The following is a 57,025-nucleotide window of genomic DNA, read 5'->3' on the forward strand; positions in this document are numbered from 1 at the left end:
AGGATGGCGCCGAAGACGTGGAGGGTGCCGTCGGGCAGGGCGGCGGAGGCGATGTCGCTGATGGAGTCGTTGGTGTCGATCTGGGTGGCGTTGGTGTTCCAGACGCCGGCGGCGTTGCGGGTGCGTTCCCAGATGCCGCTGCCGGGGACGAGGCCGAAGAAGTGGATGGTGCCGTCGGCGAGGCCGGTGGCGCTGATGTTGTCGATGGCGGGGTTGCTGTCGATGTGGACGGCGTTGTTGTTCCAGACGCCGTTGGCGGCGCGGGTGCGGGTCCAGACGCCGCTGCCTTCGATGACGGCGAAGACGTGCATGGTGCCGTTGGGGAGGCTGGCGGCGGTTACGGCTTTGACGTTGGGGTTGGTGTCGATCTGGGTGGCGCTGGCTTCCCAGGCTTTGCGGTGCCAGATGCCGCTGCCGGGCACGGCGGTGAAGATGTGCATGGTGCCGTCGGCGTTCTTGGTGCCGGCGATTCCGGCGATGTTGGGGTTGGCGTCGACGCGGGTGGCGTTGGTCTCCCATACACCGGCGGCGTTACGGGACCGGGCGTAGACGGTGCCGTGCGGTTCCGGTTCCGTGGGAGGCGCGTCGTCGACGATGTTGACGTAACGGCGTGCGGCGTATTGCGAGGTCGCATGACCTGCCAAAATCGAATCCGAGAACGACGCTCCGGTGACCTTCTTCATGGGGGTGCCACCGAAGCTGTAGTACCAGAAGCTGGTCTTGGCCGCGTTCTCCCACCCGCCGAAGAGGATCGCGTGGTACGGGTACCCCGAGTCGTTGTTCACCACGTCGTTGAGAAGATCGCCGGGCAGCAACTGGTTCCGGGTGATGGCCTTCGTGATCCTCGTGTTCATCAGGCCCTGGGTGTTCGGGTCCGCGTTGAGGTGCCATGCCATGTCGACCAGGCCCGAGCAGTCCCGGCGGTAGTTCCGGTCGCTGGTGGCGCCCGAGGTCTTGAGCTCCTGCGAGTAGGTCATGTCCGCGTTGTTGCGGCGGTTGTACCAGGCCTCGGCGCGAGCCAGCACCTCCGACCGTGTGATGGTGCCGCCGGCGACGCTGGCCGCCGCGGCCGGCGGGGCGGTCAGCGAGGCGTCGACGACGACCGTTCCCGCCGTTATCGAGAGTGCGACGGCGAATGCGGCAAGGGATCGCCGTGAAAGGGACAGGGTGCGGGCGGACGTCATGCTCGGCTCCTCGAAGGGTGCGGGAGTGGAAATGCGCCTATGTGCAATGACTGTCGCCAATGCAACAAAAGCGATTCCGATAGACCCTGCGGCATGGTTTCCGCAACCCCTATCGGCTTCTTTCTTGGATGTCACAAGCTTGGACTAGGGGTCTGTCAGGGCCCTGTAGGGGTGATTCCCGTACTTTTCCCGTACCCGGCGCGGTTAGGATCATCGTCATGCCGAGAGGTGCGGAATTGAAGGATGAAGGTGCCTTGGGAGCCTTGCTGCGCGATTCCAGAAGACGTCTGGGGTTCAGTCAGCGGGAGCTTTCGGTAAAGGCCGGCGTCAGTCTGGGAATGCTGCGAGACCTGGAGCAGGGACGAAGCTGCCAACCGCACAAGCGATCGCTTGTTCTGATTTCAAAAGCACTTGACATCGACCTGAATGAACTGTTCACGACGGATGAGCCGCTTCCCGGAGGTCCGCCCGGCCCGGCCTCCGGCGACCTGCGGATCGCCCTGCTCGGCCCGCTGGAGGTGACCCGCGGATCCGCTCGCCTACGCCTCGGGTCGGTGCGCCGCCGGCTGCTCCTGGCCAGGCTGGCCCTGACACCCAACGTTCCCGTCGGCCGGGAGGAGCTCCTCGACCTGCTCTGGGGCCGAGCGGCGCCGGCCGCCATGAGCCTGCTGCACACGCAGGTCAGCCGGCTCCGGCGCATCTTCGGGACCGGCCCGCAGGATTCGCAGCAGATCACCCTGGAGCCGGGGGGATACCGCCTCGGTGTCGAGCAGGAACACCTCGACCTGCTCGAGTTCCGGGGGCGCATCGCGCGCGGGCGGCGGCTCACGGGCACCGACCCGCAGCGCGCCTTCCAGGCGTACTTCGACGCCCAGCGCATGTTCCGCGGCGGCAGGCCGGCCGAGGACGTGCTGGAACTGCGGGAGGACCCGCTGGTCACGGTCGTTCTCGACGAGACGGTCGACGCCGCGGTCGAACTGGCCGACCTCGGCGAGCTCCTCGGCCGGCAGCCGGAGGTCCTGCCGATCCTGCGCCGCCTCACCGCCCAGCACCCGTGGCACGAGGCGCTGCACGCCCGGCTGATCAGCGCGCTGGCGGTCACCGGGCAGCAGGCATCGGCCCTGGAGGTGTACGAGCGGATCCGGTCACGTCTCGCCGAGGAACTGGGCATCGACCCCGGGCCGGAACTCACCGAGGCCCGGCAGGCGGTGCTCGAGCAGCGCTCACGGGCGCCCCACCGGTTGCCGGGCGCCGTCGCCCCGAGGCTCGGCGCCCGGCGCGATCAGAGCCGGCCGGCCTCGATGATGCGGGCCAGGAACTGACGGGTCCGTGGTTCGACGGGGTCGCCGAGCACCTGCGACGGCGGCCCCTGTTCGAGCACCCGCCCGCCGTCCAGGAACGCGACCCGGTCGGCGACCTGCTTGGCGAACCCCATCTCGTGGGTCGCCAGCACCATCGTCACGCCTTCGCCCTTGAGGTCCCGGATCATGGTGAGCACCTCGCCGACGAGTTCCGGGTCGAGCGCCGACGTGACCTCGTCGAGCAGCAGCAGCCGCGGGCTGTTGACCAGGGCCCGGACGATGGCGGCCCGCTGCTGCTGACCGCCGGAGAGCCGGTCCGGATAGGAACCCGCCTTGTCGGCGAGCCCGACCCGCTCCAGCCACTGCCGCGCCTGTGCCTCGGCCTCCTCGACGGGCCTCCGGTGTACGCGTACCGGCGCGAGCGTGATGTTCTCCAGCACCGTCATGTGCGGGAACAGGTTGTAGGACTGGAAGACCAGGCCGATGCGACGGCGTACCGCATCGGGGTCGATCCGGGGATCGGAGATCTCCTCCCCGTCCAGGTGGATGGTGCCGTCGTCGATCTCGGTGAGGAGGTTGACGCACCGCAACAGTGTCGACTTGCCCGAGCCGGACGCCCCGATCAGCGCCACCACCTCGTGCTCGGCGACGTCCAGGTCGAGGCGATCGAGGATGACGTGGTCGCCGAACACCTTCCGGACGTTCGTGATCTCGAGAAGCATCAGGTCCCCGCGTTCTGCCGCCGGGCCGCCCGCAGCGTCACCCCATCGGTGACCGCGATCAGCGGCAGGGCCAACAACACGAACAACACCCCTGCGACGATGTACGGGGTGAAGTCGGCGTCCCGGGCCACCCCGATCTGGGCCGCCCGGATCGCGTCGATCGGACCGGCCAGGGAGATCAGGCCGACGTCCTTCTGCAGTGCCACGGTGTCGTTGAGCAGCGGCGGGGCGACCCGCCGGACCGCTTGCGGCAGCACCACGTGGCGCATCGCCTGCCGGTAGGTGAGGCCGAGCGACCGGGCCGCCGCGATCTGGCTGGGGTGCACCGACTCGATGCCGGCCCGGAACACCTCGGCCAGGTAGGCGCCGTAGGTGACGACCAGCGCGGCGGCGCCCAGCACCAGCACGTCGGGGGTGCCCTGCAGCCGCAGGCCGGGGACGCCGAACGCGAACAGGTAGATCACGATGATCAGGGGGAGGCCGCGGAACGAGTAGGTGTATCCGGTAGCCAGTGCCCGTACCGGGAAGAAGACCGGCCCGCGGAGGGTGCGCAGCACCGCCACGAGCAGGCCCAGGGCCATGGCCAGGGTGGCGCAGACCACCAGCAGTTTCACGTTGAGCCACAGGCCCTCGAGGATCTGCGGAAGGTACCTGCGGGCCGTGTCGGGGTCGAAGAACGACTCCTTGACGCGTTCCCAGCCGGGCGCGCCGGTGATGGCGACGGCGAGCAGGGTGCCGACGGCCGCTGTCGATGCGGCGGCCAGCAGAACGGAACGGATCGCCCGTCCGCGACGGTAGGCGATCCGTTCCCGTTGCCTGGTGCTGATCTGGTACGTCACTGGAGTTCGGGGGCTCCGGCGGAGTCGGCGAGCCAGGTCTTCTCCAGCACGGCGAGCGACCCGTCCTGGCGCAGCTGGTCGACCGCCCGGCTGACGCAGCCGGTCAGCGGCGAGCTCTTGTCGAGCACGATGCCGAACTGCTCGGGCACCCCGACCTGCGGGAGCTGCCCGACGATGACGCCGTCCTTCAGCTCGGCCCCGGTCATGTAGAACGCGGTCGGCAGGTCCACCACGATGCCGTCGACGGTCCCGTTCTCCAGCGCCTTCTTGGCGTCGTCGTTGTTGTTGAACACCGCCGGGTCGCCGTTCGGCTTGATCAGGTCGGTGATCGCCTGGTAGCTGGTGGTGCCGACCTGGGCGCCCAGCTTGGCGCTCCTCAGGTCGGCGAGCGACTTCGCCCCGGCGATCCTTGAGCCCTTGGTGGTGATCACGGTCTGGCGCACCAGGTAGTAGGGCGAGGAGAAGTCCACCGCCGCCTTGCGCTCCTCGGTGATCGAGAACTGGTTGACGTCGATGTCGAACGCCTTGGGCCCGGGCGCGATCGCGTTGTTGAACGTCACCGTGGTCCAGACCACGTCGGCCTTCTGGTAGCCGAGACGCTCGGCGACCTGGTAGGCCACCGCGGACTCGAAGCCCTTGCCGTTGTCCGGCTTGTTCTCGGTGAACCACGGCTCGTAGGCGGGGTTGTCGGTGCCGATGGTGAGCTTGCCGGCGGTCTTGGTGGGCAGCGACGCCGGGTCGCAGCTGGGGGATGAGGCGGACGGGGCCGCGGAGTTCTTCTCCTCGACCGGTGAGCAGGCCGTCACAGCGGCGAGCAGGAGCGCTGCGCCGCCGACGATCATGGGGGTGAGTCGGCTGACCATGCCTGAGATCCCACGCTCTGGGGGCGTGCGTCGTCAAGCCGTGGTGAGCTGCCACAATCGGTCCTCGTGAAGACGTTCGAAGAACTGTTTGCCGAGTTGCAAAGCAAGGCGGCGGACAAGACACCCGGTTCGGGCACCGTCGAGGCGCTCGAACGCGGAGTCCACTTCATCGGCAAGAAGGTCGTCGAAGAGGCGGCCGAGTCGTGGATGGCCGCCGAGCACGAGGGGCCGGAACGCGCTGCCGAGGAGATCTCCCAGCTGCTCTACCAGGCTCAGGTCCTGATGATCGCCACGGGACTGGAGCTCAAGGACGTGTACCGACATCTGTGACGAGTGTCCCGACACCCGTTCACTGATCTCAAGGAGCACGTCATGTTGCGTATCGCCATTCCGAACAAGGGCACCCTGTCCGCCCCGGCGTCACAGATGTTGCGGGACGCGGGCTACCGCCAGCGCACCGACCCCAAAGATCTGATCTGCCGTGACGAAGACAACAACGTCGAGTTCTTCTACCTGCGGCCGCGCGACATCGCGACCTACGTCGGCACCGGCGACCTCGACCTCGGCATCACCGGCCGGGACCTGCTGGTCGACTCCGGCGTGCCGGCCACCGAGCTGCTCGACCTGAACTTCGGCGGCGCGACCTTCCGCTGGGCCGCCCCGGCGGGCACGCTGACCAGCGCCGGTGAGATCGGCGGCCGCCGGATCGCCACCGCCTACCCCGGCGTCGTCGGCCGCTACCTGGCCGACAACGACCTGAAGGCGGACGTGGTCCGGCTCGACGGCGCGGTGGAGAACGCGGTCCGGCTCGGCGTCGCCGACCTGATCGCCGACGTGGTGGAGACCGGCGCGACGCTGCGCCAGGCCGGCCTGGTCACCATCGGCGACCCGATCATGCGGTCCTCGGCGATCCTCATCGGGCGCTCCGCGGAGACGCCCGCCGGCGGCGCCCAGCTGCTGCGGCGCCTGAACGGCGTGCTGGTGGCCCGCAACTTCGTGATGCTGGCGTACGACGTCCGCGCCGACCTGCTCGACCAGGCCACCAGCCTGACCCCCGGCATCGAGTCGCCGACCGTCTCCCCGCTGCACCGGGAGGGCTGGGTCGCCGTCGAGGCCATGGTCCAGCGCCGCGACGTGCACCGGATCATGGACGAGCTGTACGACCTGGGCGCCCGGGCGATCCTGGTCACCGACATCGCGAACTGCAGGCTCTGATGACCGCGGTGCTCTATCGCCCGAAGAGGATCCGCTGGGTGGCCGTGCCGGCCGCCGTCGCGGTCGCGATCTTCTTCACCGTGATCAGCTTCGGCCTGACCGGGTCGGCCGGCTTCCAGAACTCCGAGGCCACCTTCCAGCGCGGCGACCAGTTCGCCATGATCGGGCTGGGGGTGCTGCTCGGCCTGGGCATCCTCGCGTTCTGCCGGCCGCGGGTCACCGCCGACGCCGAGGGCGTGCACGTGCGCAACGTGATCGGCGGCTACGACCTGCCGTGGGGGGTGGTGCGCGCGGTGCGGTTCGACCGGAACTCGGCGTGGGCCCATCTGGAGCTGCACGACGACGAGCAGGTGCCGATCCACGCGTTGCAGGCGGTCGACAAGGACTACGCGGTGGACGGGGTGCGTACCCTCCGTGCCCTGCATGCGGAGGCTGCCGCAGGTAGCTGATAGGATGGCGGGCAGTCGACCACGCCGTGCCCAGAGCACGGCGCGAAAGAGGAGCCCGCTGGTTCCCACCCGAGTCACTTCAGTGGCCGGGTCCGGTCTCCCGGCCAGGGAATATCCCTGGCTCGGTGTGCGTCCTCCTTTGGGCGCCGATGACCGGTCGTAGCGGGCCCTGGCTTCACGCCAGGGCCTTCTGCTTTCCCGGCGTCCCGCGGCCAGCGGGACAACTCGGGGCCGACCGCCATTGGCAGCGCCCACCCCCACTCGGGCGGGCGAGGAACACAACCGAGGAGGCCCCATTAGCGTCGAACCACGCGTGAACGAACAGATCCGGGCTCGTGAGGTCCGTCTGGTCGGTCCGGAGGGTGAGCAGGTCGGCATCGTGCCGGTCGAGCGCGCTCTCCAACTGGCCGCGGATGTCGACCTGGACCTGGTCGAGGTTGCTCCGATGGCGCGGCCGCCGGTGTGCAAGCTCATGGACTTCGGCAAGTTCAAGTACGAGAGCGCACTCAAGGCCCGCGAAGCGCGGCGCAACCAGCAGCAGACCGTCATCAAGGAAATGAAGCTGCGGCCGAAGATCGACCCGCACGACTACGAGACCAAAAAGGGTCACGTGGTGCGGTTCCTCAAGGCGGGCGACAAGGTCAAGGTGACGATCATGTTCCGTGGTCGTGAGCAGAGCCGCCCCGAGCTGGGCTTCCGGCTTCTCCGCCGGCTCAGCGAGGAGATCTCGGAGCTGGGCTTCGTCGAGGCCAGCCCGAAGCAGGACGGCCGAAACATGATCATGGTTCTTGCTCCGCACCGGGCCACCAAGGCCGCCGCGGCAGCAACGGTCGCCGCCAACGCCCGTCCGCCGCGCGAACCACGCGAGGGTGACGTGGCCGAGGCCGAGGCGGCCGCACCGGCCGAGACCACCGCAGCAGAGTAGTCAGCTTTTCCCCGCGTCCCCCCGGTCGCGGGGAAAGATCAGAAAGAGGCGTCAAGTGCCGAAGATGAAGAGCCACACCGGCATGGGCAAGCGGGTGAAGGTGACCGGCAAGGGAAAGCTCGTCACCGAGCAGGCCGGTAAGCGTCACCTGCTGGAGCACAAGAGCTCCCGGGTCACCCGCCGGATGACCGGTACGGTCACCGTGGCCAAGGCCGACACCGCGCGAGTGAAGAAGCTGCTGGGCCGCTGACGCGCGCCTGACCCGGTTCCCCTGAAGGAGTAACTAGAAATGGCACGCGTCAAGCGGGCGGTAAACGCCCAGAAGAAGCGCCGCACCCTGCTCGAGACCGCGAGCGGCTACCGCGGTCAGCGCTCCCGCCTGTACCGCAAGGCCAAGGAGCAGGTGCTGCACTCGATGCAGTACTCGTACCGTGACCGTCGTGACCGCAAGGGCGACTTCCGCCAGCTGTGGATCACCCGCATCAACGCGGCGGCCCGGTCCAACGGCATGACCTACAACCGCCTCATCCAGGGCCTCAAGCTGGCCGAGGTGGAGGTCGACCGCAAGATCCTGGCCGACCTCGCGGTCAACGACGCGGCTGCCTTCGCGGCCATCGTCGAGGTCGCTCGCGCGGCCGTCGCGGCCGAGGGCACCGGCGGCGCCGCCGCGCAGGCTGCCTGAGTTATCGCGTAGCACGTTTTCGACGCCTCCCGATCTTCGGTCGGGAGGCGTCGTTGCTCGATTCGTCGGACGGAAGATCATGTTCACCCCCCGTACGCCCCGCATCGTCGCCGCCCGCCGCCTCCAGCGCCGCAGGGACCGCGACCAGAGCGGCCGTTTCCTCGCCGAGGGCCCGCAGGCCGTGCGGGAGGCGCTCGCCGCGGGCGCGGTGATCGAGCTGTTCGGGACGCCCGCCGCCCTGGACCGGCACGCCGAACTGACCGCGCAGGCGCCCGAGGTGTCCCCGGTCACCGACGAGGCGCTCGCCGCGATCACCGAGACGGTCAGCCCGCAGGGCCTGGTCGCCGTCTGTGAGCAGGGCGACGTGCCGATCGGTGAGGCGCTCGCCAAGAAGCCGCGGCTGGTCGCGGTGGTCGCCGAGATCCGGGACCCCGGCAACGCCGGGACGGTGCTGCGCACGGCTGACGCGGCCGGGGCGAGTGCGGTGATCTTCGCCGGCGACGCCGTCGACCCGTACAACGGCAAGTGTGTCCGGTCGTCGGCCGGCTCGCTGTTCCACGTGGACGTCGTCCGCGCCCCGCTGTCGGTCCTGGACCTGCTCCAGGACAGCGGGCTGCAGGTGCTCGCCACCAGCGGGACCGGTGAGGACGACGTGGACTCGCTGCTCGACGGCGGGCAGCTCGCCCAGCCGACGGCCTGGCTGTTCGGCTCGGAGGCGCACGGCCTGCCCGACTCGCTGCTGAGCGGGGCGGATCGGCGGGTGCGCGTACCCATCTACGGCGGAGCCGAGAGCCTCAACCTCGCCGCGGCCGCCGCCGTCTGTCTCTATGCCTCGGCCCGTGCGCAGCGCTGAGGGTAGGCTGGGCGGCATGTCAGGTCTCTCGTTTATCCGGCCCGCTGGTTGCGGGCGCCAGATCTGACCCCTCTGCGCGTACTCCCTGACCGGCGGGCTGCGGCCCAGCCGCGCCTCCGTAGACTGCCGATGGCTTATCCGGTGTGAGGGAGTTCGCCCGACCATGTCTTACCGCAACGATCCGTACGATCCGAAGCAGGCGGCCCTGCTCGCGCCTGAGGCTCTGGAAGCCGCCGTCGCCGACGCCGGGAAGGCGTTCGCACAGGCCGCCGACCTCGACGCGCTCGCCGTGCTGAAGTCCGCGCACCTCGGTGACCGCTCCCCGGTGTCGCTGGCCCGCCGGGAGATCGGCTCGCTGCCGCCGGCCGCGAAGTCCGACGCCGGCAAGCGCGTCAACGTCGCCCGCCAGGCCGTGCAGGCCGCTTACGACGCGCGCCAGGCCGAGCTGGAAGCCGACCGTGCCGCCCGCGTCCTGGTCGAGGAGCGCGTCGACGTCACCCTCCCGTGGACCCGCCGCCCGCGTGGCGCCCGGCACCCGCTGACCACGCTGATGGAGCACATGGGCGACGTGTTCGTCGGCATGGGTTACGACATCGTCGACGGTCCCCAGCTGGAGCTGGAGTGGGCCAACTTCGACGCGCTCAACATCGGCCCGGACAACCCGGTGCGCGGCTCCTCGGACACCTTCTTCGTCGACCTGCCCGGCCTGGTGATGCGCACGCACACCTCGCCCGGCCAGGTGCGCACCATGCTCGACCGGCAGCCGCCGATCTACATCGTCAGCCCGGGGCGCGCGTACCGCACCGACGAGCTGGACGCCACGCACAGCCCGGTGTTCCACCAGATCGAGGGCCTGGTCATCGACGAGGGCATCACCATGGCCCACCTGCGCGGTACCCTGGACCACTTCGCGAAGGCCATGTTCGGCCCGGACGCGAAGACCCGCTGGCGCCCGCACTACTTCCCGTTCACCGAGCCGTCCGCCGAGTTCGACGTCTGGTTCGCCCAGCACCGCGACGGGCCGCGCTGGGTCGAATGGGGCGGCTGCGGCATGGTCAACCCGCGGGTGCTGACCGCCTGCGGCATCGACCCGGCGGTCTACTCCGGGTTCGCCTTCGGCATGGGTGTCGAGCGGACCCTGATGTTCCGCAACGGCGTCTCGGACATGCGCGACATGGTCGAGGGCGACGTGCGGTTCACCACGAACTTCGGAATGGAGTCCTGAAGCGATGAAGACGTCACTGTCGTGGCTGCGCGAGTACGTCGAGCTGCCCGCGGGGATCACCGCTTCGGAGCTGGACACGGCGCTGACCAACCTCGGCATGGAGGTCGAGGGCATCGTCGACCAGGCCGGGACGATCCTCGGTGACCTGGTCGTCGGGCGGGTGCTGACGATCGAGGAGCTGACCGGGTTCAAGAAGCCGATCCGGTTCTGCACGGTCGACGTGGGCAACGCCCAGCCGCAGGAGATCGTCTGCGGGGCGCGGAACTTCGCCGAGGGCGATCTCGTCGTGGTGATCCTGCCCGGCGGCGAGCTGCCCGGCGGGTTCAGGATCGGGGCACGGAAGACGTACGGCAGGAACTCGCACGGCATGATCTGCTCGGCCGCCGAGCTGGGCCTGTCCGGCGACCACTCCGGCATCATCGTGCTGCCCGCCGACACGGCTGCCGCGCCCGGCGCCGACGCCCGCCCGGTCGTCGGCCTGGACGACGTGCTGGTCGAGGTCGAGATCACGCCGGACCGCGGGTACGAGATGAGCGTCCGCGGCATCGCGCGGGAACTCGCCACGTACTTCGGCGTGCCGTTCACCGACCCGGCGGCCATCCCGTTCGAGACCGGCACGGCGGAGAGCCCGTACCCGGTCTCCGTGGAGGACACCGCCGGCTGTGACCGCTTCGTGGCCCGCGTCGTCCGCGGCATCGACCCGGACGCGCAGTCTCCCGAGTGGATGCAGCGGCGGCTGATCCAGGCCGGCATCCGGACCATCTCGCTGCCGGTCGACATCACCAATTACCTGATGCTCGAATTCGGCCAGCCGATGCACGTCTTCGACCTGAACCGCCTCAACGGCGGCCTGGTCGTGCGGCGGGCCCGCGCCGGGGAGAAGCTGACCACCCTGGACGGCGTGGCCCGCTCGCTCGACGCCGAGGACATGGTCATCTGCGACGAGACCGGGCCGATCTCGCTCGCCGCCGTGATGGGCGGCGAGACCAGCGAGTGGCAGGAGGGCACCGTCGACGTGCTCCTCGAAGCCGCCCACTGGGACCCGGTCATGGTCGGCCGGACCGCCCGCCGCCACAAGCTGTTCAGCGAGGCCGCCAAGCGGTGGGAACGCGGCGTCGACCCGGCGCTGCCCCTCGCCGCCCTGCGCAAGGCCGCCGACATCCTCGTCGAGCACGCCGGCGGCGAGGTCGACGAGCGGGTCCTCGACATCGACCACGTGGCCGCGCCGGTCGCGCTGACCCTGCCCGGGGACGCGCCGGCCCGGCTCGTCGGCCTGCCGTACACCGCGGCGCAGGCCGCCGAGCTGCTGCGCAAGGTCGGCTGCGAGGTCACCGGCGACAAGGTGCTCAGCGTCCTCCCGCCGACCTGGCGGCCGGACCTGGTGGCGCCGATCGACCTGATCGAGGAGGTGGCGCGGCTCGGCGGTTACAACGACATCCCGAGCGTGCTGCCGCCCGCCGGAGCCAGCCGGGGGCTCACCCCCGCGCAGAAGCAGCGCCGGTCGGTGGGCCGGGCGCTCGCCGAGAACGGGTACGTCGAGGTGCTGTCCTACCCGTTCGTCGCGCCGGGCACCGCCGACGCCCTCGGGCTGCCCCCGGCGGACCCGCGGCGCAGCGCGGTGCGGCTCACCAACCCGCTGTCGGAGGAGGAGCCGCTGCTGCGCACCACACTGCTCGGCCCGCTGCTCGGCACCCTCAAGCGCAACATCGGCCGCGGCCGGCGGGACGTGGCGCTCTTCGAGGCGGGCACGGTCTTCCTGCCGCACCTGACCTCGACCGCCCCGCCGTCGCTGGTGGTGGACCGCCGCCCGACCAACGCCGAATGGGCGGCCGCCAACGCGATCGTCCCGGAGCAGCCGTGGCACCTGGCCGTCGTGCTGGCCGGCGACATCGAACCGGCCGGCTGGTGGGGCCAGGGCCGCGCCGCGACGTGGGCGGACGCCATCGAGGCGGCACGCGTCGCGATCGCCGCCGCGGGCATCGCCGAGGACCGGGTGACGGTCCGCGCCGCCGAACGCGCCCCGTGGCACCCCGGCCGGTGCGCGGAGATCCTGGTCGACGGATCCGTGGTGGGCCACGCCGGCGAACTGCACCCCGCCGTGCTGGCCACCCTGGAACTGCCGAAACGCACCGCGGCCGCCGAGATCGACCTGGACGCCCTGCCGGAGGCCCCGGTCGTCGACGCGCCGAAGATCTCCACCTTCCCGCCGGCCCTGCTCGACGTGGCCCTCGTGCTGGACGGCACGGTCCCGGCCGCCGAGGTGCGGGCGGCGCTGGCCGAGGGCGCGGGGGAGCTGCTGGAGTCGGTGGCGCTCTTCGACGTCTACGAGTCGGCGCAGTTGGGGGAGGGGAAGCGGTCGCTGGCGTACAAGCTGACGTTCCGTGCTCCGGACCGCACCCTCACCTCGGAGGAGACCCTGGCCGCCCGCGACGCCGCGGTCGCCGTGACGGCCTCCCGGTTCGGCGCGACCCTGCGCGGCGCCTGACACTCCGGCCCGGGCGCGGCCCGGCTGGTGGGACACCACCGGCCGGGCCACGCTCGCCGGTGCGGTCAGTCCCACCAGAACGTCCAGCCGGGCGCGCCCAGGATCTGCTCGACATAGGCGTCCATCGAGCCCGCGCCCTGCCAGATGTTGTCCGGGCAGAAGGCGAGATGCTCGGCGGCGACCGCCCGCGCGTGCTCCTCGCCGGCCGGCGAGGCCGCGACGCTCACATACAGCGTGTCGAAGCCGGCCGCGACGACCCGGGCGCCGAACCGCTCCTCCCAGCTGCGCAGCACGCAGGAGATCTTCGCGGTGTCGTTCTCGTGGTTCATCGGGCCGGTCCAGCCGGCCGCGGCCAGGGCGTCCGCGCCCCGGGCCGCCGGGACCAGACCCAGCCGGGGCAGGGTGAGAACGCCGAGCTCGAGGATCATGTCGGCGGTCTCGTCGGCGTCCTCGCCGGGATCGCCGGCCGGAACGCCGCCGCGCGCCAGGCCGGGCCACTCCTTCTGCTCCACGTCCTTCCACCAGCCGGCGAGGACCGCGCCGGGATCGTGATCACCGGGCTCGGTGCGGATCAGGGAGGGATCCAGATCGCCGTCGCCGGACCAGGGCCGGCCGGGATCGCGCTCGGAGAGGCTGCCCAGCAGGAGTGGCCACAACCCGGTGCGCGCGTGCTGCGCCCGCAAAGCCCGCCACCAGCCCTGCCGCGGCGTGGCGTCGCTGATCCACAGCAGATCCTGGACGGGCCGCCAGGACGAGCCGGTGGGGTCGGTCGAAAGGAGCGGGGCGGTGCCGGTGAGCCGAGTCATGGCCGGGAGGCTAGCCCGGGGGTACGACGATTTCGACGCTCGCGCCCGGCAGCGGATCACCGAAGAGCCGGGCCGCGCTGCCGCCCCGGGACAGCAGCTCGTAGAACGTCCGATCGCCGCTCCCGTCGCCGCGCGGCCAGCCGGAGCTGCCGGGCGCGAACGACATCGTCCCGGCCGGCACCTCGAAGACCCCGTCGCTGACCGTCGCCGCCACGGCGACCTCGCCGATCCGTACCCCGACCGTCGTGCCGGCCGGCGCGGGCGCGTGGTCCCACGTCGTCTTGATGTTGCCGTACCCGTCGATGTAGCCGACCGCCTGCTTCGGGGGCGGCCCGACCGCCAGCTCGTCGCCGAGCAGCGATGCGTCGCCGCGGGCCAGGGCGGCGAGCGCGGCCGGGAAGACGTCCCGGGAACGGAACTGGGACCCGCGGTCGGCCACCTCCACCGCCCGGACCGGCACCCCCTCGGAGGCCAGGAACGACAGGCTGGCCCCGGACGCCACGCCGACGACCAGGACACCGGAGTCCAGCCGGGCGGCGGCGAGACGTTCCCCGGCGTTGTCGGCGCGGGGGTCGTCGAGGTCCTGGCGGGGCGCTACGTTGGCGTACACGATCCGGTCCGGAGGTCCCTCGCCGAAGGCGAGCTGGGCCACGCAGAACCCCGCGCCGACCGTGTCGAAGGCGGCCACCGGGACCGTGGTGACGTCCGCTTCCGGGAGCAGCAGGGCGAGCCGCTGGCGGACCTCGGCGAAGGCCAGATCGCCGGTGCCGTAATCGGCGACGACAGTGACGAGCATGCCCGCAGACTACGGTCCTTTCGTCCCCGGTTCAGCCGTTCTGCGCAGCAGCCGACGTCCGTGTGGCCGTTCGGCCGGTTCCACGGTGGCGCAGCCGGAGGCGATCAGCCGCCAGTCCCCCGCGGCGAGCGCGGCGTCGATACGGCGGCGTACCTCCTCGGTGCGGTCCGGCTCGGTGGCGAAGAGAACCCGCAGCTGAAGTGCCTCCCCGGCCTCCTCGGCGGCGGTGTGATGCGGGGCCAGCGGGCACGGCGGATCATGCTCCCACTGACCGCAGAGAGCGACGGTGATCGCCGCGCCCGGCGCGCCCGGATCACCGCCGGGCGCGAGGGCGACGGTCGCCTGATGCGCGTAGACCTGCCGCATCAGGGCAGCTTGAGAACGTCGGCGACGACCGCGCCGTCCGCTTCCAGCCGGATCGGGGCGGGGCTGTCGTAGACGACCAGGACCCGGTCCGAACCCATCAGGCTCAGCCCTTCGGCGTGATCGTCGCCCTCGCCGTAGGTGAGCTCCAGCTCCCGGCTGATCAGATCGCGCCGCACGATGGTCGGCACCTCCGCCCGGCTCGCGCCGTGCCAGCGGTAGATCCGCACCGGCCCGTCCAGGTCCATCGTCGGCCCGGCGAGCACCAGCAGGTCGTCCCCGTCCGGGCAGAGGTCCCGGACACCCAGCCCCTCAAGATCAAGGACGTGTTTGCGGTACGGCTGACCGTCGGGGAACCGGTGCAGCCGCAGTCGTCCCGGGTCGCTGTCGAGCACGTACGGCCGCAGCTCCAGAACGAACGCCCACCCGCGCAGAACCGGTCCCCGCAGGCCCAGGAAGACCCGGTCGCCACGCACCGCGATGCCCTCGATGTCGAGGCCGTTGTCCTTGCCCGGAATGGGCAGGAAGGGCGCCAGATGCTCGTCGTCGCGCAGCAGCCGCCGCAGGTCGTCGCGGATGCTCAGCGCCGCGGCCCGGTGCCGGATCCCGTCCGCCTCCAGCTCGTGCACCGGCGTGGGCACGCCGTCCACCTCGGCGATCGGCAGCCGGACCAGGATCTGCCGGTTGGCCTGCCCCTCGATCCGGGCCAGCCGGCGCAGCGCCTTCTGCCCCTCGTGCCGGTCCTTGATCTGCTTGCGGCGCAGGCTGTGCGAACCGATCGCCCAGAGGAAGTGGCCGGTCCGGGCCAGGCCCTCCACGTCCGCCTCCTCGTCGGCGTCGTGGCCGGGAAGGTGAACGAAATCGGCCAGCCGGAACCGTGTCTCCGACCCGAACTCGGTGGGCCGGTCCGCGGAGTCGGCGATCAGCCGCTCGATGGTGGCGGTCTCGTCGCCGGCGATCCACAGCGCCCGGCCGTCGAGCCGGATCGCGGACAGGTTGGTGTGGGTGGCGGCGGCCTGCGACTCGTCGGAGAAACGCAGCCGCACCGTGTAGTCGACCGTCATGGTCGCCATCGTCGCACCATCGTGCATCCGGCCAGGTCACTCATAGGTACTTCGCCTGATGGCCTTTCGGCCCTCCGCCCGCCCCGCCCCGGTCCTTGCCGACCGGGGCGGGGCGGCGCACGTCACTCCTTCGCGGTGTAGAGGCGGTGACCCGCCGGGACGTAGCCGATCCGCTCGTACACCCGCCACGAGTCGTCGCCGCCCGCCTCCAGCCAGGCGAGATCCACGCCCCGGTCGAAGGCCAGGCGGGTGATCCGGGCGGTCATCGCCGCCGCCAGGCCACGCCGCCGGAACGGCTCGCGCACACCGATCCCGGCGACCTCGCTCAGCGCGTCGCTCGGCGCCGCCGCCTGCCCGCCACCGGCGCATTCCCCGTCCGGAGCGAACGCGGCCATCGCGATGCCGCCGCGTTCCTGGCTGCGGCGGAGCCGGGCGACGTCGGCGTCGCTCGCCTGCCACATCCCGCCGAAGGCCTCGGCGGTGGCGGCGGACAATGCGGCACGCTGCGGGTCCGTCGTGGGTTCGATCAGCGACAGCCCGCCCGGTACGGGTGGGACCGTGAGCGTCTGCGGCGTGCAGACCAGGTACTGCTGCCGGGCCTCGACGGTGAACCCGGCGGCGAGCAGCAGATCCGCCAGCTCCGGAGCGGCGCTGACGACGTACTCCAGGCGGGGTTTGCGGCCGGCACCGAGGAACGCGCCGACCAGGGCGTCGACATCGGCCGCCGTGATCGGGACGCCCGGGATCGGGGAGGCGTAGTTGATGTGAGGGCTGTCGGTGTCCGGGTCGAAACCGGCCACGAACGGGCCGATCTCCTGGGCCTTCGGTCGGGTGCGGAGGTGGGACACGACGGAGCGCTGGATGCGCAGATCCATGATGAGGTGAGCCTTTTCGTGAGTGATGCGACGTCTGCGGGAAACGGGCATGCCGAACCGAGGGCATGCGGGTGAAGCAGGGGCCGCCGCAGGCGACAGGATGCTCAGCGGCGGCCGGAGGGCCAGGCCGTGATCATTGGCGTCACTCTTTCGAGACTCGGAAGTGGGCGATCCTCGTGGGTGGATCGCCCGGTGAGGCTTTCACGAACCGGGCGGGCCCCGCAAGACGGTTTCCCGGGCGGCTGTCACGGTCTGTCCGTCTGCGGCCGGGCCTCCAGCCGGATGCGGCGGGCCTCGAGCCAGGCCTCGATCTCGTCGGCCAGCCAGATCTTGCCCTGGGCCAGATCGGCGACGGGTTGCGGGAAGTCCGCGCGTTTGGCGAGCTGATACACGCGCTGCCGGCTGATCAGGCCGATGCGGGCGCGGACCTCGTGCGCGCCGAGCAGGCGTAGCGAAGGTGTTTCCATGCACACGACTATAGACGCAGGACTAGGTCGCACCGTTAATCGGCGCGCACCCGTGCGGGTGGTGGGAACCGGCCGGAGCTCGACGCCGGCGCGGGCCGGCCGCCTGCACGGCCCGCGCCGGCGCTCCGCACTCTGGTCCATCGCGGACAGGATGTCCATGCCCGTTTATCTCTTGGGGCGCCTGGCCCGGCGGGGCCGGAATTCTGTCGGGGGGTGTCGCTATGGTTCTGCCCGTCCGATGCAACGGCGAGGCCGATGCGCGAACTATCCGAGGTGCTCCCGTGACCGTTACCACCACCCACGTCCAGCGGCCGCCCGCCGAGGTGCGCTACGCCGGCGAGCTGGCCCGGCTCCGGGCCGCCGACGACGCGCCCACGCCGCCGGGCTGGGCGCTCAGCCTGCGGGCCGCCCGCGCGTTCATCGTCGGCGACGACAAGCTCGGGATCAGCCGCAAGTTCGTCGGCGACCCGTCGCTCATCGACCGGGCGCTGGTCAGCCTGGCCACCAGCCGCGGGCTGCTGCTCGTCGGCGAGCCCGGCACCGCGAAATCGCTGCTGTCGGAGCTGCTGGCGGCCGCGGTCAGCGGCGACTCGACACTGACCATCCAGGGTGGCGCGGCCACCACCGAGGACCAGATCAAGTACTCGTGGAATTACGCCCTCCTCGTCGCCGAGGGCCCGTCCGAGCGGTCGCTGGTCCCGGCCCCGCTGCTGCGCGGCATGGCCCACGGCAAGGTGGTCCGGTTCGAGGAGATCACCCGATGCCCCCTGGAGGTGCAGGACTGCCTGCTCTCCCCGCTCTCCGACCGGGTCCTCGCGGTTCCCGAGCTGCCCGGTGACGCCGGGATGGTGTTCGCCCGGGAGGGCTTCAACATCATCGCCACGGCCAACACCCGGGACCGGGGCGTCAACGACATGAGCTCGGCGCTGAAACGGCGGTTCAACTTCGAGACGGTCTTCCCGATCGCCGACTTCGACACCGAGCTCGCGCTGGTCGAGGCCGAGGCGGGCGCGCTGCTGCAGCGCTCCGGGGTGACCGCGCCGCCCCGCCGGGACGTCCTGGAGGTGCTGGTCACCGCGTTCCGCGAGCTGCGGACCGGGCGGACCACCAGGGGCGACGAGATGGACAAGCTGTCCGCGGTGATGAGCACCGCCGAGGCGGTCGCCGTCGCGCACGCCGTCGGGCTGCGCGGCTGGTTCCTGAACGGGACCGCCGGCACCACCACCGACCTGGTGTCGTGCCTCGCCGGGACAGCCGCCAAGGACAGCCCGGAGGACCTCGCGAAACTGCGCCGCTACCTGGAACAGCACACCTCCTGGCGGACCGGCCCGCAGTGGCGGGAGCTGCGGGACGCCCGCCGCGAACTGCCCGGCGGATGAACCTCACCGTCCTCGGGGTCCGGCACCACAGCCCCGCCTGCGCCCGCCTGACCGCCTCGACGATCGCCGCGCTCCGGCCGGCCTTCGTGCTGATCGAGGGCCCCGCCGACATGAACGAGCGGATCGGCGAGCTGCTGCTCGGGCACGAGCTGCCGGTGGCGGTCTTCACCAGCTACCTCGACGAGCACCGGCGGCACGGGTCGTGGTCGCCGTTCTGCGACTACTCACCGGAGTGGCAGGCGCTGCGGGCCGGCCGGGAGTGCGGGGCCGAACTCCGCTTCATCGACCTGCCGGCCTGGCACGAGGCGTTCGCCGACCGCGACAACCGGTACGCCGACGCCGAACTGCGCTACGCCGAGGCGGTCGGCCGGCTGTGCGCCGAGTTCGGCGTGGACAACAGCGACGCCCTCTGGGACCACGTCGTCGAGATGGGCCCGGACGAGGGGCTCGCCGAGCGGCTGACCGCCTACTTCGACCTGATCCGCGGCGACTCGCCGGCCGGGGCGTCGGACACGGCCCGCGAGGCGTACATGTCCGCCTGGATCCGGGCCGCGTGCGCCGAGGCGGGCGACCGTCCCGTCGTCGCCGTCGTCGGCGGATTCCACCGCCCGGCCCTGCTCCGCCTGGCAACCTCCTCCACCCCCACCACCTCCGTCTCCGCCTGGTCCACCTCGCCCCCCGCTGGTGTTGTGGAGTGGCCGGAGGTGCCGGCGCCGCCGGACGGGGCGACGGCAGGCAGTTACCTCGTGCCGTATTCGTTCCGGCGGCTGGACGCGTTCGCCGGCTACCAGTCGGGGATGCCGTCGCCGGACTACTACCAGCGGCTCTGGGAACGCGGCCCGGAGGAGGCGGCCCGCCACCTGGTGACCGCCGTCGCCGGGCGGCTGCGGCGGCGCGGGCAGCCGGTCTCCACCGCCGACCTGATCGCCGCGCGGGCCGGGGCGGAAGGGCTCGCCCTGCTGCGCGGGCACTCCCGTCCGGCGCGGGTCGACGTCCTCGACGGGCTCGCCTCCGCGCTGGTCAACGAGGCGCTGGACGTGCCGCTGCCATGGGCCGTCCGGGGGACCGTCACCGCCGGGCAGCATCCGGCGGTGCTGGAGATGACCGCGGCGCTCAGCGGCGACCGGGTCGGCCGGCTGCACCCGGACACCCCACTGCCGCCACTGGTGCACTCGGCCACCGCCGAGCTGGAACGGCACCGTCTCGACGGCCCCGGCGAGCGCACCACCGACCTGACCCGGCCGGACGGCCTCGCCGTCAGCCGGGTCCTGCACCGGCTGCGCGTGCTCGGGGTGCCCGGCTTCCGGCGCGACGCCGGCCCCGCCACCGGCATCGACCCGGTGCTGCGCGAGAAATGGACGATCCAGCGGCACGAGCACCGGCTGGCCGCGCTGATCGAGGCCGGCGGCTACGGGCCGACGCTGGAGGTGGCCTCCGCGACCCTCATCGCCCAGCACATCGACGAGGCGTCCGGGCGGCTCGGCGCGCTCGCCGACGCGCTGTTCGACGCGGCGCTGTGCGGGGTCACCGACCTCGGCGCCGACGTCCCGGGGATGCTCGAACACGGCGTGGCCGCCGGCAGCGACCTCACCGAGCTGGGCCGGGTCCTCGCGGTCACGCTGGCACTGTGGCGGCACGACCGGCTGCTCGGGACCGCCGGCAGCGGGGCGCTCGGCGTGGTGGTGGCCGCCGCGGCCCGCCGGATCCTCTGGCTCGCCGAGGGATGGCACGCGGCCGGCGCGCCGGCGGACCGGGCCCGGATCGCGGCCGTCGTCGCGGTGCGGGACGCGGCGCTGCACGCGGCGGCGGTGGGCGTGGACCGTACCACCACGGTGGAGGTCGCCGGGCGGATCGCGGCCGACCGTGCCGCGCCGCCGGACCTGCGCGGCGCCTTCTACGGTCTGGGCCGCACCCTGCTCGGCGACGACGACCCGGCCGGGCTCTTCCCGGCGCCGGAACAGGTGGTGCGGGGCGCCTTCGCGGCCGGGACGGCGGGGGACTGGCTGGCCGGGCTCTTCGGGGTGGCCCGGGAGCCGGCGCTGGTGCCCGGCGGGATCCTGAACCTGCTCGACGACCTGGTCACCGGGCTCGGGGCGGACGACTTCCTGGTCGCGCTGCCGGCCCTGCGGCAGGCCTTCGAGTACTTCCCGCCCCGGGAGCGGGAGACCATCGGCGAGCAGTTGCTGGCCCGGCGCGGGCTGGCCGGTTCCGGGCGGGACCTGCTGCGGGCCGGCGCGATCCCGCCCGCGGCGGTGGCGGCCGGCATGGCCCTGGACGAGGCGGTCGAGGCACGGCTGACCGCGGCGGGACTGATCAGCCGGCCCGACGGTGTGAGGGAGGACGCGTGACGGACACCGGCCTGGAACGATGGCGGCTCATCCTGGGCGAACCCGCGAGCGGGTGCCTCGGCGGGCTCGCCGGTGACGCGGCGGCGCAGGGCGCGGCGCTGGACTGGCTCTACGGCAGGGACGAGGAGCTGAGCCGCCGCGACATCCGCCGGCAGGGTGGCAGCGGCCCGTCCCAGCTCACCACGGTGGACTGGCTCGACGACATCACCCGGCTGTTCCCGAAGGAGACGGTGGAGCGGCTGCAGCGGGACGCCGTCGAGCGCTACCAGATCGACGACATCGTCACCGACCCCGGCGTGCTGGAGCGCATCGAGCCGAACCCGTCGCTGCTGCGTGCCGTGCTGCGCACCAAACACCTGATGAACCCCGAGGTGCTGCGGCTGGCCCGGCGCATCGTCGAGGAGGTCGTCCGGGACCTCGTCCGGAGACTCTCCACCGAGGTGCGGCAGAGCTTCTCCGGCGCCCGGTCCCGGCGGGCCAGCCGGTTCAAGCAGGCCCGCGACTTCGACGCCCGGCGGACCCTGCGGGCCAACCTGGGCAACTACCGGCCGGACGAGCGGCGGGTGTACGTGGAGACGCCGTACTTCGCCTCCCGGACCCGGCGGCAGCTCAACCAGTGGCAGGTGATCCTGCTGGTGGACCAGTCCGGGTCGATGCTCTCGTCGGTGATCCACTCGGCGGTCACGGCCGCGTGCCTGTGGGGGCTGCCGGGGGTGCGGACCCATCTGATCGCCTTCGACACCGAGGTCGTGGACCTGACGGCCGAGGTCAGCGACCCGGTCGAGCTGCTGATGAAGACCCAGCTCGGCGGGGGCACCGATATCGGCCGGGCCGTCCGGTACGCCTCCCAGATCGTCGAGCAGCCCCGCCGGACGATCGTCGCGGTGATCAGTGACTTCTTCGAGGGCGGATCGGAGGCGGGACTCGTGCGGGCCGTCCGGGAACTCGTCGAACAGGGCAGCGTCGTGCTCGGGCTGGCGGCGCTCGACGAGCAGGCCGATCCGGCGTACGACCGGGAGTGCGCGCAGAAACTCGCCGACGTGGGCGCCTGGGTGGGCGCGATGACCCCCGGTGAGCTGGCCTCCTTCGTGGCGGAGCGGGTGGGGCGATGAGCGGGACGACATTGCCGGTACGAGCCGACCTCCTCGCGCTCGACGAAGGGGCGCTGGCCGCGCTCGCCAACCGGGGCCTGGTGAAACGGGCCGCCCGGGAGGTCGATCGGGAGCCACCCGGCCTGAGCGCGGGGGAGGGCGTCACGGTCGTGGCCGCGTTCGCCGACGGCGCGCGCACCGAACTGCCGGAGGGCGGTCTCGAACGCGGGCGCTGCACGTGCGGCGCGGCCGGAGTGTGCCGGCACCTGCTGGGGCTGATCCTCGCGTACCAGGCGGTCACGGCGACCGCCGCCCCCGAGCCCGATCCCACCACGGACACCGGCGCCGAGCCGGTCCCGGCCTGGTCCCCGGGCGCCTTCACCGACGCCGACCTGGCCGCCCGGATCGGGAACCGGCTGGTCGAGGCGGCCCGCCGGACGATGCGCGGCGGCTACACCGCCCGGATCAGGCGCGGAGCGGTTCCGGTGGCCGAGCTGCCGGCGGCGACCGTCCGGTTCCTGGTGCCCGGCGACCTCGGCTACGTGCACACCGACGCCCGGGCGGGGGTCCGCGACGACGTGATCGCGCTGGCCGTCTGGGCCTTCCGGGCCGCCGACGAGCAGCAGCCGGACGCCGCCGAAGTCGTCGTCGACGTGGGCGGCTCCCCGGCGGGCGGAGCGGTCACCGGGCCCGGGCTCGCCTCGCTCGTGGAATTCGTCACCGAGGTCCTGCGGGCCGGTGCCGTCCACGCCGGGGAGGGCCTGGCCGCCGGTGCCGCCGGGCAGCTCGCCGCCCTGGAACGTGCCGGGCTGCGCTGGCCGCTCGACGCCGCCACCGAACTCGCCGCCCAGCTCACCGCCTACCGGGAACGCAGCGCCCGATACCGTCCCGAGCTGCTCGCCGACCTGATCGCCGAACTGTTCGCCCGGCACCGCGCGGTCACCGCCGACGGCGGCACGGCACTGCGGGCCCGCGTCCTCGGATCGGAGGAGGCGGCCGAGACCCCGTTGCGCCGGATCCGCCTGGACGGGCTCGGCGCCCGGGTCACCGCGTTCGGCGACCAGCGGCGGGTCGAGATCTTCCACGGCCAGCCCGCCAGCGGGGTGGTCCTGGTCTCGCAGCGGCAGTGGGACACCACCGGCGACGACGGCCCGGCCCTGGCCCGGAGACGGTTCGCCGGCAGCACCATCGGCGCGGTGGCCGGGGGCACGCTGGTCACCGAGTCGGCGTACCGTAGCGCCAGCCGGGCGGTCCGGCTGACCGAGAGCCGGGTCGCGAAATCCACCGTCACCGTCTCCACCGGCGCCTGGGACACGCTGCCGGCCGGGCTGCTCGTGCACGACTATGCGCGGCTCGCCGCCGAACTCGACGCGATGCCGCCCCGGCCGGTCCGCGCCCGGGTACGCGCCGAACTGGTCCGCGTCCTCGCGATCGCCGAGGTGGGGGAGAGCCACTACGCGCCCGGCGCGCAGGCGCTCAGCTACGAGATCCGGGACAGCGCGGGCGTCACGGCCACCGTGACGGCGACCCACGCCTCGGTGGCGCCGGCCCGCCTGAACGCCGTCGCCGCCGCACTGGACGGCAGCCGCGGCACGCCACGGTTCGTGGCCGGCGTCGTCCATCGCAGCGGAGGCCGGGTCGTCATCGACCCGTACGCCATCGCCGCCGACGGCCCACCCGTCGTTCCCGACCTGGCCGCTCCGGACGATTTCCCCTCACCCGGCGACATCCCGTTCCCGAATCCGGATGCCGCCGCGGGAGACGAACGGCTGGATCCGGATCCCGACGGCGATCCGCTCGCGGCGGTGGTCGCCACAGCCAGGGATGTCCTCGCCGGGGCGGCGCACAGCGGCCTCGCACATCTGCCACCCGGATACCGGGATCGTCTGGAGACCGCACGTGCCGATCTGAGCCGGGCCGGCATGCATCGGGTGGCGTCGGCGTTCGGCGTGTTCGCCACCCGTCTCAGTCCCGACCCGGGCATCGAGACGGCGGACGCCTGGGCCGACGCTTACCTGAGGGTCGGCCTGGCCGCCGACCTGCTGTAAGCCCACCCCACCGCGATCCTAAGCGGCCGCCCGGCGGCCGCTACCGGCGCTTCCGCCGCTGCCACCACCGCCGCTGCCATCGCTGCCGGACAGGGTTGCCTTGCCCGATCTTGGGGCGGGAGGATCGGCGCGCACTGCTCAAGATTGCGGCTGGGAGCGCCGGTTTCGTCAGCTGTGGCGGAGGGCGTCGTCGAGGCTGGTCTCGTAAGGGCCCAGGAAGATCGGGTCGCGGGCGGTGAGGACGTCGGCGGCTGCTTTGACGGCGGCGCCGTACTCGCGGATCTCGCCGCGGAGCCACAAATCCTTGAACATGCGGGCCGAGTCGTCGCCCACGCCGGTGGCGTCGATGCCCTGCTCACGGCAGAGGGTGACGGCGCGGGGCAGGTGGAAGTTCTGGGTGACGACGATAGCCTGGCGTACGCCGAAGATCTTGTTGGCGCGGACGCACGAGTCGTACGTGTCGAAGCCGGCGTGGTCCTGGATCACCCGGTCGGCGGGGACGCCCCGGGCGATCAGCCAGCTGCGCATCGCGCCCGGTTCGTCGTAGGTCCACCGGCCGTGGTCGCCGGAGACCAGAATCGCCCTCACCTTGCCGGCTTCCAGCAGCCCACGGGCGATCTCCAGGCGGGCGGCGAGGAACGCCGAGGGCTGGCCGTCGGTGTCGACCTGGGCGCCGAGGACGAGCGCGACCGGGGCCGCGGGCACCGAGGACGCGTCATAGATGTGGCCGTCGGCCGAGGAGCGTACCCACTGGGAGCAGCCGATGGCGACGGCTACCGCGGCGACCGCGCCCAGGGCGCCCACCGCGAGCAGGCGGCGCAGCCGCCGCGCGGTGAAAAGCGACCGCAGACCGGCCGGGTGCTGCTCAGGGCGGGGACGCGGCGAGAGCCAACGGGGGAGAACGGGACGCTTCGGCACCGGTCCGAGGATGGCAAACGAGGTCAACGCGGGAAAGGGATCACCGGTCGGATGACGCTGACCCATCGGCTGACAGCATGGCGACATGATCGATGCTGAGCGGGATCCGCTGGTCCGGTGGGCGCTGTACGCGCGGGAGGCACGGGCCTGGCGGCGTCCGGGCGCGGTGGTGGTGGCCTGCCCCGATCTGTCGCACTGGGATCGGCTGGTGATGAACGGCGAGCCGGACGCGGTGGCGGACCTGCTGCGGGAGGTGCTGGCGGAGACCGGGGAGACGTTCCGGCCGTTCGGTACCGAGGAAATGGTCGGCGAGGTGGTCGCACGGGTGCCGGAACTCGAGGTCAGTGCCACTTTCGCCTGGATGGACACGACCGTGCCGGTGGTACGCACCCGCGAACCGGCGACACCGGCGGGTGCGGCCCGCTGGCTCGGCACGGAGGACTGGCCGGAGGTGACGGAGTTCCTCGGGCGGGTGTTTCCGGAGTCGTACGCCTGGCCCGGCAAGCCCGGTGTGCGCCGCTGGGCGGGCATCCGGGGTACGGACGGTGAGCTGCTCACGGTGGCCGCGGAGGCGTGGTCGACCCCGGAGATCGGCTTTCTGTCCGGGGTCGCCACCGTTCCCGCGGCCCGTGGGCGAGGGCTCGGCGCGGCGATCTGCGCGTTCACCGCGAACGAGCTGTTCGCCGGCCGCGAGCGGGTCGCTCTGCTGGTCGACTACTGGAACACCGCCGCGCTGGCCACGTACACCCGGCTGGGCTTCTCGACCCGCCGGGTGGCCGCCGCCCGCCGCCGCTGAGGAAGCGGGGACTCAGTCGGCTCGGCGGGCGGTGTAGACCAGGTATTCCCAGTTCATGGCCCCGCCGCCGAGGTCGTGCCGGGCGGCGAGGGCATTAAGTTCGGCGTCCAGCGCCGCGGTCCGCTCCGGGTCGCCGGCGATGTTGCGGTACACCGCGATCGTCGGGCCGTAGTGAGCCTTGAAATAGTCCCGGAACTCCGCCGGGCTGCCGAACCGGTCCACCCGCAGGTTCCGGCGTTCCGTCCGGACCTCGGTCACGGCGGCGCCGAGCAGCGACGCCAGGTGTGCCGGGTCGCCCCAGCGGGGCGGTGGCTGGGCTCCTTGCGGGGCGGGGGCGGCGTACGGCTTCATCGTCGCGAACATCTCCCCGATGAACCCTTCCGGCGTCCAGTTGATCAGCCCGATGGTCCCGCCGGGCCGGCAGACCCGCACCAGCTCGGCCGCCGCGGCCTCGTGGAACGGCGCGAACATGACGCCGATGCAGGAGATCACCGTGTCGAAGGAGGCGGTGTCGAACGGCAGGTTCTCGGCGTCCGCCTCCAGCCAGGTGATCTTGTCGGTGGCCGCGTTCTCGCCGACGGCGAGCAGTTCCGGGGTGAGATCACTGGCGGTGACGGTGGCGCCGGTCCGGGCTGCCGGGATCGCCGCGTTGCCGGTGCCGGCCCCGACGTCCAGAACGTTCTGTCCCGGGCCGATGCCGGCCGCCTCGACCAGCACCGGCCCGAGCGGCGCGACAAGCTCCGCGGCGACTGCCGGATAGTCGCCGGACGCCCACATGGCACGGTGTTTCGCTTTAACAGGTGTTGTCATGTCACCGACGGTAGGGATCCCCGATGGCCCGGCCTAGTACACGATGTGTACCGGTGAAGGGAGCCGCATGGGAGCGTCCTACGGTCAGTTCTGCCCGGTGGCGAAGGCGATGGAGCTGCTGGACGAACGCTGGACCCTGCTGGTGATCCGGGAGCTGATCGCGGGCAGCCGCCGTTTCAACGACCTGCGCCGGGGCCTGCCGCGGATGTCGCCGACGCTGCTGTCCCGGCGGCTGCAGCAGCTGACCGCGGCGGGCCTGGTCGAGCGGCACGAGTCCGGCGCCGAGGTGGACTACGAGCTGACCGCGGCCGGCAAGGAGCTGCAGCCGATCGTGTTCGCGCTCGGCGAGTGGGGCGCCCGCTGGATCCCCGAGCTGGGTGACCAGGACCTGGACCCGAAACTGCTGCTGTGGGACATGCACCGGTCGGTGGATCACGCGGTGGTTCCGCGACGGCGTACCGTGCTGCGGTTCCTCTTCCCGGCGGCGCCGCCGCGGGTCCGGAGCTGGTGGCTGGTGATCACGCCGAACGAGGCGGACGTCTGTGACGTCGACCCCGGCCACGACGTGGACGTGCTGGTCACCGCGGACCTGCGGTGCCTGACCGACGTGTGGCGCGGCGAGCGCACCTGGGCGTCCGGCCTGCGCTCCGGGGAGCTGGCGTTCCAGGGGCCGGAGGAATTGCGCCGCGCCTTGCCCGCGTGGTTCAAGCAGTTCGCGTTCGCAAGACCAGCGTGTTGATTTGGGGCGCGATAGCCGCCCCAAATCAACACGCGGGAAGGTGACTAGGAGATCCGGAACTTGGCGGGGAGCAGCGACGTCAGCCGCGAGTTCGGGCCGACCAGCAGCTCGAAGTCGCCCGGCTCGACGACCCGCCGCCCGCTCGCGTCGACCAGCGAGCAGTCCCGGGCCGGCACCTCGAGCGTCACCGTCACGCTCTCCCCGGCGGGCACGGTCACCTGCCGGTACGCCTTCAGCTCCCGTGCCGCCCAGGTCACGCTGGTGACCAGGTCGCTGATGTAGACCTGCACCGTCTCCAGCGCCGGCCGGGTCCCGGTGTTGCTGAGCCGCACGGTGGCCCGGACCACCCCGTCGGCCGGCACCTCCGGCTCCTCGACGCTGAGCCCGTCGTAGACGACCGTCGTGTAGCTGAGGCCCTCCCCGAAGGCGAACAGCGGATCCTGGGTGAGGTCGGCGTACCGCGCGCCGTGCTGGCCCCGCAGCTGGTTGTAGTAGACCGGCTGCTGCCCCACGTGCCGGGCGGCCGAGATCGGCATCCGCCCGGTCGGCTCGATCACCCCGAACAGCAGCTCCGCGAGGGCCTGCCCGCCCCGCATGCCGGGGTTGAACGCCTGCACGACGGCGGCCGCCCCGAGCGCCGACTCGGGCAGCGCGTGCGGTTTCCCGTCGAGCAGCACGACGATCATCGGGGTGCCGGTGGCGGCGACCGTGTCGAGCAGCGCGATCTGCCCGCCCTGCAGCTCCAGGGTGGCGGTGGAACGGCCCTCGCCGGTGAGGTTGACGGTGTCGCCGACGACCACGATCGCGTAGTCGGCGGCCGCCGCGAGGTCGCGGGCCGCGTCGAGCCGATCGGGGGAGGCGGGGACGCCGATCGAGACGGCCGGGCGGGGCTGCCCGTCCGGGAAGGTCGCGCCCTCCGGGTCGGGCACCCGGTGCTCGATCTCGACGGCCGGGTCGAAGTCCAGGGCCCACCCGTCGGGCAGCAGGTCACGCAGCCCGTCGAGCACTGTCGAGGTCAGCTCCCGGGGGTGGCCGTCGGGCATCCAGTCGACCTGGCCGGAGTTGCCGGCCCAGTCGCCGAGCTGCGCGGACACGTCGTCGGCGTTGGGACCGAACACGGCGATCCGGCGGGGCCCGGCCGACGGCGACAGCGGCAGCACGCCCTCGTTGCGGAGCAGGACCAGAGAGCGGCGGGCCACCTCCAGGTTGAGCGAGGTGTGCGCGGAGCAGCCGATCACCTCGCGCTGGCGGGCGGCGTCGGGGGTGCGCGGGTTCTCGAAGAGGCCCAGCTCGAACTTCAGGCGCAGGATCCGGCGTACGGCTGCATCGATCTCCTCGACCCGCAGCGACCCGCGGCGGACCGCTTCCTGAGCGCCTTCGAAGAAGCCCGGCGTCGTCATGATCACGTCGTTGCCGGCCTGGACCGCGACCGTCGCCGCCTCCGCGTGGTCGGCGCAGACCTTCTGCTCCCAGACCATCCGGCCGACGTTGTCCCAGTCCGTGACGAGGGTGCCGGTGAAGCCCCACTCGTCCTTGAGCACGTCGTTGAGCAGCCACTTGTTGGCGGTGATCGGAATGCCGTCCATCGACTGGTAGCCGAGCATGAACACCCGGCAGCCCTCGGCGGCGGCCCGCTCGAACGGCGGCAGGAACCAGGACCGCAACTTGCGGCGGCTGATGTCGGCCTCGCTGGCGTCCCGGCCGCCCTGCGTCTCGGAGTAGCCGGCGAAATGCTTGGCGGTGGCCAGGATCGCGGTCGGGTCGGTGAGGCCCTCGCCCTGGTAGCCGCGGATCATCGCGGCGCCGAGCTCGCCGATCAGGAACGGGTCCTCGCCGAACGTCTCGTCGACCCGGCCCCAGCGCAGGTCACGGGTGATGCAGAGGACCGGTGAGAAGGTCCAGTGCACGCCGGTGGCGGCGGCCTCGACGGCGGTGGCCCGGCCGACCCGCTCGACCAGCGCGGGATCCCAGGTGGCGGCCATCGCGAGCTGGGTGGGGAAGACCGTGGCGCCGGGCCAGAAGCCGTGGCCGTGGATGCAGTCCTCGGCGGTGATCAGCGGGATCCGCAGCCGGGTACGGGCCACCAGCTCGGCGGCCTCGACCAGCTTGGCCGGCGAGGTGTGCAGGATGGAACCGGCGAGTTTCTCGAGGACGAGCTCCGTGAGGTCTTGCCGGGCGTCGAGCTGGAGCATCTGGCCGACCTTCTCGGGCAGCGTCATCCGGCCCAGCAGATCCTCCACGCGCTCACTCACGCCGAGAGTGGAGTCCTGATATGGCAGTGGCATGCGTCTCTCCCGAACGGTCTGCCGAACACGAACGCTGGAAGTCTTCCAGCCCGGAACCGGTTCCGGCACCCCGTTGCGGTTCCGGAACTTTCACCATTTCGACCCCGATCGACGGGAGACGAATTCACCATGATGCCGGTAAGGTCCTCACAGGACGATACCCAGAGAAGTCTGTAGATCACAGTTGGTGATCAAAGGGGGAGCATGGGTTCGGCTGACCGGGTCCTGCGAAGGACCGCCGACGCGATCGAGCACATAACCGGCATCTGCTTCAAGACCGGCCCACCCCGGCGGGTGGGCGCCGAACTGGAATGGACCACGCACCGCGCCGCCGACCCCACCGCGTACCTGGGGATCGGCGACCTGGCCGAGGCGCTCGGCGAGCACGCGCCCGCCTCCCTCGGCAACCCGGAGCCCGTTCCGCTGCCCGGCGGTGGCGTCGTCACCGTCGAACCGGGTGGCCAGATCGAGATCTCCTCCGCCCCGGCCGATTCGCTGGCCGAGCTGCACGCCGCGGTCACGGCCGACCACGAGACCCTCACCGGGCTGCTCGCCGCCGGCGGCATCGTGCTCGGCGACCGCGGTCTCGACCGGTGGCGGGAGCCGCGCCGGATCCTCGCCAGCCCGCGGTACGCGGCCATGGAACGAGCCTTCGACCAGGCCGGGCGCACCATGATGGGCTCCACCGCCGGCCTGCAGATCTGCCTCGACGCCGGCGAGTCACGTCAGATCCCGGCCCGCTGGGACGCTCTGCACGAGATCGGCCCGGCGCTGCTGGCGCTGTTCGCCAACTCCCCGCGCGACGGCTGGGCCTCGGCCCGGATGGCCACCTGGTACGGCATCGACTCCCGCCGCAGCGGCCCGGCCCCGGCCACCGGTGATCCCGCCACGGACTGGGCGGAGTACGCGATGCGCGCCCCGCTGCTGTGCGTCCAGCGGTCCGGCGGCCGCTGGGACGTCCCGCCCGGGGTGACCATGGCCGACTGGATCGAGGCCGGTGGCATCGAGGCCACCCACGCCGGGACCGGGCGGGTCGCCGGCCGCCTGATCGGCTCGCGCCGGGAGCGGCCGCCGGTGCTCACCGAACCGGTCACCCGGCCGCCCACGGTCGCCGACCTGGACTATCACCTCGGGACGCTATTCCCGCCGGTCCGGCCGCGCGGCTACCTGGAGGTCCGGTACCTCGACACCCAGCCGGGCGGGGAGTGGATCGCCCCGGCCGCGGTGCTGGTGGCGCTGCTCTCCAGCGACGAACTCACCGACCGGGCCCGGGCTCTGGCCGCGCCGGTGGACGGCCGCTGGCAGGCCGCCGCCCGGCTCGGCCTGGCCGACCGCCCGGTGCGCCGGGCCGCGGCCGGGCTGGCCGACCTGGCCTGCCGGAACCTGAACGCCACCGGACTGCCGGAACGGGTCCGCGACCAGGTCGCCGACATCGTCTCCCAGCGCCTGCGCCACGCGATCTCCGGACGAGGATTGGGGATACCAGCATGACCGAGGATCTACGGCTGACGATCGCCGCCGAACTGGAGAAGACGCGGGCGCGGACGGCGCTGCTCACCGAGGCCGTCGACGACGACGATCTGACCCGGCAGCACTCGCCGCTGATGTCGCCGCTGGTCTGGGACCTGGCGCACGTCGGCAACCAGGAGGAGTTGTGGCTGGTCCGGGACGTGGGCGGCCGCGACCCGGTGCGGCAGGACATCGACGAGCTGTACGACGCGTTCAAGCACGCCCGGCGGGACCGGCCGGCGTTGCCGCTGCTCGATCCCCTCGAGGCGCGGGCGTATGTGGCGCGGGTGCGGGACAAGGCCCTCGACGTGCTGGACCGGGTCCGATTCGACGAGGGCGCGCGGCTGCTGGACGGCGGGTTCGCGTTCGGCATGATCGTCCAGCACGAGCAGCAGCACGACGAGACGATGCTGGCCACGCATCAGCTCCGGGCTGGCTCGCCGGTGTTGTCAGCGCCGCCTCCGCCCGCAGCGAAGGCCAAGACAAACCAAGAAGTCCTGATGAAACAGGGCGAATTCACCATGGGTACGGACACCGAGCCCTGGGCCCTCGACAATGAGCGCCCCGCCCACACCGTCCACGTAAACGCCTTCTGGATCGACGCGGCACCGACCACCAACGGTGAATACGCGGCCTTCATCGACGCCGGCGGCTACGACGACCCCCGCTGGTGGAGCGAGCGCGGCTGGGCGTACCGCAAGAAGGCCGGTCTGGAAGCCCCCCTGCACTGGATCAGGGACCGGGACGGCTGGCTGCGCCGCCGGTTCGGGCACATCGAGCCGCTGCCACCGGACGAGCCGGTCGTGCACGTGTGCTACTTCGAGGCCGAGGCCTATGCCGCGTGGGCCGGAAAACGCCTGCCCACCGAGGCCGAATGGGAGAAGGCCGCCCGGTTCGACCCGGCGACCGGACGATCCCGCCGCTATCCGTGGGGCGACGATCCCCCCGGCCCCGCCCACGCCAACCTCGGCCAGCGGCACCTGTCCCCGGCCCCGGTCGGCGCCTATCCCGCGGGCGCCTCACCGCAGGGAGTGCACCAGCTGATCGGTGACGTGTGGGAGTGGGTGTCGTCCGGCTTCGAGGCGTACCCCGGGTTCCGTGCCTTCCCGTACCGGGAGTATTCGGAAGTGTTCCTCGGCGGCGACTACAAGGTTCTGCGGGGTGGCTCGTTCGGCACCGACACGGCCTCCTGCCGGGGCACTTTCCGCAACTGGGACCACCCGATCCGGCGGCAGATCTTCAGTGGCTTCCGCTGTGCCCGGGACCACGTCTGATGTGCCGCCACCTGGGGTACCTCGGTCCACCCGTACCCCTCAAGGATCTTCTGCTGGATCCGCCGCACGCCCTCGCCGTCCAGGCGTGGGCGCCGCGGGACATGCGCGGCGGCGGCACCATCAACGCCGACGGCTTCGGCCTCGGCTGGTGGCCGCCCGGCGCCGCGGAACCGGTGCGGTACCGCAGCGCGATGCCGATCTGGTCGGACGCCGCCCTGCCCGCGCTGGCCGCCGCCACCTCGTCCGGCGCGGTGCTCGCCGCGGTCCGCTCGGCCACCGTGGGCATGCCGGTGACCGAGACCGCGGCGGCGCCGTTCACCGACGGCGCCTGGCTGTTCAGCCACAACGGGGTGGTCCGCGGCTGGCCGTCGTCGGTCGCCGCGCTCGCCCGCGACCTGCCGGTCGAGGACCTGCTCACCCTCGACGCGCCGACCGACGCGGCGCTGCTGTGGGCGCTGGTCCGGCACCGGCTCCGGGCCGGCGAACCCCCGGCCAAAGCGGTCGCCGCGGTCGTCACCGAGGTGGCCGCCGCCGCGCCCGGCTCCCGGCTGAACCTGCTGCTCACCGACGGGACCCGGCTCATCGCCTCCACCCTCGGGCACGCCCTGTCGCTGCGGTCCGGCCGCGGCGCGACACTGCTCAGCTCCGAACCCCTCGATCCCGGACCGGCCTGGCGTTCCGTGCCCGACGGCTGCCTGGTCGTCGCCACCGCCACCGAGGCGGAGATCGTCCCGCTCTCCTGAAAGGCGCCCGACCATGCTGGAGAAACACCTCGACGACGACGATCTGGCCCGGGGGCTGCGGGCGGACGTACGGGCCGGGCTCACCGCGGATCCGCGGTGGCTGCCGCCGAAATGGTTCTACGACGCCCGCGGCAGCGAGCTGTTCGAGGAGATCACCCGGCTGCCGGAGTACTACCCGACCCGTACCGAACGCGCCCTGCTCGAACGGCACGCCCCGGAGATCGCCCGGATCACCGAGGCGAAGACCCTGATCGAGCTGGGCTCCGGCTCGTCGGAGAAGACCCGGCTCCTGCTCGACGCGATGGCCGCCGCGGGCACGCTCGGCGCGTTCGTCCCGCTCGACGTCTCCGAGTCCGCGCTGGCCGCCGCCGTGACGTCACTGACCGGCGCGTACCCCGGCCTCAGCGTGCACGGGGTGGTCGGCGACATGACCCGCCACCTGCACCATCTGCCGGACGGTGACAGCCGGGTGGTGGCGTTCCTCGGCGGCACCCTCGGCAACCTGGCCCCGGCCGAACGCGCCGCCTTCCTCGGCGCCCTGCGCGCCGTCCTGCACGAGGGCGAGTGGCTGCTGCTCGGCGCCGCCCTGGTCACCGACCCGGGCGTGCTCGTGCCCGCCTACGACGACGCGGCCGGGGTGACCGCCGCGTTCAACCGCAACGTCCTGCACGTGATCAACCGGGAGCTGGGCGCCGACTTCGACCCCGCCGCGTTCCAGCACGTCGCCCTCTGGAACCCGGACGACGAATGGATCGAGATGCGCCTGCGGTCGACGCGCGACCAGCACGTCCGCATTCCCGACCCGGGCCTGGAGCTGGACTTCCCGCGCGGGTCCGACCTGCGTACCGAGATCTCCGCCAAGTTCCGCCGCCCCACCCTCACCGCGGAGCTCGCCGCCGCCGGGTTCGCCGCCCGGCACTGGTGGACCGATCCCGGCGACCTCTTCGCCGTCACCCTGGCCGAGGCCGTCTGACCCGGCCCACGATGGGTGGAAGGTTGACGCTTCGTGCTTTTCTTGCGGTCGAGGAGGTGCCGCATGAGGTCCGACCCGACGGCTCCCGCGGACCGTGAGCCCCACCTGCTGCTGGTGGAGGCCGTGTTGCGGTCCTCCCGGGAGCACACCGAGTGGTGGTCCGGCGGCGGTCCGCGCCCGCAGCTCCCGCCCGCCTGGGCCGCGTTGTGGCGGGACGCGGTCCGCCGCCAGATGGACCTCGCCGAGGAGCCCGAGGAGGACGCGCGCCGCGCCGTCCAGACCATGCTCGACCAGCTGACCCGCCTCGACCGGGAGGCGGAGTGGTTCCGTGCCGACCCCGCTCTGCGGCAGCGGGCCATCGCCGAGACGCTGCTGTTCACCACCGGTCTCGCGGCCCGGGTGCCGAGCCGGGCCGCCCAGGTGGCCTGGCTGCGCCAGCGTGGCCTGCGGCCGGTCGACTACGCCAGGATCCAGGCCATCGCCGCGGCCCAGGACGACTGGCTCGCCGCCTGGAACGTCTGGGCAAACCGATAAACCCTGCTTCGGTACGCCGTGAGCCCCGTCCGTGCTTCGCCGGGGCTCACGGCGTACCGGGCTGCTGCGCCGGTCGCGGTCACCCCTCGGCTGGTTCTGGTGGCTGTCTCCAGGGCGCGGAGACAGCCATGAGAACCAGCCGGTGAGGTTCGGTGTGAACGTGCGGACGGGCTGCGGGCAAGGACAGACGTGTATGCGATGACAGGCAGGAGGTCCGTGGCCTGCGCGCCGCCGCCCGGGTCGCCGGGAGCGCCGGCGAGCACGACCCCGGTCACCAGAGCCGGGTGGCCGAACGGATGGACGCCGCGGTCACCGCCCACCGGCCGGACCGGTAGGCACAGGTGGCTCGTCGGCACGGAGGAGGACGCCGTGGCCTTGGGCGCGACGGTCGAGGAAGCGTCACAGGAGAGCCCGATGATCGCCCCGTGCGGAGGTTTCTCCGCGAAGGACACGGGCCGACAGCCCTGCGTGGGCTTGGAGGCGGGCTGGAGCAACCCGGCCGAGGAGTGGATGGCCGGCCTGCCCCGCGACCCGGAGGAGATGCTCGACCGCCTGCGTGCGGATAGCCCGAACATCATCATCGATCCCGTGACCGGCGCGTTCATCGGAGAGCGCAGCGTCACCGTCCGTGCGGTCGATGGTGTCCCGCCGGGCACCACCATCGGCTACACCGCGGTCGACATCAGCGTCGTCGGGAAGCTCGGCGCGCGTTCGGGCGGCTGATCCCTGGCACTTTCCTCGGTAGCCCTGCCCCCGCCCGTGCAGGGCTACCGCTGTATCCGGGATTCCGCGTTCGGGGACTGCTCACGGCGTACCGATGAAAGGGTTTTCGCTCAGCATGCGGGACGCGGGGGCCGATGGTTGCCGTGGGGAATGCGAGTTGATACGGTGGAATGCATATTCATACGAAAGGGCGGGGGCAGCGATGGGCGTCCGGGTCGCGGTTGCGGGAGCCAGTGGTTATGCGGGCGGTGAGTTGCTGCGCCTGATCGCCGGGCATCCCGGGTTCGACCTCGTCGCGGCGACCGCGCACAGCCAGGCGGGTTCGGCGGTGAGCGCGGTGCATCCGCAGCTGGCCGGGCTCGACCTGATCCTCGGCGCCACCGACGCCGAGACGCTGCGCGGCGCCGACCTGGTCTTCCTGGCCCTGCCGCACGGGCAGTCCGCGGCCGTCGCCGCCCACCTCGAGCCGGGCGTCAAGGTGGTCGACCTGGGCGCCGACTTCCGGCTGGAGAGCGCCGAGCAGTGGACCCGTTACTACGGCGGCGGCCACGCCGGCACCTGGACCTACGGCCTGCCCGAGCTGCCCGGCGCGCGGGAGGCGATCGCCGGCGCCGACCGGGTCGCCAACACGGGGTGTTACGCCGCGACGATCATCCTGGCGCTCGCGCCGCTGATCGCCTCCGGCGTGGCCGACCCGGAGGACATCGTGGTGGTCGCCAGCTCCGGCACGTCCGGCGCCGGCCGCAACGCCAAGGTGCACCTGCTGGCCAGCGAGATCATGGGTGACCTGTCGCCCTACAAGGTCGGCGCCCATCAGCACGTCGCCGAGATCAAGCAGGCCACCGGCGCCGCCTCGCTGTCGATGACCCCGATCCTGGCGCCGATGCCGCGCGGCATCCTGGCGACGGTGACGGCCCGCCGGCTCAACGGCGGCGACCCGCGCGAGGCGTTGCAGGCGGCATATGCCGACGCGCCGTTCGTGCACGTCCTGCCGGAGGGCGTCTGGCCGCACACCGCGGCCACCGCCGGTTCCAACTCGTGCCACCTGCAGGCCACCGTCGACATCGACTCGGGCCGCATCATCGTCGTGAGCGCGCTGGACAACCTCGGCAAGGGCGCCGCGGGTCAGGCCGTGCAGAACGCCAACATCATGTTCGGCCTGCCCGAGACCACGGGCTTGAGTGTCTTCGGAGTGGCACCGTGACCGTCACCCATCCCAAGGGATTCCGGGCCTCCGGTGTCGCCGCCGGGCTCAAGGCCAGCGGAAACGCCGACGTCGCACTGGTCGTCAACGACGGCCCGGACTACACGGCAGCCGCCGTCTTCACCGGCAACCGGGTCAAGGCCGCGCCGGTGCTGTGGAGCCAGCAGGTGCTCAAGGGCGGCATCGTCCGCGCCGTGATCCTCAACTCCGGCGGCGCCAACGCGTGCACCGGCTCGCAGGGCTTCCGCGACACCCATGCCACCGCCGAGCACACCGCCGCCGTGCTGCGCGGCGGCGCCAAGCCGATGATGATCGGCGCCGGCGACGTGGCGGTCTGCTCGACCGGCCTGATCGGCGAGCTGCTCCCGATGGACAGGCTGCTCCCCGGTGTGAACGCGGCTGCCAAGGCGCTCGCCGCCGACGGTGGCGGCAAGGCCGCCGAGGCGATCATGACCACCGACACGGTGGCGAAGAACGCGGTGGCGCAGCGGGAGGGCTGGTCGGTCGGCGGCATCGCCAAGGGCGCCGGCATGCTCGCCCCGGCGCTGGCCACCATGCTGGTCGTGATCACCACCGACGCCTCCGCCGACAACGACACGCTCGACGCCGCGCTGCGCGCCGCCACCCGGGTCACCTTCGACCGGATCGACGCGGACGGCTGCATGTCGACGAACGACACGGTGCTGCTGCTGGCCAGCGGCGCCTCCAACCGGCAGCCCACCCTGGCCGAGCTGACCGCCGCGGTCACCGAGGTCTGCCACGACCTGGCCCAGCAGCTGATCGCCGACGCCGAGGGCGCCACCAAGCACATCGCGATCGAGGTGCAGGGCGCGGCCAGCGAGGCCGACGCGGTCGAGGTCGGGCGCACGGTCGCCGGCAACAACCTGGTGAAGACGGCGTTCTTCGGCAACGACCCGAACTGGGGCCGCATCCTGGCCGCGATCGGCACCACCGGCGCGGCCTTCGAGCCGGACCGCATCGACGTCGCGATCAACGGCGTCTGGATCTGCAGGAACGGCGCCGCCGCCGAGGACCGGGCGAAGGTCGACCTGTCCGGGCGCGATGTCAAGGTCACCATCCACCTGCACGAGGGCGAGATGGACGCGACCATCTGGACCACCGATCTGTCCCACGCGTACGTGCACGAGAACTCGGCGTATTCGTCATGAACCCTCTGGAGAAAGCCGGCATCCTCATCGAGGCGCTGCCCTGGCTGGAGCGTTTCCACGGCACCACCGTCGTGATCAAGTACGGCGGCAACGCCATGATCGACCCCGAGCTGCAGCAGGCGTTCGCCGCCGACATGGTGTTCCTGCGCCTGGTCGGCATCAAGCCGGTCGTGGTGCACGGCGGCGGCCCGCAGATCAGCCGGATGCTGACGAGGCTGGGCATCGAGAGCGAGTTCCGCGGCGGCCTGCGGGTCACCACCCCCGAGGCGATGGACGTCGTCCGGATGGTGCTGGTGGGCCAGGTGGGCCGGGAGCTGGTCGGCCTGATCAACCAGCACGGCCCGTTCGCCGTCGGGCTGTCCGGGGAGGACGCGGGCCTGTTCACCGCGGTCCGCCGGCAGGCGATCATCGACGGGGAGCCGGTCGACATCGGCCAGGTCGGTGACGTCGACGAGGTGCACACCTCGGCCGTCGACGACCTGATCGCGGCCGGCCGCATCCCGGTGATCGCGACCGTCGCGCCGGACGCCGGCGGTGTCCTGCACAACGTGAACGCGGACACCGCCGCCTCCGCTCTCGCGGTCGCGCTCGGCGCCCGCAAGCTGGTCGTCCTCACCGACGTGCCCGGCCTCTACACGAACTGGCCGGACACCTCGTCGCTGACCAGCGAGATCGACGCCGACGCCCTGGAGAAACTGCTGCCCTCGCTGGAGTCGGGGATGGCGCCCAAGATGGAGGCATGCCTGCGCGCGGTCCGCGGCGGCGTGCCGGCGGCACACGTCGTCGACGGCCGGGTCGCCCACTCGACCCTGCTCGAAGTCTTCACGGAAGAAGGATTCGGAACGATGGTGGTCCCCTCCCCTCCGGCCGCCCCACCCGCCCCCCGTAGATCGGAATGAAGGCATGACTACGCTGGTCGAGCGCTGGCAGCAGACCATGATGAACAACTACGGCACGCCGACGATCGGCCTGGTCAAGGGCGAGGGCGCGGTGCTGACCGCGGAGGACGGCAAGGAGTACGTCGACTTTCTCGGCGGCATCGCCGTCAACGCCCTGGGCCACGCCCACCCCGCCGTGGTCGCCGCCGTCACGCACCAGATCCAGCAACTGGGTCACGTCTCCAACCTGTACATCTCCGAGCCCCCGGTGGCCCTCGCCGACCTGCTGCTGGCGCTGGCCGGCCGGGCCGGGCGGGTGCTGTTCACCAACTCCGGCGCGGAGGCCAACGAGGCGGCGTTCAAGCTGTCCCGGCTGACCGGGCGGACCCATGTCGTCGCCACCGAGGGCGCCTTCCACGGCCGGACCATGGGCGCGCTGGCGCTCACCGGCCAGCCGTCGAAGGCCGATCCGTTCCGGCCGCTGCCGCCCGAGGTGACCCACATCCCGTTCGGTGACGTCGCCGCTCTCCGGGCCGCGGTGTCCGACCGGACCGCGATGGTGATCATCGAGCCGATCCAGGGCGAGAACGGCGTGGTCGTCCCGCCGGCCGGCTATCTGACAGCGGCCCGGGAGATCACCAAGCGGGCGGGCGCGCTGCTGGCGCTCGACGAGGTGCAGACCGGCATCGGCCGGACCGGGCACTGGTTCCACCACCAGAGCGAGGGCGTCGAGCCGGACGTCATCACCCTGGCCAAGGGCCTCGGCGGCGGCCTGCCGCTGGGCGCCTGCGTCGCCTTCGGCCGGGCCGCGGACCTGTTCCAGCCCGGTTCGCACGGCACCACCTTCGGTGGCAACCCGGTCTCCTGCGCGGCCGGCCTCGCGGTGATCCGCACGATCGCCGGCGAGGGCCTGCTCGACCACGTCAAGCGGGTCGGCGAGCAGCTGCGGCACGGCATCGAGGCCCTCGGCCACCCGCTGGTCGACCACGTCCGGGGCGCCGGCCTGCTGCTCGGCATCGTGCTGACCGAGCCGGTCTCCGGTGACGTCGCCGCGAAGCTGCGAGACGCCGGTTTCCTGGTCAACCCCGCCAAGCCGGACGTGATCCGGCTCGCCCCGCCCCTGATCATCTCCTCCGATCAGGCGGACGCCCTGATCGCTGCCCTGGACGGTATCCGGTGACCACCCGCCATTTCCTGCGTGACGACGACCTGACGCCCGAGGAGCAGTCGCAGATCCTCGGCCTGGCCGCGGAGATGAAGGCGAACCGGTTCGGCCACACCCCGCTGGCCGGCCCGCGCAGCGTCGCGGTGTTCTTCGACAAGGCCAGCCTGCGCACCCGCCTCTCGTTCGAGGCCGGCATCGCCGAGCTGGGCGGCCAGCCGATCATCGTGGACACCCAGAACACCCACTTCGGCCGCGGCGAGACGCTCGCCGACGCCGGCCGGGTGGTCGCGCGGTACGTGTCGGCGATGGTCTACCGCACCCACGGCGACGAGCGGCTGGCCGAGCTCGCCTCCGGCGTCAACGTTCCGGTGATCAACGCGCTCAGCGACGGTTACCACCCCTGCCAGCTGCTCGCCGACCTGCTGACCATCCGGGAGCGGTTCGGGTCGACGGCCGGGAAGACCCTGGCGTACGTGGGCGACGCGGCCAACAACATGGCCCACTCCTATCTGATCGCCGGCGCCATGGCCGGGATGAACGTGCGGGTGGCCGGCCCGTCCGGCTTCGACCCGTCGCCCGCCGTGGTCGCCCGGGCGGGTGAGATCGCGGCGTGGACCGGCGGTTCCGTCGAGGTGCTGCGTGACCCGCGGGAGGCGGCCGACGGCGCGCACGTGATCGCCACCGACACCTGGACGTCGATGGGCCAGGAGGAGGACGGCAAGGACCGGCTCACCCCGTTCCGGCCGTACCAGGTGAACAAGGAACTGCTCACCGCCGCCGCCCCGGACGCGATCGTGCTGCACTGCCTGCCCGCGCACCGCAACGAGGAGATCACCGACGAGGTGATCGACGGCCCGCAGAGCGCCGTCTTCGACCAGGCGGAGAACCGGCTGCACGCGCAGAAGGCGCTGCTCGCGTGGCTGCTGAGGGTCAACGACCCATCATGAGCACGCCTCTGACCCGCGCGGGGCGGCATGCCCGGCTCGTCGACCTGATCCGGACGAAGCGGGTCAAGTCGCAGACCGAGCTGTCCGCCATCCTCGCCCACGAGGGTGTCCACGTCACCCAGGCCACGCTCTCCCGCGACCTGGAGGAGCTGAACGCGGTCAAGGTCAGCGGCATCTACTACATCCCCGAGGACGGCCACAAACCGTTGCGGGAGAGCACCGAGCACGGCCCGGCCCGCCTGATCCGCCTGCTGCGCGAGCTGCTCACCGGGGTGGACTCGAGCGGCAACATCGCGGTGCTGCGTACCCCGCCCGGGGCCGCGCAGTACCTGGCCAGCGCTCTGGACCGGTCCGGCCTGCCGGAGGTGGTCGGCACCATCGCCGGCGACGACACCATCTTCGTGGTGGCGCGGGACTCCGGCCCGGTCTCGGGTGCGGAGCTGGCCCTGAAACTCAGCAACTGGAGCAGGTCGGACTCGGAGGAGAGCCGTTCATGACGTTCAAGCCAGCCGTGGAGGCCCGCTTCCCCGACTTCGCCGACCACACCGACAGCCTGGTCGGGCACGGCGTGGAGTTCTTCCTCGCCTCCAACGAGACGCTGCGGCCGCATCTCAACGAGACGCCGTACGGTCACAAGCTCAGCTGGCTCGACTTCACCGAGACGGCCGAGAAGGAGTGGTCGATCCGGGACTTCCTGAACTTCTTCAACATCATCAACGGCATCGCCTTCGGTGACCGGGGCATCCCGATGCCGCAGTGGGTGATGGTCGACCTGATCCTGATGCCGGCCGCGGCCCTGATCGCCGGCCTGCCGCAGGACGAGTTCGCCGCCATGGTCGAGCGGTCCACCTTCCGGTTCGACACCGACGTGAAGCAGTTGCTGCGCAAGGTGCAGCAGGACATGAAGGACAGCGGCTACCGCGGCCCGGTCCCGGTCGGCGGTTACTGCGCGGCCCCGTCCGCCGAGCCGGGCCGGTGGGTCGGCTGGTCGCTGTGGTCGCTGATGCCGGCGGTCGGGCTGGGCAAGGCCGCCAAGGCCCTCGCGCTGTCGGCGTACCGCGCGCAGAAACTCGACGGCGTCACCCAGTACGACAACAGCGCCCTCAAGGTGCACACCGAGTTCGGCGCGCTGAAGATCCTGGTCGCGACCGTCCCGTTCCACACCTCGCCGGGCTCGTTCGTCTACCAGAGCGACCTGACCCTCCCGGCCGGGGCAGAGGTGCCCGAGCCGACCTTCCTGCTCGATCCGTTCGACTACAGTCGCCAGCGGGCGATGCAGAAGGACATCGAAGCGGGCCGCTGTGAGTTCTATGTCCTGCCGCCCGGCCACGTCCGCCGGGACGGTAAGACATATGTGCCGATTCTCGAAAAGGAACTGCCCCGATGACCAAGCGCAAGATCGTCCTCGCCTTCTCCGGTGGTCTCGACACGTCGTACGCCCTCGTGGACTTCCGCGAGAAGGGCTGGGACGTGGTCACCGCCAACATCGACACCGGCGGCCTGCACAGCGGTGAGGCCGAGGTCGTCAAGGCGCGCGCCGAGGAGCTGGGCGCCATCGAGCACCACGTCGTCGACGCCAAGGCCGAGCTCTACGAGCGGGTCGTCACCTACGCGATCAAGGCGAACTACCTGCGCAACGGCGCCTACCCGTCGTGTGTCGGCGCGGAGCGGCTGATCCAGGCGGAGAAGGTCGTGCAGGTCGCCCTCGCGGTCGGCGCGGACGCGGTGGCGCACGGCTCGACCGGCGCCGGCGCCGACCACGTGCGGTACGACGCGGTGATCCGCGCGCTGGCCCCGCACCTGGAGATCGTCACCCCGATCCGGGACGAGCGGCTTACCCGGGAGGGCGAGACCGAGTTCCTGCGTTCCCGGGGTTACGAGGTCAGCGAGAAGGTCAAGCTGTACTCGATCAACGAGGGCCTGATCGGCACGTCGATCGGCGGCGAGGAGACGTACGGCTCCTGGGAGTACCTCCCCGAGTCCGCCTGGACCTACACGAAGTCGATCGACGAAGCCCCGGAGAAGGGCGTCGAGCTGCTGATCAGCTTCGAGAAGGGTGAGGTCGTCTCGGCCGTCACCGCCGACGGCGCGCCGCTGCCGAACGAGAACAACTACGACATCCTGTCGGCGCTCAACGTGCTCGGCGGCGAGCACGGTGTCGGCCGGGGCATCCACATGGGCTCCACCATGGTCGGCAACCTGGCCCGGGTCGGGTTCGAGGCGCCGGGCATGCTGATCCTCATCGCCGCGCACCGTGAGCTGGAGAAGCTGGTGCTGTCGAACCGGCAGCAGGCGACCAAGGCGACGCTCGGCAACACGTACGGCGACCTGCTGCACGAGGCCGTGTACTTCGACCCGATCATGGACGATTTCCGGGCCTTCCTGGACTCCAGCCAGACCCGGGTCACCGGCACCGTGCGGGTCAAGCTGCACAAGGGCAACATCGTGCTGCTGGGCAGCAGGAGCCCGCACAGCCTGCTGGACGCGGCGACCCGCTCGGGCGTCGTCTACGGCCACGGGTCGTCGCTGTGGACCGGCGAGCAGGCCCGCGCGTTCGCCCACATGTACTCGGTGCCGGGCGCGATCGCCCGCGCCGCCGCCGACCCCGCGGAGTGACGACCCCGTGTGTGGATTTCGGGCGCGTATGACGGCCGAAATCCACACACGATCGGGGTCAGCTGAGCCAGGTGGTGAGCACGTGCAGGGTCTGCCGGATCTCCGGGATCGGCACGTGCTCGCCGTCGGTGTGCGCCTGCAGCGGGTCGCCGGGGCCGTAATTGACCGCCGGGACGCCCAGGCCGGCGAACCGGGACACGTCGGTCCACCCCAGCTTCGGCGCCGGCGGGCGGCCCACCAGGTCGACGAACTCCTTCGCGGCCGGCTTGTCGAGGCCCGGCCGGGCGCCCGGCGCCGCGTCGACGACCTCCAGCTCGAAACCGGCGAACACCTCCCGCAGGTGCGTCTCCGCCGCCGCCACGTCACGGTCCGGGGCGAACCGGTGGTTGACGTAGACCGTGCACGAGTCGGGGATCACGTTGCCGGCGATGCCGCCCTCGATCTTCACCGCGTTGAGGCCCTCGTGATATTGCAGGCCCTCGACGACCGGCTGCCGAGGCTCGTAGGCGCGCAGGATGTCGAGCACCGCCCCGGCGCTGTGGATGGCGTTGCTGCCCTTCCACGAGCGGGCCGCGTGCGCCGCCACCCCGGGCACGGTGATCTTCACCCGCATGGTGCCCTGACAGCCGCCCTCGACCGTGCCGTCGGACGGCTCGCCGAGGATCGCGAAGTCGCCGGCCAGCCACTCCGGGTGGTTGCGGACCAGGCGGCCCAGACCGTTGAGCTTGGCCGCGACCTCCTCGTGGTCGTAGAACACGTAGGTCACGTCGTGACGCGGGGCGGTCAGCGTGGCCGCCAGCTGCAGCGCCACCGCGACACCGGCCTTCATGTCGACGGTGCCGCGCCCGCGCATGACATCACCGTCGATGACCACCGGCAGGTTGTCCTTGATCGGCACGGTGTCGAGGTGGCCGGCGATCACCACACGGGTCGGCCGGCCCAGGTTCGTGCGGGCCACCACGGCGTCACCGTCACGCAGGACCTCCAGGTGACCGTAGGCGCGCAGCGCGGTCTCGACGGCGTCGGCCAGGGCTTTCTCGTCGCCGCTGACGGAGGGGATGTCACAGATGGTCCGGGTGAGTTCGACGACATCGTGCGTGAGATCGAGGCGGGTCATCTTGCAAACTTATCAGATCAAGGGCATTTTTATGCGTACGCGTCTCAGCAGTCGCGATGGGCCCGGGCCGCGATCCGGGGCGCACGGAGCAGCGATAGGGTCAGGAAGGTAACGAAACGTGGACGACCGAGGAGAAGGTGTGCCGGAGAGCGACGAGCCGACACGGCTCTGGGGTGCGCGGTTCGCGGGCGGCCCGGCCGAGGCGCTGGCCCGGCTGAGCGTCAGCGTGCAGTTCGACTGGCGCCTCGCGCCCTACGACCTGCTCGCCTCCCGCGCGCACGCCCGGGTCCTGGCCAACGCGGGCCTGCTCGACGCTGACGAGCTGGGCCGCATGCTGGCCGCGCTGGACGACCTGGAGTCGGCCTGCGCCGCCGGCGAGTTCCGTCCCACCGTCGAGGACGAGGACGTGCACACCGCCCTGGAGCGGGGCCTGCTGGAGCGCCTCGGCGCGCTCGGCGGCAAGCTGCGCGCCGGCCGGTCCCGCAACGACCAGGTCGCCACCGACCTGCGGCTCTACCTGCGCGACCACGCCCGCGGGGTGGCCGTCGCGCTGATCGAGCTGGCCGACGCCCTGACCGAGCAGGCCGCCCGCAACGTGGACACCGCCGCGCCCGGCATGACCCACCTGCAGCACGCCCAGCCGGTCAGCTTCGGCCACTGGCTGCTGGCGCACGTGCAGCCGCTGCTGCGCGACCTGGAGCGGCTGCGCGACTGGGACGCGCGCACCGCGATCAGCCCGCTCGGCTCCGGCGCGCTGGCCGGCTCGTCGCTGCCGCTGGACCCGGCCGCCGTCGCCAAGGAGCTGGGCTTCACCGCCCCCGCGCCGAACTCGATGGACGCCGTCGCCGACCGTGACTTCGTCGCCGAGTTCCTGTTCGTGACCGCGCTGATCGGCGTGCACCTGTCCCGCCTCGGCGAGGAGGTCGTCCTCTGGACCTCCACCGAGTTCGGCTGGGTGGAGCTGGACGACGCGTTCGCCACCGGTTCGTCGATCATGCCGCAGAAGAAGAACGCGGACATCGCCGAGCTGTCCCGGGGCAAGAGCGGGCGCCTGGTCGGCGGTCTGGTCGCGGTGCTGACCATGCTCAAGGGACTGCCGCTGACGTACGACCGGGACATGCAGGAGGACAAGGAGCCGGCCTTCGACGCGGTCGACACCCTGGAGCTGCTGCTGCCCGCGCTGGCCGGGATGATCTCCACGATGACCGTCCGGGTGGACCGGCTCGCCGCGGCCGCCCCGGTGGGCTTCTCGCTGGCCACCGAGGTCGCCGACTGGCTGGTCCGCAAGGGCGTGCCGTTCCGCGACGCGCACGAGATCACCGGCAAGCTGGTGGCGCTCTGCTCGGCCCGCGGGTCCGAGCTGGAGGATCTGACCGACGACGACCTGAAGACGGTCAGCGAGCACCTGGACCCGTCGGTGCGTGAGGTGCTGTCGGTGTCGTCGGCCCTCGCGGCGCGCAAGACGCCGGGCTCGACCGGCCCCGGCCCGGTGGCCGAGCAGCTCGCCACCGTGCAGCACAAGCTCGACAACTGGCGGCAGTGGGCGGTGGAGAAGGTCGTCCCCCGCTGACCTTCGCTGCGCGAGACGGGAGCGGCCTCGGCCGCTCCCGTTCTTGTCATAGGCGGCCGGTACCGTGCCGCCATGACCTGGGAGACACCCGATGCCTCGCTCGCGACCGCCCCTCCGGAGGCGCTGCCGCCGCTGCTCGCCGACCCGCCGTGGCGCCGGCGGCGGGGGAGCGGCACACCGTCCGTCCTGGAGCTGACTCCGCCCGGGACGGCGAGCGTGGTGTGGGCGCCCGGCGAGCGGGAGGAGTGGCTGTCGGCCCCGTTCGAGTTGTCCGGCGACGACGACGGGGCGGCCACCGCCGACCGGCTGCGGCGTGGTGAGCCGGTCGATGCCCGTGCGGCGGCCGAGTTCTTCGCCGCCGGGCCGGAGGAGCCGGCCCGGCCGCTGCTCGCGGTCTGGCAGCCGGAGAGCACGCCGGAGTGGCGTTCCTGGATGCGGCGGATCATCGCCCGGTTCGAGGCCGACGCCTTGCGGGCCACCCTTTTCCTCGCCTCCCGGGAGCCGGTGACGACCGAGGGGCTCCTGCTGCCGTTCCGCTCGTCGGACGTCACCTGGCGGATGGAGATGTACCTGCGCGACCCGGCCCGTGCCGCGGCGGCGCGGGCCTGGCTGGAGCGGCACCTCGAGTTCGCGGCGCAGGGGCTCGTCGCCCGCGCGTTCGGCCCCGCGGACCGGGTGCGGCGCAGCGCGCAGCGCGCGCTGTTGTCCCTGGTGGACGCCGGTCATATCGAGGCCGTCCGGGCGGCCGCCCGGTCCTACGGCCCGGCGGCCGAGGCCGCCACCGACGCCGTGATCGCCGCCGGCCCGCCGGCGATCCTGCCCACGAAACTTCCCGCCATCCCCAAATGGTTCGACCCCGCCGCCCTGCCCCCGGTCCGCCTCCGTCGCGCCTCCATCCCACCGGCCGGTGACGGGCCGCTCTCCGCCGGGCCGTCCACTCCGCGGGCCGGTGACGGGCCCGCCCTCGTCCTACCGGCGGCTTCGCTGCGTGACCTGGCGATGGTGTTCGCGCTGCACGATCCCTTCGAGCCCTACCCCGGTCTGAGCGTCGTCCGTGAGACCTGCGAGCCCGCTGATCTGGCCCGGTTCGCCTGGGGGCTGTTCGAGCAGTGGGTGGCCGCCGGCCGCAACGGCAGGCAGAGCTGGGCACTGGACGCGCTCGGCCTGGTCGGTGACGACGAGGTGGTCCGGCGGCTGACCCCGCACATCATGGCGTGGCCGGGGCAGAGCGGGCACCAGCGCGCCGTCAGTGGTCTGGGCGTTCTGGAGGCGATCGGCACCGAGGTCGCCCTCATGCACCTCAACCACATCGCTGAGATGTCGCGCTATGACGGCCTGCGCTCGGCGGCCCGGGACCGGCTCGGCCGGCTCGCGGGGAGGCGTGGTCTCACCGCCGATCAGCTCGCCGACCGTCTGGTGCCGGATCTCGGCCTGGACCATGACGGCGGCCTGACCCTCGACTACGGGCCACGGAGCTTCGCGGTGCGGTTCGACGAGGACCTGCACTTGTGCGTGGCGGACGGGGACGGGCGGTTGCTCACCAGCCTGCCCCGCCCCGGCGCGCGGGACGACGCGGAGCTGGCGCCCGCCGCCTACCAGCGGTTCACCGAGCTGAAGAAGGAGGTGCGCACCGTCGTCGCCGGCCAGCTCAGCCGCCTCGAACGGGCCATGGTGTCCGGCCGCCGCTGGCCGGAGGCCGAGTTCCGTGCCTTCCTCGCCGGGCACCCGCTGCTGCGGCATCCGGTCCGGCGGCTGCTCTGGGGCCGCTACGACGCGAAGGGTGTGCTGACCGGCGCGTTCCGGGTGGCCGAGGACGGCACGTTCGCCGACGTCCACGACGAGGTGACGACGATCGCCGGGGACGAGGTGGTCGGCGTGGTGCATCCGGTTCAGCTGGGGGATTCCCTGACGCAGTGGTCGGAGATCTTCGCCGACTACCGGATCCTGCAGCCGTTCGCGCAGTTGGGCCGGGAGATCGCCAGGGTGACCGAGGCCGAGGCGACGGACAAGAAGTTCACCCGGTTCGAGGGCCGGCAGATGCCGTCCCGCGCGCTGGCGGGCCTGGTGAGGAAGGGCTGGGTGCACAACGCCATGGAGGGCCGCCGGGTGCGCAGCATCGTTGCGAACCTGACGGACATGCTGGACATGGAGCTGATCCCGGGCGTCGACCTCAGCGACGTGGACCTCTGTCCCGAGCAGACCCTCGGCCCGATCTGGCTCGAGCGCCGGGCCACGCTGGGTGACGTCGACCCGGTGGTGTTCTCCGAGATGGTCCGCGATCTGGAGCAGGTGACCGGGAGCAGGTGACCGGGAGCAGGTGACCCGGCGCCACGACGGGCGCGAGGCGGTGGCGGGGCAGTATGCCCGTCACCGCCTTTTTACTTTCTTGACGCACTTCTCACGTCAGGGCAGCGCGGCGCGCTCGAATCCGGCAGCGACTTTCAACCGATGGTGAAAGAAGTTGCATGGCTTAACGCTCTCTCGAGCGCATTCGCGCATCGTTCCCTGCAAGGCATGCAAGCCGGTTACATGTCGGCGTTGTTCCGTAACGCGACCCCGTTGGTAACAGAACGGCAGCTTGCGGCCCATCGAGCGCCCGCGATGCCGGAATAGTGGGGGTTCTCGGCGACGGCCATGTTGCAAGTCGATTCGCAAGGGGTTTCTAAGCCCGAAACTTCTTGCTACCGTCCGGTCGTCACCAAGCAGGTCTTCAAGGAGCGCAACATGCGTCGCATAACCAAGGGACTGGCCGCTCTCTCCTCCGTGGCCCTCGCCTTCTCCGTCGCCGCCTGTGGCAGCGACGCGAAGCCGGCTGCCGGCGAGAGCAAGGCGGCGGCTGTCGACCCGGCTTCGCTGTCCGCCGAACTCACCTGGTGGGACACCTCGGACGCCAAGAACGAGGGCCCGGTCTTCCAGGAACTGATCAAGCAGTTCAACGCGAAGTACCCGAACGTCAAAATCAACTACCAGTCGGTGCCGTTCGCTGACGCGCAGAACAAGTTCAAGACCGCGGCCCAGGCCAAGACCGGCGCCCCGGACATCCTGCGCGCCGAGGTCGCCTGGGTTCCCGAGTTCGCGTCGCTGGGCTACCTCTACTCCCTCGACGGCTCCGAGCTGCTCGCCGACGAGTCGGACTACAACGCGGCCGCCCTGGCCAGCAACAAGTTCGACGGCAAGACCTACGGCGTCCCGCAGGTCACCGACAGCCTCGCCCTGCTCTACAACAAGGAGCTGGTGCAGAAGGCCGGCGTGCAGGTGCCGAAGACCTGGGCCGAGCTGAAGACCGCCGCTCAGGCCGTCAAGCAGAAGACCGGCGCCACCGGTCTCTACATCAACCCGGCCGGGTACTTCACCCTGCCGTTCCTGTACGGCGAGGGCGGCGACCTGGTCGACACCGCGGCCAAGAAGATCGTCGTCAACTCCGAGCAGAACGTCGCCGGCCTCAAGGCCGCCAAGGACCTGATCGACAGCGGCGCCGCTCCGAAGCCGCCGGCGACCGGCGCCTACGACACGATGATGACCCTCTTCAAGGAGAAGAAGGTCGCCTTCATCATCAACGGCCCGTGGGAGGTCGGCAACGTCAAGTCCGCCCCGGCCTTCGGTGGCGTCGAGAACCTCGGCATCGCGCCGGTCCCGGCCGGTTCCGCCAAGGCCGGTTCGCCGATCGGTGGCCACAACTACGTCGTCTACTCGGGCGTCCCGCAGGAGAAGGCCGCCGCCGCGGTCGAGTTCATCAAGTTCATGAACTCCGCCGAGTCGCAGGCGACGCTCGCCGACAAGCTGGGCCTGCTGCCCACCCGCAAGTCGGCGTACGAGATCGGCTCGGTCAAGAACAACGCCGTGGTCTCCGCGTTCAAGCCGGTCACCGAGTCGGCCGTGAGCCGCCCGTGGATCCCGGAGGGTGGCCAGTTCTTCGGCCCGCTCGACCAGATGGCCACCGAGGTCCTGGTGCAGAACAAGGACCCGAAGGCCTCGCTCGACGCCGTGGCCCAGAAGTACAAGGCCGAGGTCGTCCCGTCCTACGCCACCAACTGACGCACTGACCTAGGCGCCGGCCCCGTACGCGGGCCGGCGCCTTTCCTCCCTGGAGCACAGCTGATGAGCACTGTGACCGCCGACGCGGCGCCGAGGAGCGCCGGACTGTCGACCAAGCTGCGGCGGAGCTGGGACAAGCACTGGACGGCCTGGGCGATGGTCGTGCCGGTCGTGGTCGTCCTGGCTGTCCTGATCTTCTATCCCCTGGTGAACGGCATCTGGATCACGTTCACCAATCAGAACGAGGCGAACACCATCGCCGAGATCTGCACCAAGTCGATCACCGGTGGCGAGGTCTGCAAGGAGAACCCGAACGCCTGGTCGTTCGTGGGCCTCGACAACTACATCAACATCCTCACCGGCAAGATCGGCGAGTTCTGGCAGTGGGCCGGCACCACGGTGATCTGGACCGTCGCCGGCGTCTCCTTCCACTACGGCCTGGGCCTCGGCCTGGCCGTCATGCTCCACCGGGAGATGCGCTTCCGCGGCCTCTACCGGGTGCTGCTCGTGCTCCCCTGGGCGGTGCCGGCGTTCGTCAGCGCCTTCGCCTGGAAGTTCCTGTTCAACGAACAGCTCGGTCTGATCAACTCGGTGCTCGACGCGATCGGTGTCGGCCCGGTCGCCTGGTTCGGCGACAAGTGGAGCGCGCTGTTCGTCGCGGTGGTCACCAACGTCTGGCTGGGCGTCCCGTTCATGATGGTCGCGCTCCTCGGCGGCCTGCAGAGCATCCCCGAGGAGCTCTACGAGTCGGCGGAGATCGACGGCGCGTCGCCGTGGCAGCGGTTCAAGAACATCACGCTGCCGGGTCTGCGCCCGGTCAGCATGACGGTGATCCTGCTCGGCACGATCTGGACGTTCAACATGTTCCCGATCATCTTCCTGACGACCGAGGGCGCGCCGTCGGGCGAGACCGAGATCCTGGTGACCGGCGCCTTCCGGGCGGCCTTCGAGGGTATCCGGAACTACTCGCTCGCCTCCACGTACGGCGTGCTGATTCTCTCGATCCTGCTCATCTTCTCGGTGTTCTACCGCCGGGCGCTGCGCAAGCAAGGCGAGGTTTGGTGACATGGCCCAGATGACGACCACTCCGCCCGTCGCGGCTCCCCGGAAAGAGACGCCGGCGCCCGTCAACAACAAGCCGCGGCGCGGCCGCCGCAGCATCGGCGCGTCGATCGGCCTGCACGCCACGCTGATCGTGGCCTCGCTGATCGCGATCGGCCCGATCGCCTGGGTGGTGCTCTCCTCGTTCAAGCCCGGGTACGCGGTCAACAGCAGCGAGATCACCCTGGTCAAGGACCCGACGGTCGCGAACTACGAGTACGTGCTGTTCGAGACGAACTTCCCGACCTGGTTCCTGAACTCGGTCATCGTCGCGGCGCTGACCATGCTGATCGGCATCTTCTTCTCGGCCACCACCGGGTACGCGCTGTCGCGGTTCAACTTCCCGGGCCGCCGGTCGCTGATGCTGGTCTTCCTGGTCACCCAGATGTTCCCGGTGTCGATCCTGATCGTCCCGATCTACACGATCATGGCGAACCTGGGCCTGATCAACACGCTCCCGGCGCTGGTCATCGCCTACCTGACGATCGCGGTGCCGTTCTGTGCCTGGATGCTCAAGGGCTACTTCGACTCGATCCCGACGTCGCTGGACGAGGCGGCCTCGCTGGACGGCTGCGGCCCGTTCCGGACCTTCTGGCGGGTCATCCTGCCGCTGGCCCGGCCGGCCATCGCGGTGACCGGTTTCTACGCCTTCCTCACCGCGTGGGGCGAGGTCGCGTACGCCTCGGCATTCATCCAGACCGACGACAAATACACGCTGTCGTACGGCCTCCAGCAGTTCGTGCCGCAGTTCAACGCGCAGTGGGAATACCTCACCGCGGCCGCCGTGCTCGTCACGATCCCGGCCGGAATCGTATTCCTCTTCGCCCAGAGGCATCTCGTCGCCGGCCTTACCGCCGGTGGCACGAAGGGCTGATTCCGAGCATTTTCCGTCAGGCGCCCATCGATTTCCGGTGGGCGCCTGACGGTATTTCGGCCTGCTGTGAGAACGCTCTCTCGATGCGCGAACGGCAGCCGTGCCGCCATCCGCGCATTTTTGTCAGGCGACCGGAACCGCGGCCCGGGCCGGGGCGATCGCCGTCGAGTTGCGCACCACCAGCTCGGGGTGGAACAGGTATTCCGAATGCGGCGCGCCGTGCCCGTTGATCTCGTCGACCAGCGATCGCACCGCGGCCACCGCCATCGCCGCCACCGGCTGGCGCAGCGTGGTCAGCGGCGGATCGGTGAACGGGATCAGCGTGGAGTCGTCGAAGCCGATCACCGAGACGTCCTCGGGGACCCGCAGCCCACGCCGCCGGGCGGCCCGGATCGCGCCGAGCGCCATCATGTCGGAGGCGCAGATCAGGCCGGTCACACCCTTGGCGAGCAGGCGCTCCGCGGCCACCTCGCCGCCCTCCACGCCGAACAGGGTCAGCGAGGTCATCTCGTCCAGCTCGGCGTCGGAGGCGTTCAGCTCGCGCTTCATCGCCGTGCGGTAGCCCTGGAGCTTGCGCTGGGTGTTGATGAACCGGTTGGGGCCGGAGATCAGGCCGATCCGCTTGTGGCCCAGGGCGATCAGGTGCATCACCGCGAGCTCGCCGGCGACCCGGTCGTCACACGAGACGAACGGCGCCTCCAGCTCCTTGGCGTAGCCGTTGACCAGCACGATCGGCAGCGGCCGGTCGAGCAGGCGCTGGTAGCGGGAGCGGTCGGAGGTGGTGTCGGCCGACAGCGAGGAGATGAAGACGATGCCGGAGACCTGACGGTCCAGGAGCATCTCCACGTACTCGTCCTCGGTGACGCCGCCGGGGGACTGGGTGCACAGCACCGGGGTGTAGCCGTGCTGGGCCAGCGTCGACTCGATCACCTGAGCGAACGCGGGGAAGATCGGGTTCTCCAGCTCGGGCACCACCAGGCCGACGAGCCCGGCGCTTCTTTTCCGAAGGCGTTCCGGGCGTTCGTAACCGAGCACATCGAGGGCGGTCAGGACCGCCTGTCGGGTTTCAGCGGAGACGCCGGGGCGGTCGTTAATGACACGCGACACCGTCGCCTCACTGACCTGAGCCTGTTTGGCGATATCGGCCATTCGCGCACGCATGGTCTCACTCTAGTCGTCCGTTGTCTGCTCGGCATGGTCCTGAAAGGTCTTCCATTCCATGCAAGACCTTGCTAACGTCCCGGCAACAGGAACGATACAGGCCGATCGTTCGATGGAACGGGCCATGAACGGCTTTTCGGCTGTGTTGCCGGCGGCGCGTCGTCGAGCCTGTCGGACGCCACCCTACTCCGAGTGCTTCCGGCGGGTTCCGTGCCGGGGCAGCGTGCAGAAATATATAACAGTCAATCCGATACCACCGAATCGGAAGGGTGCGCTGTGGCACCGAGAAGACCCCTACACCGCCGTCTGAGACTGGGCGCAGCGCTGCTCAGCCTCTTCCTCCCACTGCTCGCCGTGCCGGCCGCCGGCGCCGTCGCGGCTCCGTCCGTTCCGAGCGACGCCGTCGTGGCCAAGTGGGGCTCCGACAACAACCCGACGTCGGGGGAGCAGTTCTACTTCGTGCTCCCGGACCGGTTCGCCAACGGCGACCGGAAGAACGACAAGGGCGGCCTCTCCGGCGACCGCCTCACCACCGGGTACGACCCCGCCGACAAGGGCTTCTACCACGGCGGCGACCTCAAGGGCGTGATGGACCGCCTGGACTACATCCAGGGCCTCGGCACCACCGCGATCTGGCTCGCCCCGGTCTTCAAGAACCGTCCCGTGCAGGGCGTCGGCAAGGACGTGTCGGCCGGCTACCACGGATACTGGATCACCGACTTCACCCAGGTCGACCCGCACTTCGGCACCAACGCCGACCTCAAGAAGCTGGTCGGCCTCGCGCACAAGCGCGGCATGAAGATCTACCTGGACATCATCGTCAACCACACGGCGGACGTGATCAGGTACGCGGAGAACACGTACACGTACGTCGACAAGGCGGACTCGCCGTACACCGACATCGACGGGCAGCCGTTCGAGGACCGCAACTACGCGACCTCGCGGGAGTTCCCGAAGACGGACGCCACGTCGTACCCGTACACCCCGGTCTTCGGCAGTAAAGCGGACTCGACCGTCAAGAAGCCCTCGTGGCTCAACGACGTGAACATGTACCACAACCGCGGTGACTCGACCTTCGCCGGCGAGAACAGCGAGTACGGCGACTTCCAGGGCCTCGACGACCTCTTCACCGAGCGTCCCGAGGTGGTCGAGGGCATGACGAAGATCTACGGTGACTGGGTCAAGAACACCGGCATCGACGGGTACCGCCTCGACACCGTCAAGCACTCCAACCTGGAGTTCTGGCAGCAGTGGGCGCCCGGCGTCCAGAAGGCCGCGGCGAAGGCCGGCAAGAAGGACTTCTTCATGTTCGGCGAGGTCTACAGCGCCGACCAGGAGATCCAGTCGACCTATGTGCGTGAGGGCAACCTCCAGGCGACCCTGGACTTCTCGTTCCAGGAGACCGCGCGCGGCTTCGTCACCGGCAACAGCGGCGCGGACGCGCTGACCAGCCTGTACGCCAAGGACGACCTCTACACCGCCCGGGACACCGGCGCGGACCGGCTGCCGACCTTCCTCGGCAACCACGACATGGGCCGGATCGGCTCCTTCATCGCCGCCGCGGCGACCGCCGACACCCAGCTCAAGCGCGACCAGCTCGCCCACGAGCTGATGTTCCTGACCCGGGGCCAGCCGGTCGTCTACTCCGGTGACGAGCAGGGCTTCACCGGGCCGGGCGGCGACAAGGACGCCCGCCAGGACCTGTTCGCCAGCAAGTCGGCGGACTACCTGGACGACGACCTGATCGGCACCGACCGCACCCACGCGGTCGACAACTACGACACGGCGCACCCGGTCTACCAGACGATCTCCGCGCTGGCGAAGCTGCGCAAGGCGAACCCGGCGCTGGTCACCGGCACCCAGGTGACCCGGTACGCGGCCGAGGGCCAGGGCGTCTTCGCGGCCTCCCGCATCGACAAGGCCAAGCGCGGCGAGTACGTGGTCGCGGTCAACAACGCCACCACCGCGCAGACCGTCAGCTTCGCCACCGGCACGCCGAACGCCACGTTCGCCGGGATCTACGGCGGCGCGCAGGCGGTCACCTCGGACGCCGACGGCAAGATCACCATCACCGTGCCGGGACTGTCCTCGGTCGTCTACAAGGCGGGCACCGCGATCGCCGTACCCGCAAGCGCTCCGACCGTGACCATCAGCAGCCCGAAGGCCGGCGCATCGGTCGCCACCCGCACCGAGATCGTCGCCGACGTCATCGGTGACCCGCTGTCCACCGTGACCTTCGCCGCCCAGGCCGGCAACGGCGAGTGGAAGCTGCTCGGCACCGCCGACAAGGCGCCGTACCGCGTCTACCATGACCTGACCGGGCTCGCCGGGAACACCCCGGTCCGCTACAAGGCGGTGGTCCGCGACAGCAAGGGGCGTCTCGCGTCCTCGACCACGAACATCACCGTCGGCACCCCGGTGGCGCAGTCCACCGCCGGGTACGCGGTCGTGCACTACCAGCGGCCCGACGGCGGGTACGACGACCAGAACCTGTACGTGTGGGGCGACATCGACCCGTCGATGTCCACCACCTGGCCGGACGGGCAGCCGTTCACCGGCGAGGACTCGTACGGCAGGTTCGCCTACGTGAAGCTCAAGCCGGGCGCGAAGAGCGTCGGGTTCGTGGTGGTCGACGACGAGGGCAACAAGGACGTCGACGCCGACCGGACGATCACCATCGGCGCCAACCCGGAGATCTGGATCAAGCAGGGCGACGCCGCGGTGTACCCGACCCGGCAGGCGGCCACCGGCCAGCCCGACCCGGCACAGGACCCGAACAAGGCGATCCTGCACTGGAAGCGCGCCGACGGGAACTACGACGGCTGGGGCCTGCACGTCTGGGCCGGCGCGGCCGGCCCGACCGACTGGTCGAGCCCGCTGCTCCCGGCGCGGATCGACAGTTACGGCGCGGTGTTCGAGGTGCCGCTCGCGGCCGGCGCGACGTCGCTGAGCTACATCATCCACCGGGGTGACGAGAAGGACCTGCCGACCGACCAGTCCCTCGACTTCGCCAAGGCGGGGCGTGAGGTCTGGCTGCTGGCCGGCCAGGAGGCGCGCCTGCTGCCGCTGGTGAAGACCACCACCGCCGGCGGCGGCGTGGTGGACGTGACCAAGTCGGCCGCGGTCTGGCTGGACCGGGGCACGATCGCCTGGAAGACCGGCACGGGGACCACGCTCGAACCGGTCGGCGCGGGGACGGACGGCAAGATCTACAACCTGGTGTACGCCGCCAACGGTGGCATCGGGGTCGCTGACGGTGAGCTGACCGGGACCTACTCGACGCTTGCTCTCGCCGCGCGGCGCAACGGCCTCACCGAGGCGCAGCGTGAGGAGTTCCCGCACCTGTGGCAGTACGGCGCCTTCAACCTCAGAAATACTGATGTTTCGAACATTCTGCGCGGCCAGGTCGTGGTCACCGAGCGCGACGCCACCGGCAAGCTGCTCTCTGCCACGGGCGTCCAACTGTCCGGTGTCCTCGACGACATCTACGGTGCGGCGGTGAAGGAGAACCTCGGCCCGGTCGTCAACGGCAGGAAGGCGAGCGTCGCCGTCTGGGCGCCGACCGCCCGCAGCGTCGAACTGGAGCTGTACGACACCGCCGGCCAGGCCACCCCGGCGCTGGTCCCGCTGACCCGCGACAACCGCACCGGCGTCTGGTCCGGCCGCGGCGACTGGGCCGGCAAGTTCTACAAGTTCCGGGTGACGGCGTGGCAGCCGGCCGCGCAGAAGATCGTCACGGCGTCGGTGACCGACCCGTACTCGGTGGCTCTCACCGCCGACTCCACCCACAGCCAGTTCGTCAGCCTGTCCGACCCGGCGCTCGCTCCGGCGGGCTGGTCCGGCCTCAAGAAGCCGGCGGCTGTCGCCGCTGCGAAGATCCAGATCTCGGAGCTGTCGGTCCGGG

At 71.3% G+C, this 57,025-nt stretch carries 51 protein-coding genes and 1 pseudogene (1 of these 52 cut by a window edge); 37 read left to right on the forward strand and 15 right to left on the reverse strand.

Going from position 1 to position 57,025, the window contains the following annotated elements; translation table 11 throughout:
• On the reverse strand, positions 1-1,184 hold a 1,184-nt coding region (locus tag ACZ3II_RS25220), incomplete at its 3' end, for a PLL family lectin (protein ID WP_465520176.1).
• Between the two features lie 218 nt (positions 1,185-1,402).
• On the opposite strand from ACZ3II_RS25220, the pseudogene ACZ3II_RS25225 reads away from it, so the two are divergent.
• Together ACZ3II_RS25225 and ACZ3II_RS25230 are read left to right on the forward strand one after the other, a co-directional pair.
• Positions 1,403-1,606: pseudogene (locus tag ACZ3II_RS25225) on the forward strand (helix-turn-helix domain-containing protein); the annotation flags it as partial.
• A 132-nt stretch (positions 1,607-1,738) separates the two neighbouring features.
• A complete protein-coding gene (locus tag ACZ3II_RS25230) occupies positions 1,739-2,506 on the forward strand; it encodes an AfsR/SARP family transcriptional regulator (protein ID WP_465520274.1) in 768 nt (255 codons plus the stop codon).
• Here ACZ3II_RS25230 and ACZ3II_RS25235 read toward each other — a convergent pair.
• From ACZ3II_RS25235 to ACZ3II_RS25245, 3 genes are read right to left on the reverse strand one after another with little or no spacing between them, the layout of a single operon-like run.
• Positions 2,467-3,207, reverse strand: a complete 741-nt coding sequence (locus tag ACZ3II_RS25235; RefSeq protein ID WP_465520177.1) for an amino acid ABC transporter ATP-binding protein — start codon at positions 3,205-3,207, stop codon at positions 2,467-2,469. The two genes, ACZ3II_RS25230 and ACZ3II_RS25235, sit on opposite strands and share 40 nt — an antisense overlap.
• Complete coding sequence (locus ACZ3II_RS25240) at positions 3,207-4,046, reverse strand: amino acid ABC transporter permease (RefSeq protein ID WP_465520178.1); 840 nt, start codon at positions 4,044-4,046, stop codon at positions 3,207-3,209. The genes ACZ3II_RS25235 and ACZ3II_RS25240 overlap by 1 nt, the downstream gene beginning before the upstream one ends.
• The gene (locus ACZ3II_RS25245) at positions 4,043-4,909 is read right to left on the reverse strand and encodes an ABC transporter substrate-binding protein (protein WP_465520179.1); all 867 of its coding nucleotides are present in this window, start codon (positions 4,907-4,909) and stop codon (positions 4,043-4,045) included. Before ACZ3II_RS25245 ends, ACZ3II_RS25240 begins: the two co-directional genes overlap by 4 nt.
• A gap of 66 nt (positions 4,910-4,975) precedes the next feature.
• Here ACZ3II_RS25245 and ACZ3II_RS25250 point away from each other — a divergent pair, with 66 nt between their 5' ends.
• The 9 genes from ACZ3II_RS25250 (at position 4,976) to pheT (ending at position 12,743) form a co-directional block, all read left to right on the forward strand.
• On the forward strand, positions 4,976-5,239 hold the full coding sequence (locus ACZ3II_RS25250; protein ID WP_043528313.1) for a phosphoribosyl-ATP diphosphatase: 264 nt from the start codon (positions 4,976-4,978) through the stop codon (positions 5,237-5,239).
• A gap of 42 nt (positions 5,240-5,281) precedes the next feature.
• Positions 5,282-6,124, forward strand: coding sequence for an ATP phosphoribosyltransferase (hisG, locus tag ACZ3II_RS25255; protein WP_465520180.1), 843 nt, complete (start codon positions 5,282-5,284; stop codon positions 6,122-6,124).
• Positions 6,124-6,573 carry a PH domain-containing protein gene (locus ACZ3II_RS25260; protein ID WP_465520181.1) on the forward strand — a complete coding sequence of 150 codons (450 nt, stop codon included), beginning with the start codon at positions 6,124-6,126 and terminating at the stop codon, positions 6,571-6,573. Before hisG ends, ACZ3II_RS25260 begins: the two co-directional genes overlap by 1 nt.
• A 313-nt stretch (positions 6,574-6,886) precedes the next feature.
• Positions 6,887-7,498 (forward strand): translation initiation factor IF-3, encoded by a 612-nt coding sequence (infC, locus tag ACZ3II_RS25265; protein ID WP_465520182.1) that lies wholly within the window; start codon positions 6,887-6,889, stop codon positions 7,496-7,498.
• A gap of 55 nt (positions 7,499-7,553) precedes the next feature.
• A complete protein-coding gene (rpmI, locus tag ACZ3II_RS25270; protein ID WP_282764755.1) occupies positions 7,554-7,748 on the forward strand; it encodes a 50S ribosomal protein L35 in 195 nt (64 codons plus the stop codon).
• Positions 7,749-7,787: 39 nt separating this feature from the next.
• A complete protein-coding gene (gene rplT / locus ACZ3II_RS25275; protein WP_043528305.1) occupies positions 7,788-8,180 on the forward strand; it encodes a 50S ribosomal protein L20 in 393 nt (130 codons plus the stop codon).
• Positions 8,181-8,259: 79 nt separating this feature from the next.
• Positions 8,260-9,033 (forward strand): TrmH family RNA methyltransferase, encoded by a 774-nt coding sequence (locus tag ACZ3II_RS25280; protein ID WP_465520183.1) that lies wholly within the window; start codon positions 8,260-8,262, stop codon positions 9,031-9,033.
• Between the two features lie 163 nt (positions 9,034-9,196).
• Positions 9,197-10,258 carry a phenylalanine--tRNA ligase subunit alpha gene (locus ACZ3II_RS25285; RefSeq protein WP_465520184.1) on the forward strand — a complete coding sequence of 354 codons (1,062 nt, stop codon included), beginning with the start codon at positions 9,197-9,199 and terminating at the stop codon, positions 10,256-10,258.
• A 4-nt stretch (positions 10,259-10,262) separates the two neighbouring features.
• Positions 10,263-12,743, forward strand: coding sequence for a phenylalanine--tRNA ligase subunit beta (gene pheT / locus ACZ3II_RS25290; RefSeq protein WP_465520185.1), 2,481 nt, complete (start codon positions 10,263-10,265; stop codon positions 12,741-12,743).
• A gap of 65 nt (positions 12,744-12,808) precedes the next feature.
• Here the strand turns inward: pheT and ACZ3II_RS25295 are convergent, their stop codons facing one another.
• The 6 genes from ACZ3II_RS25295 to ACZ3II_RS25320 form a co-directional block, all read right to left on the reverse strand.
• A complete protein-coding gene (locus ACZ3II_RS25295) occupies positions 12,809-13,549 on the reverse strand; it encodes a DUF4253 domain-containing protein (protein WP_465520186.1) in 741 nt (246 codons plus the stop codon).
• A 10-nt stretch (positions 13,550-13,559) separates the two neighbouring features.
• Entirely contained in the window at positions 13,560-14,345 is a 786-nt protein-coding gene (locus ACZ3II_RS25300) for a hypothetical protein (RefSeq protein WP_465520187.1), read from the reverse strand.
• 9 nt (positions 14,346-14,354) lie between these two features.
• Positions 14,355-14,711 carry a hypothetical protein gene (locus ACZ3II_RS25305; RefSeq protein ID WP_465520188.1) on the reverse strand — a complete coding sequence of 119 codons (357 nt, stop codon included), beginning with the start codon at positions 14,709-14,711 and terminating at the stop codon, positions 14,355-14,357.
• Positions 14,711-15,781: a DUF3616 domain-containing protein gene (locus ACZ3II_RS25310; protein ID WP_465520189.1), complete on the reverse strand. Its 1,071-nt coding sequence runs from the start codon at positions 15,779-15,781 to the stop codon at positions 14,711-14,713. The genes ACZ3II_RS25305 and ACZ3II_RS25310 overlap by 1 nt, the downstream gene beginning before the upstream one ends.
• Positions 15,782-15,894: 113 nt before the next feature.
• Positions 15,895-16,647 (reverse strand): GNAT family N-acetyltransferase, encoded by a 753-nt coding sequence (locus tag ACZ3II_RS25315; protein ID WP_465520190.1) that lies wholly within the window; start codon positions 16,645-16,647, stop codon positions 15,895-15,897.
• A gap of 245 nt (positions 16,648-16,892) precedes the next feature.
• On the reverse strand, positions 16,893-17,114 hold the full coding sequence (locus ACZ3II_RS25320) for a helix-turn-helix transcriptional regulator (protein ID WP_465520191.1): 222 nt from the start codon (positions 17,112-17,114) through the stop codon (positions 16,893-16,895).
• A 281-nt stretch (positions 17,115-17,395) separates the two neighbouring features.
• On the opposite strand from ACZ3II_RS25320, the gene ACZ3II_RS25325 reads away from it, so the two are divergent.
• From ACZ3II_RS25325 to ACZ3II_RS25340, 4 genes are read left to right on the forward strand one after another with little or no spacing between them, the layout of a single operon-like run.
• Positions 17,396-18,493, forward strand: coding sequence for an ATP-binding protein (locus tag ACZ3II_RS25325; RefSeq protein ID WP_465520192.1), 1,098 nt, complete (start codon positions 17,396-17,398; stop codon positions 18,491-18,493).
• On the forward strand, positions 18,490-20,841 hold the full coding sequence (locus ACZ3II_RS25330; RefSeq protein ID WP_465520193.1) for a DUF5682 family protein: 2,352 nt from the start codon (positions 18,490-18,492) through the stop codon (positions 20,839-20,841). Before ACZ3II_RS25325 ends, ACZ3II_RS25330 begins: the two co-directional genes overlap by 4 nt.
• A complete protein-coding gene (locus ACZ3II_RS25335) occupies positions 20,838-21,953 on the forward strand; it encodes a VWA domain-containing protein (protein ID WP_465520194.1) in 1,116 nt (371 codons plus the stop codon). Before ACZ3II_RS25330 ends, ACZ3II_RS25335 begins: the two co-directional genes overlap by 4 nt.
• Positions 21,950-23,980 (forward strand): hypothetical protein, encoded by a 2,031-nt coding sequence (locus ACZ3II_RS25340; protein ID WP_465520195.1) that lies wholly within the window; start codon positions 21,950-21,952, stop codon positions 23,978-23,980. Before ACZ3II_RS25335 ends, ACZ3II_RS25340 begins: the two co-directional genes overlap by 4 nt.
• A gap of 168 nt (positions 23,981-24,148) precedes the next feature.
• Here the strand turns inward: ACZ3II_RS25340 and ACZ3II_RS25345 are convergent, their stop codons facing one another.
• Positions 24,149-24,898, reverse strand: coding sequence for a SanA/YdcF family protein (locus ACZ3II_RS25345; protein ID WP_465520196.1), 750 nt, complete (start codon positions 24,896-24,898; stop codon positions 24,149-24,151).
• Positions 24,899-24,983: 85 nt separating this feature from the next.
• On the opposite strand from ACZ3II_RS25345, the gene ACZ3II_RS25350 reads away from it, so the two are divergent.
• Positions 24,984-25,694, forward strand: coding sequence for a GNAT family N-acetyltransferase (locus ACZ3II_RS25350; protein ID WP_465520197.1), 711 nt, complete (start codon positions 24,984-24,986; stop codon positions 25,692-25,694).
• A gap of 12 nt (positions 25,695-25,706) precedes the next feature.
• Here the strand turns inward: ACZ3II_RS25350 and ACZ3II_RS25355 are convergent, their stop codons facing one another.
• A complete protein-coding gene (locus tag ACZ3II_RS25355; protein WP_465520198.1) occupies positions 25,707-26,504 on the reverse strand; it encodes a class I SAM-dependent methyltransferase in 798 nt (265 codons plus the stop codon).
• A gap of 67 nt (positions 26,505-26,571) precedes the next feature.
• Between ACZ3II_RS25355 and ACZ3II_RS25360 the strand changes: the two genes are divergently transcribed.
• The gene (locus ACZ3II_RS25360) at positions 26,572-27,243 is read left to right on the forward strand and encodes a winged helix-turn-helix transcriptional regulator (RefSeq protein ID WP_465520199.1); all 672 of its coding nucleotides are present in this window, start codon (positions 26,572-26,574) and stop codon (positions 27,241-27,243) included.
• Positions 27,244-27,287: 44 nt separating this feature from the next.
• Here ACZ3II_RS25360 and ACZ3II_RS25365 read toward each other — a convergent pair whose 3' ends face one another.
• Positions 27,288-29,528 (reverse strand): exo-beta-d-1,3/1,6-glucosidase, encoded by a 2,241-nt coding sequence (locus tag ACZ3II_RS25365; protein WP_465520200.1) that lies wholly within the window; start codon positions 29,526-29,528, stop codon positions 27,288-27,290.
• A gap of 204 nt (positions 29,529-29,732) precedes the next feature.
• Between ACZ3II_RS25365 and ACZ3II_RS25370 the strand changes: the two genes are divergently transcribed.
• The 14 genes from ACZ3II_RS25370 (at position 29,733) to argG (ending at position 43,263) form a co-directional block, all read left to right on the forward strand.
• On the forward strand, positions 29,733-31,019 hold the full coding sequence (locus tag ACZ3II_RS25370; RefSeq protein WP_465520201.1) for a glutamate-cysteine ligase family protein: 1,287 nt from the start codon (positions 29,733-29,735) through the stop codon (positions 31,017-31,019).
• Positions 31,016-32,311 (forward strand): ergothioneine biosynthesis protein EgtB, encoded by a 1,296-nt coding sequence (egtB, locus tag ACZ3II_RS25375; protein ID WP_465520202.1) that lies wholly within the window; start codon positions 31,016-31,018, stop codon positions 32,309-32,311. The genes ACZ3II_RS25370 and egtB overlap by 4 nt, the downstream gene beginning before the upstream one ends.
• Entirely contained in the window at positions 32,311-33,054 is a 744-nt protein-coding gene (egtC, locus tag ACZ3II_RS25380) for an ergothioneine biosynthesis protein EgtC (protein WP_465520203.1), read from the forward strand. Before egtB ends, egtC begins: the two co-directional genes overlap by 1 nt.
• Before the next feature lie 13 nt (positions 33,055-33,067).
• Complete coding sequence (gene egtD, locus ACZ3II_RS25385) at positions 33,068-34,027, forward strand: L-histidine N(alpha)-methyltransferase (RefSeq protein ID WP_465520204.1); 960 nt, start codon at positions 33,068-33,070, stop codon at positions 34,025-34,027.
• A gap of 63 nt (positions 34,028-34,090) precedes the next feature.
• Positions 34,091-34,561, forward strand: a complete 471-nt coding sequence (locus tag ACZ3II_RS25390; RefSeq protein WP_465520205.1) for a hypothetical protein — start codon at positions 34,091-34,093, stop codon at positions 34,559-34,561.
• A gap of 369 nt (positions 34,562-34,930) precedes the next feature.
• Positions 34,931-35,284, forward strand: a complete 354-nt coding sequence (locus tag ACZ3II_RS25395; RefSeq protein WP_465520206.1) for a hypothetical protein — start codon at positions 34,931-34,933, stop codon at positions 35,282-35,284.
• 202 nt (positions 35,285-35,486) lie between these two features.
• Positions 35,487-36,488 (forward strand): N-acetyl-gamma-glutamyl-phosphate reductase, encoded by a 1,002-nt coding sequence (gene argC, locus ACZ3II_RS25400; protein WP_465520207.1) that lies wholly within the window; start codon positions 35,487-35,489, stop codon positions 36,486-36,488.
• Complete coding sequence (gene argJ / locus ACZ3II_RS25405) at positions 36,485-37,657, forward strand: bifunctional glutamate N-acetyltransferase/amino-acid acetyltransferase ArgJ (protein ID WP_465520208.1); 1,173 nt, start codon at positions 36,485-36,487, stop codon at positions 37,655-37,657. Before argC ends, argJ begins: the two co-directional genes overlap by 4 nt.
• Positions 37,654-38,556, forward strand: coding sequence for an acetylglutamate kinase (gene argB / locus ACZ3II_RS25410; protein WP_465520209.1), 903 nt, complete (start codon positions 37,654-37,656; stop codon positions 38,554-38,556). Before argJ ends, argB begins: the two co-directional genes overlap by 4 nt.
• A 4-nt stretch (positions 38,557-38,560) precedes the next feature.
• The gene (locus ACZ3II_RS25415) at positions 38,561-39,715 is read left to right on the forward strand and encodes an acetylornithine transaminase (protein ID WP_465520210.1); all 1,155 of its coding nucleotides are present in this window, start codon (positions 38,561-38,563) and stop codon (positions 39,713-39,715) included.
• Positions 39,712-40,647, forward strand: coding sequence for an ornithine carbamoyltransferase (argF, locus tag ACZ3II_RS25420; protein WP_465520211.1), 936 nt, complete (start codon positions 39,712-39,714; stop codon positions 40,645-40,647). The genes ACZ3II_RS25415 and argF overlap by 4 nt, the downstream gene beginning before the upstream one ends.
• Positions 40,644-41,144: an arginine repressor gene (locus tag ACZ3II_RS25425; RefSeq protein ID WP_465520212.1), complete on the forward strand. Its 501-nt coding sequence runs from the start codon at positions 40,644-40,646 to the stop codon at positions 41,142-41,144. The genes argF and ACZ3II_RS25425 overlap by 4 nt, the downstream gene beginning before the upstream one ends.
• Positions 41,141-42,034: a hypothetical protein gene (locus tag ACZ3II_RS25430; RefSeq protein ID WP_465520213.1), complete on the forward strand. Its 894-nt coding sequence runs from the start codon at positions 41,141-41,143 to the stop codon at positions 42,032-42,034. The genes ACZ3II_RS25425 and ACZ3II_RS25430 overlap by 4 nt, the downstream gene beginning before the upstream one ends.
• Positions 42,031-43,263, forward strand: coding sequence for an argininosuccinate synthase (gene argG, locus ACZ3II_RS25435; RefSeq protein ID WP_465520214.1), 1,233 nt, complete (start codon positions 42,031-42,033; stop codon positions 43,261-43,263). The genes ACZ3II_RS25430 and argG overlap by 4 nt, the downstream gene beginning before the upstream one ends.
• 58 nt (positions 43,264-43,321) lie before the next feature.
• On the opposite strand, the gene dapE is transcribed toward argG, so the two are convergent.
• Positions 43,322-44,380: a succinyl-diaminopimelate desuccinylase gene (gene dapE, locus ACZ3II_RS25440; protein ID WP_465520215.1), complete on the reverse strand. Its 1,059-nt coding sequence runs from the start codon at positions 44,378-44,380 to the stop codon at positions 43,322-43,324.
• 118 nt (positions 44,381-44,498) lie between these two features.
• Here dapE and argH point away from each other — a divergent pair, with 118 nt between their 5' ends.
• The 5 genes from argH (at position 44,499) to ACZ3II_RS25465 (ending at position 51,960) form a co-directional block, all read left to right on the forward strand.
• Positions 44,499-45,950, forward strand: coding sequence for an argininosuccinate lyase (argH, locus tag ACZ3II_RS25445; RefSeq protein WP_465520216.1), 1,452 nt, complete (start codon positions 44,499-44,501; stop codon positions 45,948-45,950).
• A gap of 72 nt (positions 45,951-46,022) precedes the next feature.
• The gene (locus ACZ3II_RS25450) at positions 46,023-48,257 is read left to right on the forward strand and encodes a DUF4132 domain-containing protein (RefSeq protein ID WP_465520217.1); all 2,235 of its coding nucleotides are present in this window, start codon (positions 46,023-46,025) and stop codon (positions 48,255-48,257) included.
• Positions 48,258-48,674: 417 nt separating this feature from the next.
• Positions 48,675-49,985, forward strand: coding sequence for an extracellular solute-binding protein (locus ACZ3II_RS25455; protein ID WP_465520218.1), 1,311 nt, complete (start codon positions 48,675-48,677; stop codon positions 49,983-49,985).
• A gap of 63 nt (positions 49,986-50,048) precedes the next feature.
• Positions 50,049-51,050 (forward strand): carbohydrate ABC transporter permease, encoded by a 1,002-nt coding sequence (locus ACZ3II_RS25460; RefSeq protein ID WP_465520219.1) that lies wholly within the window; start codon positions 50,049-50,051, stop codon positions 51,048-51,050.
• A 10-nt stretch (positions 51,051-51,060) separates the two neighbouring features.
• The gene (locus ACZ3II_RS25465) at positions 51,061-51,960 is read left to right on the forward strand and encodes a sugar ABC transporter permease (protein WP_465520220.1); all 900 of its coding nucleotides are present in this window, start codon (positions 51,061-51,063) and stop codon (positions 51,958-51,960) included.
• A gap of 123 nt (positions 51,961-52,083) precedes the next feature.
• Here ACZ3II_RS25465 and ACZ3II_RS25470 read toward each other — a convergent pair whose 3' ends face one another.
• Positions 52,084-53,121: a LacI family DNA-binding transcriptional regulator gene (locus ACZ3II_RS25470; RefSeq protein WP_465520221.1), complete on the reverse strand. Its 1,038-nt coding sequence runs from the start codon at positions 53,119-53,121 to the stop codon at positions 52,084-52,086.
• Between the two features lie 276 nt (positions 53,122-53,397).
• Here ACZ3II_RS25470 and pulA point away from each other — a divergent pair, with 276 nt between their 5' ends.
• Positions 53,398-57,025 carry the 5' portion of a pullulanase-type alpha-1,6-glucosidase gene (gene pulA, locus ACZ3II_RS25475; protein WP_465520222.1) on the forward strand. 1,835 nt of this gene lie beyond the right edge of the window, so the window shows 3,628 of its 5,463 coding nt (coding positions 1-3,628); it begins with the start codon at positions 53,398-53,400; the stop codon falls past the right edge of the window.

This window comes from Actinoplanes sp. NPDC019969 (genome assembly GCF_055562375.1).

Excerpts from the sequence above, each read along its gene's own strand:
- ACZ3II_RS25310 (WP_465520189.1), bottom strand. The coding sequence starts at position 15,781 with ATGGCGACCATGACGGTCGACTACACGGTGCGGCTGCGTTTCTCCGAC.
- argC (WP_465520207.1), top strand. The coding sequence starts at position 35,487 with ATGGGCGTCCGGGTCGCGGTTGCGGGAGCCAGTGGTTATGCGGGCGGT.
- egtC (WP_465520203.1), top strand. The coding sequence starts at position 32,311 with ATGTGCCGCCACCTGGGGTACCTCGGTCCACCCGTACCCCTCAAGGAT.
- ACZ3II_RS25295 (WP_465520186.1), bottom strand. The coding sequence starts at position 13,549 with ATGACTCGGCTCACCGGCACCGCCCCGCTCCTTTCGACCGACCCCACC.
- ACZ3II_RS25355 (WP_465520198.1), bottom strand. The coding sequence starts at position 26,504 with ATGACAACACCTGTTAAAGCGAAACACCGTGCCATGTGGGCGTCCGGC.
- ACZ3II_RS25415 (WP_465520210.1), top strand. The coding sequence starts at position 38,561 with ATGACTACGCTGGTCGAGCGCTGGCAGCAGACCATGATGAACAACTAC.
- ACZ3II_RS25305 (WP_465520188.1), bottom strand. The coding sequence starts at position 14,711 with ATGCGGCAGGTCTACGCGCATCAGGCGACCGTCGCCCTCGCGCCCGGC.
- ACZ3II_RS25370 (WP_465520201.1), top strand. The coding sequence starts at position 29,733 with ATGGGTTCGGCTGACCGGGTCCTGCGAAGGACCGCCGACGCGATCGAG.
- hisG (WP_465520180.1), top strand. The coding sequence starts at position 5,282 with ATGTTGCGTATCGCCATTCCGAACAAGGGCACCCTGTCCGCCCCGGCG.
- ACZ3II_RS25465 (WP_465520220.1), top strand. The coding sequence starts at position 51,061 with ATGACGACCACTCCGCCCGTCGCGGCTCCCCGGAAAGAGACGCCGGCG.
- ACZ3II_RS25360 (WP_465520199.1), top strand. The coding sequence starts at position 26,572 with ATGGGAGCGTCCTACGGTCAGTTCTGCCCGGTGGCGAAGGCGATGGAG.
- ACZ3II_RS25260 (WP_465520181.1), top strand. The coding sequence starts at position 6,124 with ATGACCGCGGTGCTCTATCGCCCGAAGAGGATCCGCTGGGTGGCCGTG.
- ACZ3II_RS25425 (WP_465520212.1), top strand. The coding sequence starts at position 40,644 with ATGAGCACGCCTCTGACCCGCGCGGGGCGGCATGCCCGGCTCGTCGAC.
- argB (WP_465520209.1), top strand. The coding sequence starts at position 37,654 with ATGAACCCTCTGGAGAAAGCCGGCATCCTCATCGAGGCGCTGCCCTGG.
- ACZ3II_RS25300 (WP_465520187.1), bottom strand. The coding sequence starts at position 14,345 with ATGCTCGTCACTGTCGTCGCCGATTACGGCACCGGCGATCTGGCCTTC.
- ACZ3II_RS25285 (WP_465520184.1), top strand. The coding sequence starts at position 9,197 with ATGTCTTACCGCAACGATCCGTACGATCCGAAGCAGGCGGCCCTGCTC.
- pheT (WP_465520185.1), top strand. The coding sequence starts at position 10,263 with ATGAAGACGTCACTGTCGTGGCTGCGCGAGTACGTCGAGCTGCCCGCG.
- dapE (WP_465520215.1), bottom strand. The coding sequence starts at position 44,380 with ATGACCCGCCTCGATCTCACGCACGATGTCGTCGAACTCACCCGGACC.
- egtD (WP_465520204.1), top strand. The coding sequence starts at position 33,068 with ATGCTGGAGAAACACCTCGACGACGACGATCTGGCCCGGGGGCTGCGG.
- ACZ3II_RS25450 (WP_465520217.1), top strand. The coding sequence starts at position 46,023 with ATGACCTGGGAGACACCCGATGCCTCGCTCGCGACCGCCCCTCCGGAG.
- ACZ3II_RS25455 (WP_465520218.1), top strand. The coding sequence starts at position 48,675 with ATGCGTCGCATAACCAAGGGACTGGCCGCTCTCTCCTCCGTGGCCCTC.
- ACZ3II_RS25470 (WP_465520221.1), bottom strand. The coding sequence starts at position 53,121 with ATGCGTGCGCGAATGGCCGATATCGCCAAACAGGCTCAGGTCAGTGAG.
- ACZ3II_RS25245 (WP_465520179.1), bottom strand. The coding sequence starts at position 4,909 with ATGGTCAGCCGACTCACCCCCATGATCGTCGGCGGCGCAGCGCTCCTG.
- ACZ3II_RS25315 (WP_465520190.1), bottom strand. The coding sequence starts at position 16,647 with ATGGATCTGCGCATCCAGCGCTCCGTCGTGTCCCACCTCCGCACCCGA.
- ACZ3II_RS25365 (WP_465520200.1), bottom strand. The coding sequence starts at position 29,528 with ATGCCACTGCCATATCAGGACTCCACTCTCGGCGTGAGTGAGCGCGTG.
- ACZ3II_RS25235 (WP_465520177.1), bottom strand. The coding sequence starts at position 3,207 with ATGCTTCTCGAGATCACGAACGTCCGGAAGGTGTTCGGCGACCACGTC.
- ACZ3II_RS25320 (WP_465520191.1), bottom strand. The coding sequence starts at position 17,114 with ATGGAAACACCTTCGCTACGCCTGCTCGGCGCGCACGAGGTCCGCGCC.
- rplT (WP_043528305.1), top strand. The coding sequence starts at position 7,788 with ATGGCACGCGTCAAGCGGGCGGTAAACGCCCAGAAGAAGCGCCGCACC.
- ACZ3II_RS25280 (WP_465520183.1), top strand. The coding sequence starts at position 8,260 with ATGTTCACCCCCCGTACGCCCCGCATCGTCGCCGCCCGCCGCCTCCAG.
- ACZ3II_RS25460 (WP_465520219.1), top strand. The coding sequence starts at position 50,049 with ATGAGCACTGTGACCGCCGACGCGGCGCCGAGGAGCGCCGGACTGTCG.
- ACZ3II_RS25390 (WP_465520205.1), top strand. The coding sequence starts at position 34,091 with ATGAGGTCCGACCCGACGGCTCCCGCGGACCGTGAGCCCCACCTGCTG.
- egtB (WP_465520202.1), top strand. The coding sequence starts at position 31,016 with ATGACCGAGGATCTACGGCTGACGATCGCCGCCGAACTGGAGAAGACG.
- ACZ3II_RS25350 (WP_465520197.1), top strand. The coding sequence starts at position 24,984 with ATGATCGATGCTGAGCGGGATCCGCTGGTCCGGTGGGCGCTGTACGCG.
- ACZ3II_RS25340 (WP_465520195.1), top strand. The coding sequence starts at position 21,950 with ATGAGCGGGACGACATTGCCGGTACGAGCCGACCTCCTCGCGCTCGAC.
- argG (WP_465520214.1), top strand. The coding sequence starts at position 42,031 with ATGACCAAGCGCAAGATCGTCCTCGCCTTCTCCGGTGGTCTCGACACG.
- ACZ3II_RS25330 (WP_465520193.1), top strand. The coding sequence starts at position 18,490 with ATGAACCTCACCGTCCTCGGGGTCCGGCACCACAGCCCCGCCTGCGCC.
- ACZ3II_RS25430 (WP_465520213.1), top strand. The coding sequence starts at position 41,141 with ATGACGTTCAAGCCAGCCGTGGAGGCCCGCTTCCCCGACTTCGCCGAC.